Origin of the sequence: Pseudomonas sp. P20, from assembly GCF_016463925.1 — a bacterium.
GTDB lineage: Bacteria > Pseudomonadota > Gammaproteobacteria > Pseudomonadales > Pseudomonadaceae > Pseudomonas > Pseudomonas aeruginosa.
The window spans coordinates 55,581-110,368 of record NZ_JAEMVM010000028.1; the positions used below are offsets into that span (position 1 = coordinate 55,581).

Consider the following 54,788-nt stretch of genomic DNA (forward strand, 5'->3'; position numbering starts at 1 on the left):
CTACAGCGTGGTGCTGCTGGATGAAGTGGAGAAGGCCCACCCGGATGTCCACGAGATCTTCTTCCAGGTCTTCGACAAGGGCGTGATGGAGGACGGCGAAGGCCGGGTGATCGACTTCAAGAACACCCTGATCCTGCTCACCACCAACGCCGGCACCGAGATGATCGCCAGCCTCTGCGCCGATCCGGAACTGATGCCCGAGCCGGAAGCCATCGCCAAGTCGCTGCGCGAACCGCTGCTGAAGATCTTCCCGCCGGCGCTGCTCGGCCGCCTGGTGACCATCCCCTACTACCCGCTCAGCGACGACATGCTCAAGGCCATTTCGCGCCTGCAACTGGGGCGGATCAAGAAGCGCGTGGAGGCGACCCACAAGGTGCCGTTCGAGTTCGACGAGGGCGTCGTCGACCTGATCGTCTCGCGCTGCACCGAGACCGAGAGCGGCGGCCGGATGATCGACGCGATCCTCACCAACACGCTGTTGCCGGACATGAGCCGCGAGTTCCTCACCCGCATGCTCGAAGGCAAGCCGTTGGCCGGGGTACGTATCAGTAGCCGCGACAACCAGTTCCACTACGACTTCGCCGAGGCCGAGTGACAACCGGCGACACGCAGAGCAGTAGAAGGAACCGTCGATGGGATTGATGCAACTGACCCGCCTGGTCCAGGTGGATTGCCCGCTGGGGCCGGACGTGCTGCTGTTGCAGCGCATGGAGGGGCGCGAGGAACTGGGACGGCTGTTCGCCTACGAGCTGCACCTGGTATCGGAAAATCCCAACCTGCCGCTGGAGCAGTTGCTCGGCAAGCCGATGAGCCTGTCGCTGGAGCTGCCCGGCGGCAGCCGGCGCTTCTTTCACGGCATCGTCGCGCGCTGTAGCCAGGTGGCCGGGCACGGCCAGTTCGCCGGCTACCAGGCCACCCTGCGGCCCTGGCCGTGGCTGCTGACGCGCACCTCGGACTGCCGCATCTTCCAGAACCAGAGCGTGCCGGAGATCATCAAGCAGGTGTTCCGCGACCTCGGCTTTTCCGATTTCGAGGATGCCCTCACGCGCCCCTACCGCGAGTGGGAATACTGCGTGCAGTACCGCGAGACCAGCTTCGACTTCATCAGCCGGCTGATGGAACAGGAAGGCATCTACTACTGGTTCCGCCATGAGCAGAAGCGCCACATCCTGGTGCTCTCCGACGCCTACGGCGCGCATCGCAGCCCGGGTGGCTACGCCAGCGTGCCGTACTACCCGCCGACCCTCGGCCATCGCGAGCGCGACCACTTCTTCGACTGGCAGATGGCACGCGAGGTCCAGCCCGGTTCGCTGACCCTCAACGACTACGACTTCCAGCGCCCCGGCGCGCGCCTGGAGGTGCGTTCGAACATCGCCCGGCCGCACGCGGCGGCCGACTACCCGCTGTACGACTATCCCGGCGAATACGTGCAGAGCCAGGACGGCGAGCAGTACGCGCGCAACCGCATCGAGGCGATCCAGGCGCAGCACGAGCGCGTGCGCCTGCGCGGCGTGGTGCGCGGGATCGGCGCCGGGCACCTGTTCCGCCTGAGCGGCTATCCGCGCGATGACCAGAACCGCGAGTACCTGGTGGTCGGCGCCGAATACCGGGTGGTCCAGGAACTCTACGAAACCGGCAGCGGCGGCGCCGGCTCGCAGTTCGAGAGCGAGCTGGACTGCATCGACGCCAGCCAGTCGTTCCGTCTCCTGCCGCAGACTCCGGTACCGGTGGTGCGGGGTCCGCAGACCGCGGTGGTGGTCGGACCCAAGGGCGAGGAGATCTGGACCGACCAGTACGGCCGGGTCAAGGTGCACTTCCACTGGGATCGCCACGACCAGTCGAACGAGAACAGCTCCTGCTGGATTCGCGTGTCCCAGGCCTGGGCCGGGAAGAACTGGGGTTCGATGCAGATCCCGCGGATCGGCCAGGAAGTGATCGTCAGCTTCCTCGAAGGCGACCCGGACCGGCCGATCATCACCGGGCGGGTCTACAACGCCGAGCAGACGGTGCCCTACGAGCTGCCGGCGAACGCCACCCAGAGCGGGATGAAGAGCCGTTCGAGCAAGGGCGGCACGCCGGCCAACTTCAACGAGATCCGCATGGAGGACAAGAAGGGCGCCGAGCAGTTATACATCCACGCCGAGCGCAACCAGGACAACCTGGTCGAGAACGATGCCTCGCTGTCGGTCGGCCACGACCGCAACAAGAGCATCGGCCACGACGAGCTGGCGCGCATCGGCAACAACCGCACCCGCGCGGTGAAGCTCAACGACACCCTGTTGGTGGGCGGGGCGAAGAGCGACAGCGTCACCGGCACCTACCTGATCGAGGCCGGCGCGCAGATCCGCCTGGTCTGCGGCAAGAGCGTGGTGGAGTTCAACGCCGACGGCACCATCAATATCTCCGGCAGCGCCTTCAACCTCTACGCCAGCGGCAACGGCAACATCGACACCGGCGGCCGCCTCGACCTCAATTCCGGCGGCGCCAGCGAGGTCGACGCCAAGGGCAAGGGCGTGCAGGGCACCATCGACGGCCAGGTACAGGCGATGTTTCCGCCGCCGGCGAAGGGCTGAGGCTGCTTAGCGGAAGGGAAAGCCGCGTTCATATTCCTCGCGGCTGATCTCCCGGCCGAAGCGCAACGCGTCGTTGAACAGCCGGTTGTGATACGCCACCGGCTCCGGGCATTCCGCTGTGCCGTAGAAGCGCACGTAGATCAGCGCGGTGCGGTGGTCCCAGCGGTAGGTGACCGCCTCGAAATCGTAGTCGAGGTAGATGTCCCGACTGGCGAAGGCTTCGCCCTTGTGCATGCCCATCGCCGCTACAGCGCGCTGCCGCGGTCGTTGCCGGGTGCGACCAGCAGCAGATGGTCCATTTGCCGGCGTCGGCAGCGTTCGACGAACTCCAGCGCCGAACCCATGTCGCGGAGGTAGCGGGCGAAGTCGTCGGCATCGATCCGGTAGTACTCCTCGTAGTCCACCAGGCGGTTGCCCACCGGGAAGGACAGGTAGTGCTGGCCGGAGTCGGTCTCGATACCGATGCTGAAGACGTGCTCGCGGCTGACCAGGTAGGTTTGCAGATTCATCGGTTGCTTCTCGCTGGTTCGTTCGGCTGGCGTCAGCGTCCGTGCCTCACGGGGTGTCGGGAACGAAATCCGGCCCGTCGAGTTTGTCGCGTACCGTCGTGGATGTGCGCAAGAGCGGACCCCACAGGCCGTTGCTGCTGTTCCAGGTAGCGCCCGCCCAGCGGGTGTCGCGGATCAGTTCGTCCTTGTTCGCCTCGAGCTGCCGCTTCAGCGCGACCGCGACGGCGCCGAGGTCGACCTCGAACAGATCACCGTAGGGGCCCTGCGGATTCGCGCGTTTCTTCGACAGGCAGAAGCGGTAGTACCAGATCCAGTTCTGGGCGACGTAGATCGCCCGGTTGCGATCGGGATAGGTGGCGAGGATCTTCAGCAGGGTGTCGGCGAAGCGGCGGGGAAGGTAGGGAAAACGACCGCTTTGCCAGCATGGCAACAAGCAGCGCTCGATGGCCCGGCACACGTCCTGCGGTTCCTCTTCGCCGCTATGGCTTTCGATGAAATAGGGCTGCTCGCCGACGAGGAACGCGACCAGATCGTCATTGGTGAGTGCCCGTGCCAGGAGGTTTTCGCAGACCTCAGCGGGCGTATCGCTCACGGCAGATCGACCTTCAGGCCGCGGCCAGTGCGTATGCCGACGTAATAGGCGTCCTTGAGGGCCCTGGAGAGTTCCGGGTCGGTTTCGTCGAATTCCTTCACGGCGATGCTGCCGAGGGTCAACCGGTGCAGTGCGGAACGATCCAGGCTGCGGTCGAGCAGGACGGACCTGATGTACTGCAATTGCTTTTCCGCGGACAGCAGGACCTCGTATCCCGGATAGCGGGCCAGCCGGTCGACGACCAGCGCCAGAGCGCGGTCGATGTATTCGATGGGTGTCATGATCCCTCCCGGGGAAGCAGACCGAAGGAGCCTTTCTCGTTGGAGAACAGTTGTTGCGCGCCGCCTTTGGCGGGATATGACTGTCCCTTTACCGACCAGAAGTCATCGGTCGGCGCAGCGGTGCTGCGCAGGACCTCGACCTTCTGGGTCGTCCTGTAGGAGTTGAGGACCTTGGGTTCGATGGTGTTCGCCGCCCGGTTGGTGCCCATGGGGTTGATTCCCAGCTCTGTGGGCTGCACGCGCGGGCTGAGTGTATACCAGTTGCCCTGCGGCGCTCCGGGGGACTGGTACTGCCACAGGTTCTTGCCGGGCGCGAGGGTTTCCACACGGACCGGATGGTTGAAGTCCAGGCCGTTCATGTACGACTCGGCATCGGCAGGATCGATGTCCTTCGACTTGAAGAACTTGGCGGCGGTTTCACGATTCCCGCGGTAGTTGATGTCGTGGTCGAGGTTGCCGGAACGACCGAACTTGTTGTTCAGGTAGGCGCGTCGTTGCGCGGTTTCGGAGGTCACCGCTGCCGGACGACGACCGGCGAGTTTCGGCCCGAAGCCCAGCAATGCCATCCCCGCCACGCCCTGGAACAGGTCGCGGTAGCCGGGACCGAGGCGGTCGCCGAGGTCGCCGAGCAGGGCCATGCCGCCCATCATCAGGCCGCCGATGGCGACCACTCCAACCAGCGCCGCGACCCCGGCCATCGCCGCCAGCAGCAGGCCGCCGGCAAGGGCCGCCAGGCCCAGCGCCTCGAGGCCGGTGTGCAGCCATTCCTCCAGGTCGAGGACGAAGGCCACCCGCTCGGTGGGGCCGCCGATGAAGGTGTCCTGGCTGCCGGTCTTGATGTGCGCGCCGCAGACCATCTTGCTCTGCAGGCGCGCCGCCGGCTTGCCGTTGATGTACACGGTGGCGCTGCCTTCGGCGATCAGCACCGGGAACGGCCACAGCGGATGGTTCAGCGGCAGGCCGCTGCAGGTGGCGGAGACGTCGTCGCCGGCGCGCATCGCGTTGCGACTGTTCACGTAGACGTTGAAGCTGCCGCGTATGAGCACCCCGGTGGTCGGCTCGGGTAGCTCGAAGATGGTGGTCAGGCCCTTGACGATCTGGAACATCGACAGCCCGCCGGCGGCGATCGAGCCGGCCAGGATCACCGCGGCCAGGCCGCCGGTGGCGGCGGTGGCGGCGACCACGGCGGCGCCGATCAGGGCTCCGGCCACGGCTCCGGCGACCATCGCGGCGACACCGAAACCGTGGGCTATCTCATCGCCCAGTCGGGCGGCGGCTTGCGCATCCATGCGTCGGTACTCGGGTCAGCTAGGGGTCGGGCGCGGGACCAGGGTCTGCATCGCCTGCTTCCAGGCCGGCTCGTGGTGCGGCAGGTCAGCCGGGGTGGTGGTCAGGGTGGTGATCAGCACCGCCGGGCGGCGCTCGATGAATACCTGGCGCAGCATCAGGTCGCGGCCCTCGCGCTGCCACTGGTAGTCGAGGAGCACGGCGGCGTGGCCCTGGATGTTGAGGTCCCAGCGCTTGTGCAGCTTGAAGCCGGGCAATTGCTTCTCGGCGTTTTCCAATTGGCGGGCGACATAGTCGGCGAACGGCGCGTCGCCCTGGCTGGGGTCGCGGCTGATGACGAAACTGGCTTCGCGGGCGGGGCCGCTGGCGGGGAGCTTGAAGATGTTGATGCTCTGGTCCTGCCAGGCATCGGGAATCTCGAGATCGGCTTCGTGGAGGCGATAGAGCGTCACTGTGTTAACCCCTTCCCTAGGATTCTGAGTGAGTCATTGCTGGACAAAAGCTTTACGGAATGTTGCTCGCGAATCAAGGCTTTCCTGGCCCGAAGCGGCCTTTCGTGATGGCCTTCTGCCTGTTCACCGTCGGTCGGGGCGCTCGTCGGAATCTGTGTCACGCATCTCCCCTTCCTACCGCATCCGCGCCTATGCTGCTTGGGTGGTGCCGCTCCAACGGCGCCAGTGATGGACGTGGATCAAGGATGATTTCATGGCACTTGCGCAACAGACCCGCCTGGTCCGGGTCGACAGTCCGCTCGGCGCGGAGGTCCTGCAATTGCAGCGAATGGAGGGTCGCGAAGAGCTCGGCCGGCCGTTCGCCTACGAGCTGGAACTGATCTCGGAAAACCCCGACCTGCCACTCGACGGGCTGCTGGGCAAGCCGGCCAGCCTGGCGCTGGAACTGCACGACGGCAGCCGGCGGCATTTCCACGGCATCGTCGCCGCTTGCAGCCAGGGATCCGGCAACGGCCAGTTCGCCAGCTACCAGGTCACCCTGCGCCCCTGGCTGTGGCTGCTGACGCGCACCTCCGACTGCCGCATCTTCCAGAACCAGAAGGTCCCGGACATCATCAAGCAGGTGTTCCGCGACCTCGGCTTCTCCGACTTCGAGGACGCCCTGAGCCGCTCCTACCGCGAGTGGGAATACTGCGTGCAGTACCGCGAGACCAGTTTCGACTTCGTCAGCCGGCTGATGGAGCAGGAAGGCATCTACTACTGGTTCCGCCACGAGCGGAATCGGCACATCCTGGTTCTATCCGACGCCTATGGCGCGCACCAGAGCCCGCCGAACTACGCCAGCGTGCCCTACTACCCGCCGACCCTGGAACAGCGCGAGCGCGACCATTTCTACGACTGGCACATGGCGCGCGAGGTGCAGTCCGGCTCACTGAGCCTCAACGACTACGACTTCCAGCGTCCCGGCGCGCGCCTGGAGGTGCGTTCGAACATCGCCCGCTCGCACGCGGCGGCCGACTACCCGCTGTACGACTACCCTGGCGAATACGTACAGAGCCAGGACGGCGAGCAGTACGCGCGGACCCGTATCGAAGCCTTGCAGGCGCGCTACGAACGGGTGCGCCTGCGCGGCCGCGCCCGCGGCCTGGGTTCGGGCCACCTGTTCAAGCTCAGCGGCTACCCGCGCGAGGACCAGAACCGCGAGTACCTGGTGGTCGGCGCCGATTACCGGGTGGTCCAGGAACTCTACGAGACCGGCGGCGGCGGGGTGGGCGCGCAGTTCGAAAGCGAGCTGGACTGCATCGATGCCGGCCAGGCCTACCGCCCCTTGCCGACCACTCCGCTGCCGATCGTCCGTGGCCCGCAGACTGCGGTGGTGGTCGGGCCCAAGGGCGAGGAGATCTGGACCGACCAGTACGGCCGGGTCAAGGTGCATTTCCACTGGGACCGCCACGACCAGTCCAACGAGAACAGCTCCTGCTGGATGCGCGTCTCCCAGGCCTGGGCGGGGAAGAACTGGGGCTCGATCCAGATCCCGCGGATCGGCCAGGAAGTGATCGTCAGCTTCCTCGAAGGCGACCCGGACCGGCCGATCATCACCGGGCGGGTCTACAACGCCGAGCAGACGGTGCCCTACGAGCTGCCGGCGAACGCTACCCAGAGCGGCACCAAGAGCCGTTCGAGCAAGGGCGGCACGCCGGCCAACTTCAACGAGATCCGCATGGAGGACAAGAAGGGCGCCGAGCAGTTGTTCATCCATGCCGAGAAGAACCAGGACATCGAGGTCGAGAACGACGAGACCCACTGGGTCGGCCACGACCGGACCAAGACCATCGACCACGACGAGACCGTGCACGTGAAGCACGATCGCACCGAGACCGTGGACAACAACGAGACCATAACCATCGGCGTCGACCGCACCGAGAAGGTCGGCAACAACGAGAAGATCAGTATCGGCGCGAACCGCACCGAGGACGTCGGCAGCAACGAGACCATCAGCATCGGCGTCGACCGCACTGAGAAGGTCGGCAGCAACGAGAAGATCAGCATCGGTGCCAATCGCACCGAGGACGTCGGCAACGACGAGACCATCAGCATCGGCGCGAACCGTAGCGAGTCGGTGGGCAACAACGAGACGATCAGCATCGGCGCCGACCGCAGCGAGTCGGTGGGCGCCAACGAGACCATCGACATAGGCGGCAACCAGAGCACCAGCATCGGCAAGAACGAGTCGCGCAGCGTCGGCCAGGGCCGCGATACCTCGGTGGGCAAGGACGATAGCCTGGACGTGGGCAAGAGCTTCACGCTCAACGCCGGCGACTCGATCACCCTGGTCACCGGTGCCGCCAGCATCCGCATGAAGAAGGACGGCAGCATCGTCATCAGCGGCAAGAACATCACCATCGACGGATCCGGGGCGATCAACGTCAAGGCCGACAAGAACGTGGTGGTGAAGGGACGCAAGATCCTCCAGAACTGAAGCGGCGCAGAGCCAGGGAGTCAGCGCATGAGTGTCGAGATCCATCTACCCGGGGCCACGACGGCCCTTCCCGCGCGCCTGGACGGCGTGGTCATCGGCGTCCTCCTCGACGTGCCGGACGCCGCCGCTCCGGTGGTCGCCTATCCCGGTTGCCCGAGCGAGCACGGCCTGGCGGCGGCCACCACCACCCAGCTCAGTCGCGCCGACATCGGCGCCCAGGTAGCGCTGATGTTCGTCGCCGGCGATCCGCGCCAGCCGCTGCTGATCGGCCGCATCCAGCGCCTGCCGCAGGAAGCGCTGGCGCAACTGGACGGCGAGCGCCTGGAGTTCAGTGCCGAACGCGAGATCGTCCTGCGTTGTGGCAAGGCCAGCATCACCCTGACCCGCGCCGGCAAGGTGATCATCCGTGGCGCCTATCTTTCCAGCCGCTCCACCGGGGTCAACCGGATCAAGGGCGGTTCGGTGCAGATCAACTGAGCGCGGCGGGCCCGACATGGAACTGTTGAACGCCACCCCGCTGGCCGCCGCCTACAACCAGGGGCTCGACGCCGAAGGCCGGGAGTCGCTGGTGGTGATCGCCAAGGGCAGTTTCGACCTGCCGCTGGACGGTCGCGAGGCGCGCCTGCTGGACGAGCAGCAGACGCTGCTGATGGTCGATGAATTCTATGGCGAGCCGGGGTTTTCCGCGCCGCGCCGGGAGTGCGAGTTCGTTCCCTTCAAGCCGTTCTGCGATGTGCTGGTGCTGGGCAGCGCCCAGGCGCCCGGCGGGCGGCCGGTACAGCAGTTGACCGCGGGCATCCGCGTCGGCCGGGTGAGCAAGGCGCTGGCGGTGCATGGGCCGCGCCAGTGGGAACCGGGATTGCTCGGTGCCGGCGCGGGCGTCGCGCAGCCGTTCCAGAGCCAGGACATTTCCTACGCCAGTGCCTTCGGCGGCAGCCATGCCTCGCCGGACAACCCCGGTTTCATGGATTGCTACATGGCCAATCCGGCCGGATGTGGCTGGTTTCCGCGCAGCGCCGACACCGCCGAGATCGTCGGCACGCCGATGCCGGCCACGGAAAAGCTCGGCGAGCCGGTGGACAGCCCCCACGGCCGCTTCACGCCGATGGCGCTCGGCCCGCTCGGCCGCCACTGGCAGGCCCGGGTCGGCTTCGCCGGCCGCTACGACGACGCCTGGTTGGCCGAGCGCTTCCCGTTCCTGCCCGCCGACTTCGACGAGCGCTACTTCCAGTCCGCGCCGGCCGACCAGTGGACCGACCATCTGCGCGGCGGCGAGGAGGTCCTGCTGCTCAACCTCACCGGCGAGGAGCGCGCGGCCTTCCGCGTGCCGCGCAGGGAGGTCCCGGTGACCTTCTTCCTGAAAAAGGGTGGCCACGAAACCGCGCAGGCACGGATCGATACCCTGCTGGTGGACTGCGACGCCCGTCGCGTGGAAGTCACCTGGCGCATTCGCCGGCCGTTGAAGCGCAACCTGTTCGAGATCGCCCAGGTGCTGGTCGGCAGCAAGTCCGCCGCCTGGTGGCGCGCCCGCGAGCTGGGCAAGGACTACTACCCCTCGCTTGCCGCGTTGGCACGCAGCCGCCAGGCCGAGGAGGACGAGGCATGAGCCAGGCCCTGAGCATCGTCGCCTCCGGCATGGTCAGCGCGGTCGGTCTCAGCGCGCCGGCCAGCTGCGCGGCGATCCGCTGCGCCCTGGACAACTTCCAGGAGACGCGTTTCATCGACCAGGGCGGCGAATGGTTGGTCGGCGCTCCGGTGATGCTGCCCGAGCCGTCCTCCGGCTACGCGCAATTGGTGGGGATGGCTGCCATGGCCATCGCCGAATGTGTGGCCGGGTTGCCCGCCGAGGACATTCGCGAAATGCCGTTGCTGCTTGGCGTTGCCGAAGTCGACCGGCCCGGACGACTGGCGGGGTTGGAGCAGCCTTTGCTACAGGCCATCGAAGAGCGCCTGGGTTACCGCTTCCATGAACGTTCCTGCGTCATCCCGCGCGGTCGGGTGAGCGCCGCGGTGGCGCTCCTCAACGCGCGCAAGCTCATCGAACAGGGGTGTTCGAAGGTGCTGATCGCCGGAGTCGATTCCTACCTGACCGCGGCGACGCTGGCGGCCTACCAGGAACGCGACCGGCTGCTGGGCAGCCACTGCCAGGATGGCTTCATCCCCGGCGAAGGCGCGGCGGCGGTACTGGTGACGGCCGCGTGCGCCAGCGAGGAACCGCAATTGCTGTGCCTGGGGCTGGGGTTCGGGGTGGAGAAGGCTACCGTCGAAAGCGAGGGCCTGCCGCTGCGGGCGGACGGCCTCACCCAGGCGGTGAAAGCGGCGTTCGCGGACTGCGGGTTCGGTTACGAACTTGTCGACTATCGCCTGGCAGACCTCCCCGGCGAGCAGTATTACTTCAAGGAGGCCGCGCTGGCCTTGAGTCGAACCCTGCGGGTGCGCAAGGAGCGTGTCGAACTCTGGAGCCCTGCGGATTGCATCGGCGAGTGCGGAGCGATGACAGGCCCCGCGCTGCTGTGCATCGCCCTTGCCGCCTCACGCAAGGGGTATGCACACGGCCCGCAGGTACTCTGTCATTCGGGCAACGATGCTGGCGAACGGGCCGCGGTGGTGCTTGGCTACCAGCGAGTGAGGGCGAACTAGATGGCCAACGAGGTCTATGCCAACGGCCGCGAGCTCTCCTGCAAGTCGGCCTCGGGGAAATCGATAGCGTCGTTCCCCGACGTCTGCTTCACGCCGCCTCAGGCACCACCGACGCCGTTGGGCGTGCCGGTCCCCTACCCTAATACCGGCATGTCGAAGGACACCACCCGAGGTAGCCGGACCGTAAGGATCACCCGCAAGGAAGTGATGCTCAAGAACAAGAGCCACTTCAAGAAGAGCTACGGCGACGAGGCTGGGCGTGCGCCGAAGAAAGGCATCATCACCAGTACCAATACCGGCAAGGTCTATTTCACTTCATGGTCGATGGACGTGAAGATCGAAGGCCTGAACGTCGTCCGCCATCTCGACCTGACCACCCACAACCACAACCCCTCTCCCGGCAATACCGCGACCTGGCCGCACACCTCGAAGATGAAGGCGGCCTTCAAGCCGGGCGGCAAGTGTGCCGGCATGGAGCACCTGCGCCTGCAGCCCTACAGCAAGGCGTGCCCTAGCACCGCGGGCGGGGGCGCACAGACCGGCCACCACCTGATTCCTGGTCGCTGTATGCGCGGCAAGGCCGGCTACAGCCACTCCAAGGCCCCGGTGATCTGTGTGTCGCGCGGCAACCAGCACCAGGGCTCGCACAAGCGTTGTCACGCGAAGTTCGATCCGGTCGAACTGGACCACTTCGACAAAGGCAAGCCGTTCAAGTACGAAACCGCGCGCAACACCGCGGCTGCTTCGGCAGGGGGAGCGTTGAGCCCGCCGCGCGAGCTGACGAAAAAAGAAAAGGAGTGCGTCGCCTTCCAGCTCGACCAGTACTACAAGGCCAAGCCCAAGAAGGGGCCGGGCTGCACCACCGCCACGAACCTCCGCGCCTCGGGCGCGGCGGGAAAAGTCATACCACCCGCGCGTTCCGCGCCGGCACCTGCGGGACGTCCATAGGAACTGAACCATGGCAAAGAGCGAGACCGCCCTCTATTTCACCAACGTCATTGCGATCGGGCCTCAAGAGGCGCTGCTCGCCGGGCACCTCTACCTGGAGGGCGCGGAACCCAGCGTGACCCGGGTGATGATGATCGACCAGGACGACTGGTTCCACGTCTACGATATCCCCGAAGTCGTCTACAGCGCCCTGCAGAGGAGTCCGCGGCGCGGGCAGCAGAAAGGTGACTACTGCTTCCTGGGACGCGCCGGCCTGTTGCGTGAACACCCGTCCGGGCAGTCCAGCACGGATGCCACGCTGGACATCGACAACGTCTACCTGATGGATCTCTGCGAGGTGGACGGTGAGCTCTATGCCTGCGGCACCCAGAACCAGGTGCTGCGGCAGAACAAGGGCGTTTGGCAGCGTATCGACCAGGGGCTTTATGTCCCCCTGGGGGACGAGGTTACCGCTTGCCTGAACGGTATAGACGGGTTTTCGCGCGACGATGTGTATGCCGTCGGCGATGCCGGCGCCATCTGGCATTGGGACGGCAAGGGCTGGCAGGCATCGGCGGCGCCCACCAACCTGCCGCTCTACTGCGTGCACTGCGCCGCCGATGGCACTGTCTACATAGGCGGTTCCGGCGGCATCCTGCTACGCGGCAGCGCACAGGTCGGCTGGACCGATATCGGCGACCGCGACCTGTGCTCGGAGGTACTGGAGAATATGGTGGAGTTCGCCGGCAAGCTCTATGTGACCGCGACCGACCAGTTGCTCGAGTACGACGGTACGCGCCTGAGTGAGACCAAGGTGCCAGTGCAGGGTAAGAAGGCTTACTACGCCATCGATGCCAAACCCGAGGTGATGTGGGTGGTGGGCGATGAATGCGTGCTCAGCTACGACGGCGGCACCTGGCAGCGTCATGTCTGCCCGGAGAACTGATCGACGATGAATGTCGCCGCTGTCATCGACCAGCACGTCGAGGAGGCCGGCTTTCTGGCGGGGCTGCGCGACCATGCCGTGCGTGCTCCCCACTACGACCTGGCGCACCTGCTGGATCTCGACAATCGGATTGAGGCGCATCTGGATGCGTTGCAGATAGGTGGACTGAGGAGCCTGGACCTGGTGCTGAAGGCGCTGGACACAAACGCCGAGGGAGAGGTTTTCGTCGCTGCGATACTGGTGTTTCGTGGCACGAACGGTACAGCCCTGGCCCAGTTGTGCGAGCACCTACGGCGTTTTCCCGAGGGCGCGCGATTCTTCGCCGCAGCCCTCGGCTGGCTCGACTGGGGCCAGGCGCGGCCCTGGGTGGAGCGCCTGCTGGCCTCGCCCGAGCCGCTGTTCCGCGCCATTGGCCTGGCCGCCTGCGGCATGCACCGGCATGACCCGGGGCCGGCGCTGCTGTCCGCCCTTGGCCACGCCGACCCGGCGGTGCTGGCGCGCGCCGCGCGCACCGCCGGCGAGCTGCGTCGGCGCGACCTGATGGCGAATATTCGCGCCTATCGCGCCCACGATGACCCGAGCCTGCGCTTCTGGGCCAACTGGGCCACCGCGCAGATGGGCGACGAGGAGGCGTTGGGGCCATTGCGTGCGTTCGCCGGGCAGCCCGGCCCGTTCCAGCTGCCGGCGACCATGGTGCTGCTCGCCTGGCAGCCGCGCGACACCAGCATGGCCTGGATTCGCCAACTGATGCAGGCGGCGGACACGCGGCGGATCGGCATCCAGGCCACCGGCCTGTTCGGCGATCCGGTGGCGGTGCCCTGGCTGATCCAGCAGATGCGCGACGAGAGTCTGGCGCGGGTCGCCGGCGAGGCCTTCAGCCTGATCACCGGCGCCGACCTGGCGCTGCTCGACCTGGAGCTGGAGGCCTTGCCCGACTACGACCCTGGCCCCAACGACGATCCCGACGACGACAACGTCGCCCTCGACGACGACGAGAACCTTAGCTGGCCGGAGGCGGAGCGAGTCTCCGCCTGGTGGCGTGACCACGGCGCGCGTTTCGTCGCCGGGCGCGCCTACCTGCTCGGCGAACCGCTGGGCGAGGCGCGCTGCCGCCAGGTCCTGCGCGACGGCCAGCAACGCCAGCGGATGGCTGCGGCGTGCCTGCTGGCGCGCTTCGTGCCGAACCTGCCGCTGTTCCCCACCGGTGCGCCGGTGCGCCGCCAACTGGACCTGTTCTGATAGCTGGCTGGCACCGGGCGGTCAGGTCATGGCCGCTGGCGCGGTGCGCCGGGTTTTCCCATTCGACGAATTTCCCTGCACGTAGCCAACCGGTTGACTGAAACCTTTCACCACTTATGCGGGGCGAATGGAAATGCCACTCGTTTGCCATGATAGCCTGTCGACATCCTCTGGAAATATCGTGAAAAAAGCTGACAACGTGCGAGATAGAGGGATTTTTTAATTTATGGTTAAGCTTCGGGCATTAGCGTTGAGCACCAGAAGTGACCGATCGGTCACGTAGGTCGCTCTGCGTTTGTTGTGCCTTTTTCCTATGGGGAAAGCGTCGGCAGACGTGGGAAAATTCAATCGATCCACTCATCGAGGTTCCGAACCATGCCAGACCGTATGCGGGGCGTTAAGTCCGATTCTCCAGAGCAGGAAAGCGCTGACGATGCATTGAAAAGGATTGTCGATGGATTCCAGCATTTCCGCCGGGAGGTCTTTCCCGAGCAGCAGGCGCTGTTTAAGAAGCTCGCCAATAGCCAGCGGCCGCGGGCGATGTTCATCACCTGCGCGGATTCGCGCATCGTTCCCGAGCTGATCACCCAGAGTTCCCCCGGCGACCTGTTCGTCACCCGCAACGTCGGCAACGTGGTGCCGCCCTACGGGCAGATGAACGGTGGCGTCTCCACCGCCATCGAATACGCTGTGCTGGCGCTGGGCGTGCACCACATCATCGTCTGCGGCCACTCCGACTGCGGGGCGATGCGCGCCGTGCTCGACCCGCAGACCCTGGAACGCATGCCGACGGTCAAGGCCTGGCTGCGGCACGCCGAGGTGGCACGCACGGTGGTGGCGGACAACTGCGACTGCGGCGCCAGCCACGACACCCTCGGGGTGCTCACCGAAGAGAACGTGGTGGCCCAGCTCGATCACCTGCGCACCCACCCCTCGGTGGCCTCGCGCCTGGCCAGCGGGCAACTGTTCATCCACGGCTGGGTGTACGACATCGAGAGTGCGCAGATCCGCGCCTACGACGCCAAGCAGGGTCGCTTCCTGCCCCTCGACGGCGAGCATCCGGTGCCGATGGCCACGCCCGCGCCGCGCTACCTGAACTCGTGATAGCGGCGGCCGTGCGGGCCGCCGGATAACAACAGCGTTTTCGCGTCACCTTTCGCCGTTCCTGCCATGGACGACCTCTGGGAAGCCCCGTTCCGGGGCTGAACGGGTCGCTATTACAAGAAAAAACACACTGCGCACACACAACCGGCGCCGGGCCTGGTCCTGGCGTCGCTCCCTCGTCGTGGAAAAAATTCGCAGGAGAACTGTGCCATGCATGTTTCAAAGGTGTTTCCGTCCCTCCGGGACACGTTGCCGCGGGACCTGATGGCCTCCGTGGTGGTGTTCCTCGTCGCCCTGCCGCTGTGCATGGGCATCGCCATCGCCTCCGGGATGCCGCCGGCCAAGGGCCTGCTCACCGGCATCGTCGGTGGCCTGGTGGTCGGCTTCCTGGCCGGCTCGCCGCTACAGGTCAGCGGCCCGGCGGCCGGCCTCGCGGTGCTGGTCTTCGAACTGGTGCGTACCTACGGGGTGGCCATGCTCGGGCCGATCCTGCTGCTCGCCGGCGCCATCCAGCTGCTCGCCGGGCGGCTGCGCCTGGGCTGCTGGTTCCGGGTCACCTCGCCGGCGGTGGTATACGGGATGCTCGCCGGCATCGGCATCCTCATCGTCCTTTCGCAATTGCACGTGATGCTCGACCTGGCGCCCAAGGCGTCCGGCCTCGACAACCTGCTGGCATTCCCCCAGGCGGCGTTCGCCGCGCTCGGTTCGCTGGGCATGGACAGCGGCCTCGACGCGGCGCTGCTCGGGCTGGGCACCATCGCGGTGATGTGGGGCTGGGACAAGCTGCGTCCGCAACGCCTGCGCTTCCTACCCGGCGCGCTGCTCGGCGTGAGCCTGGCGACCCTGGCCAGCCTCTGGCTGGCGCTGGACGTGCGGCGGGTCGAGGTACCGGCCAACCTCGGCGAGGCCATCGACTGGCTACGCCCGGCCGACCTGCTGGCCCTGGCCGATCCCTCCCTGCTGCTGGCGGCGGTGGTGGTGGCCTTCATCGCCAGTGCGGAGACCCTGCTCTCGGCGGCGGCGGTGGATCGCCTGCACGACGGCCCGCGCTCGGACATGGATCGCGAGTTGTCCGCCCAGGGGGTCGGCAACATGCTCTGCGGCATGCTCGGCGCGCTGCCGATGACCGGGGTGATCGTACGCAGCTCGGCCAACGTCAATGCCGGTGCGCGAACCCGCGCCTCGGCGATCTTCCACGGCCTCTGGTTGCTCGCCTTCGTCCTCCTGCTCGGCAGCCTGCTGCGGCAGATTCCGGTGGCGAGCCTGGCCGGGGTGCTGGTCTATACCGGGGTCAAGCTGGTCGATTTCAAGGCCCTCGGCAACCTCTCTCGCTACGGCCGGATGCCGATGCTGGTGTACGCGGCCACCGCCCTGGCGATCGTCTTCACCGACCTGCTGACCGGCGTGCTGGTGGGCTTCGCCCTGACCCTGCTGAAGCTGGTGCTGAAGGCGGCGCGGCTGAAGATCGCCCTGCGCTACACCGGCGAGCATGAAGCCGAGCTGCGCCTGAGCGGCGCCGCGACTTTCCTCAAGGTGCCGGCGCTGTCGCGGGTGCTCGACGAGGTCAAGCCGGGGACCACCCTGCACGTACCGATGGATAACCTCAGCTATGTCGACCATGCCTGCATGGAGCTGCTCGAGGATTGGGGGCGGATGGCACCGGTGCAGGGCTCGCGCCTGGTGATCGAACCGCGCGCCTTGAAGCGTCGCCTGGAAGGGCGCCTGCGCGGCAGCGTCGGGTTGGGCGGCGCGCGCAATGGCGGGGCGGTCAGCCCAAGCTGAGTTCCACCCCGAGCTGCTTCGACAGGCACGGCCACTGCTGCCAGGCGGCGACCACCCGCGGGTTCTTCAGGTTCTCGCGGTAGGCGCGGGCCGAGTCGGCGTCGAAGGTGGTGGCGTCGAGCATGTTCTCCACCGCATGGTGGACGGCTTCGTCCAGCCGGTTGGCGAAGGGCTCGCCGATCAACTGGTGGGCCACCAGGTTGGCTACGGTGGTGTCCAGTGGGATCAGTGCCTGGCCGAAGTGGGCGATGTAGCGGTCGTTCACTTCTTCCACCAGGCGGTGCGCCAGGTAGGCTTCGTCGAGCAGGGCGTCGAGGCCGTCATGGCCGGCGAGCAACGCCGGCGGGGTGAGGAAGAACTGCTCGGCGACCTTCAGCACCGGCTTGATCCGTTCCTCGATGCCGGCTTCGCGGGCCACGCTGTTGGCGGCGTCGAGCAGGTCCGGTACCTGTTCGACGTAGGCGTGGACGAAGCGGGTGAGTATGTCTTCCGTGTTCTCGCCTTGCGGCTGGATGGTGCGATGCAGGCGGGGCAGGCGGCTGGCTATCAGATCAGCCAGGTGACCGTGGCGGGCTTCGCTGAGGTGCGCCTGCTGGATGAGTTCACGGAGGGCAGCGGTGTTCATGGGGTCTCCCATACAACGGGGATGGTGAAGAAGAGGAGAAACATAGCCGGCGGCGCGCGCCGGCTAAGACGCGATTGTCATAATCGCTTCGTGGTTATGCGAGGATGATATATCAGGCGGCCACCATTCGCCTGCAAAGCCACGCCGCTCGCGGCTTTTAGAGAAGAATCGGCACTTTCCAGCGACGTTTTTACGCTGCGTTGTTATGTCGCAGCCGCTGTCTATACTCCCACTCGAATGCTGAACCTGATGAACCCGGCCTGCCTTGCTGTGTGCCGAGGTGCGACGGTCAAAGTTCGTTGTCTTGGCGGTCCACCCCTTGGCCGTTGGCGTCTGCCGGCGGGATAAAAACAACGATAAGGGGAACCCGAATGCTGCGACATCCACGAGTCTGGATGGGCTTCCTTTTGCTCTCGGCGATCAGCCAGGCGAATGCCGCCTGGACGGTCAACATGGCCCCGGGCGCTACCGAGGTGAGCCGGTCCGTCTTCGACCTGCACATGACCATCTTCTGGATCTGCGTGGTGATCGGCGTGCTGGTCTTCGGCGCGATGTTCTGGTCGATGATCGTCCACCGCCGCTCCACCGGCCAGCAGCCGGCGCACTTCCACGAGAGCACCACGGTGGAAATCCTCTGGACGGTGGTGCCGTTCGTGATCCTGGTGGTGATGGCGGTGCCCGCCACCCGCACCCTGATCCACATCTACGACACTTCCGAGCCGGAGCTGGACGTGCAGGTCACCGGCTACCAGTGGAAGTGGCAGTACAAGTACCTGGGCCAGGACGTCGAGTACTTCAGCAACCTGGCCACCCCGCAGGACCAGATCCACAACCGGCAGGCGAAGGACGAGCATTACCTGCTGGAGGTGGACGAGCCGCTGGTGCTGCCGGTGGGCACCAAGGTGCGCTTCCTGATCACCTCCAGCGACGTGATCCATTCCTGGTGGGTGCCGGCCTTCGCGGTCAAGCGCGACGCCATCCCCGGCTTCGTCAACGAGGCCTGGACCAAGGTCGACGAGCCCGGCATCTATCGCGGCCAGTGCGCCGAGCTGTGCGGCAAGGACCACGGCTTCATGCCGATCGTGGTCGACGTCAAGCCCAAGGCCGAGTTCGACCAGTGGCTGGCCAAGCGCAAGGAAGAGGCGGCGAAGGTCAAGGAACTGACCAGCAAGGAGTGGACCAAGGAAGAGTTGGTTGCGCGCGGCGACAAGGTCTACCACACCATCTGCGCCGCCTGCCACCAGGCCGAAGGCCAGGGCATGCCGCCGATGTTCCCGGCGCTGAAGGGTTCGAAGATCGTCACCGGGCCCAAGGAGCACCACCTGGAAGTGGTCTTCAACGGCGTGCCCGGCACCGCCATGGCGGCCTTCGGCAAGCAGCTCAACGAGGTCGACCTGGCCGCGGTGATCACCTACGAGCGCAACGCCTGGGGCAACGACGATGGCGACATGGTCACCCCGAAAGACGTCGTCGCCTACAAGCAGAAACAACAATAGGAGACCGCCATGAGTGCTGTGATCGATACGCCCGACCACCATGCCGGCGACCACCACCACGGACCGGCCAAGGGCCTGATGCGCTGGGTGCTGACGACCAACCACAAGGACATCGGCACCCTCTACCTGTGGTTCAGCTTCATGATGTTCCTGCTCGGCGGCTCGATGGCCATGGTGATCCGCGCCGAGCTGTTCCAGCCCGGCCTGCAGATCGTCGAGCCGGCGTTCTTCAACCAGATGACCACCATGCACGGCCTGATCATGGTCTTCGGCGCGGTGATGCCGGCCTTCGTCGGCCTGGCCAACTGGATGATCCCGCTGATGATCGGCGCGCCGGACATGGCCCTGCCGCGGATGAACAACTTCAGCTTCTGGCTGCTGCCGGCGGCCTTCGGCCTGCTGGTCAGCACCCTGTTCATGCCCGGCGGCGGCCCCAACTTCGGCTGGACCTTCTATGCGCCGCTGTCGACCACCTTCGCCCCGCACAGCGTGACCTTCTTCATCTTCGCCATCCACCTGGCCGGGATCAGCTCGATCATGGGCGCGATCAACGTGATCGCCACCATCCTCAACCTGCGCGCCCCGGGCATGACCCTGATGAAGATGCCGCTGTTCGTCTGGACCTGGCTGATCACCGCGTTCCTGCTGATCGCGGTGATGCCTGTGCTGGCCGGCGTGGTGACCATGATGCTGATGGACATCCACTTCGGCACCAGCTTCTTCAGCGCCGCCGGCGGCGGCGACCCGGTGCTGTTCCAGCACGTGTTCTGGTTCTTCGGCCACCCCGAGGTGTACATCATGATCCTGCCCGCCTTCGGTGCGGTCAGTGCGATCATCCCGACCTTCGCGCGCAAGCCGCTGTTCGGCTACACCTCGATGGTCTACGCCACCGCCAGCATCGCTTTCCTCTCCTTCGTGGTCTGGGCGCACCACATGTTCGTGGTCGGCATCCCGGTCACCGGCGAGCTGTTCTTCATGTACGCCACCATGCTGATCGCGGTGCCCACCGGGGTGAAGGTGTTCAACTGGGTGACCACCATGTGGGAGGGTTCGCTGACCTTCGAGACGCCGATGCTGTTCGCCGTGGCCTTCGTCATCCTGTTCACCATCGGCGGCTTCTCCGGACTGATGCTGGCGATCGCCCCGGCGGACTTCCAGTACCACGACACCTACTTCGTGGTCGCCCACTTCCACTACGTGCTGGTGCCCGGCGCGATCTTCGGCATCTTCGCCTCGGCTTACTACTGGCTGCCGAAGTGGACCGGCCACATGTACGACGAGACCCTCGGCAAGCTGCACTTCTGGATGAGCTTCATCGGCATGAACCTGGCGTTCTTCCCGATGCACTTCGTCGGCCTCGCCGGCATGCCGCGACGGATCCCCGACTACAACCTGCAGTTCGCCGACTTCAACATGGTTTCGTCGATCGGCGCCTTCATGTTCGGCACCACCCAGCTGCTGTTCCTGTTCATCGTCATCAAGTGCATCCGCGGCGGCAAGCCGGCCCCTGCCAAGCCCTGGGACGGCGCCGAGGGCCTGGAGTGGAGCATCCCCTCGCCGGCGCCCTACCACACCTTCAGCACCCCGCCCGAGGTCAAGTGAGGAGCGCGTCATGAGCGATGCCAAGGTCGATACCCGCCGCCTGGTCGGCCGCCTGCTGCTGGTGACCGTGCTGATGTTCGCCTTCGGCTTCGCCCTGGTGCCGCTCTATGACGTGATGTGCCGCGCCCTGGGGATCAACGGCAAGACCGCCGGCAGCGCCTACAGCGGCGAACAGCAGGTGGATGTCGGGCGCGAGGTGAAGGTGCAGTTCATGACCTCGAACAATATCGACATGGTCTGGGAGTTCCGCTCCGCCGGCGACCAGTTGGTGGTGCATCCCGGCGCGGTGAACCAGATGGTGTTCTACGCGCGCAACCCGAGCGACAAGCCGATGACTGCGCAGGCCATCCCGAGCATCGCCCCGGCCGAGGCCGCCGCCTACTTCCACAAGACCGAATGCTTCTGTTTCACCCAGCAGGTGCTGCAACCCGGCGAGAGCATCGAGATGCCGGTGCGCTTCATCGTCGACCGCGATCTGCCCAAGGATGTGCGGCACGTGACGCTGGCCTACACCCTCTTCGATATCACTGCGCGGAAGCCGCCCGTACCGGTTGCGGGACGATAAGGAGAACAACATGGCAAGCCACGAACACTATTACGTCCCCGCCCAGAGCAAGTGGCCGATCATCGCCAGCGTCGGCCTGCTGGTGACGGTGTTCGGCCTGGGTACCTGGTTCAACGACCTCACCGCCGGCCACAAGGAATCCCATGGCCCGTGGATCTTCTTCGTCGGCGGGCTGATCATCGCCTACATGCTGTTCGGCTGGTTCGGCAACGTCATCCGCGAGAGCCGCGCCGGACTCTACAGCGCACAGATGGACCGCTCGTTCCGCTGGGGCATGAGCTGGTTCATCTTCTCCGAGGTGATGTTCTTCGCCGCCTTCTTCGGCGCGCTGTTCTACGTCCGCCACTTCGCCGGTCCCTGGCTCGGCGGCGAGGGTGCCAAGGGCGTGGCGCACATGCTCTGGCCGAACTTCCAGTACAGCTGGCCGCTGCTGCAGACCCCGGACCCGAAGCTGTTCCCGCCGCCGAGCGCGGTGATCGAGCCGTGGAAGCTGCCGCTGATCAACACCATCCTGCTGGTCACCTCCAGCTTCACCGTGACCTTCGCCCACCACGCCCTGAAGAAGAACAAGCGCGGCCCGCTCAAGGCCTGGCTGGCGCTGACCGTGCTGCTGGGGATCGCCTTCCTGATCCTGCAGGCCGAGGAGTACGTGCACGCCTACAACGAGCTGGGCCTGACCCTCGGCGCCGGCATCTACGGCTCGACCTTCTTCATGCTCACCGGCTTCCACGGCGCCCACGTGACCCTCGGCGCGCTGATCCTCGGCATCATGCTGATCCGCATCCTGCGCGGTCACTTCGATGCCGAGCACCACTTCGGCTTCGAGGCCGCTAGTTGGTACTGGCACTTCGTCGACGTGGTCTGGATCGGCCTGTTCATCTTCGTCTACGTGATCTGACCGCCACCGGGGGAATCAGAAATGCCAGGGCGCGTGGCTGTTCAGCTCGCCGCTGTAGAAGCCCCAGGCGACCAGCGCCAGGGTCGCCGCGGCGAGCACCACGCGGACGGTCAGCGAATTGACCACGCGGGAACCATGGCCCTGGTCCTTGACCAGGAAGAACAGGCCGCTGAACAGGCTCACCAGGGTAGCCAGCAGTAGCAGGACGATCGCCACTTTCAACATGGTGGGACTCCGGCGATGGGGGGATTCATGCAGTATAGCCAGCGCCTCGGGGAGGCCGGACGCAATGACAGACGCAGCATGCGTGGCGCGTTCCGCCCCGGCCTGCTGCCGACCCTGGTGGTCCTCGGCCTGCTGCCGGTACTGCTCTGGCTGGGCACCTGGCAGTTGCAGCGGGCCGACGAGAAGCGCGCCCTGCTGGCCAGCTACGAGGCCCGGCGCGGCGCCGAGCCGGTGTCGCCCGGGCAGCTAGAGGGACTGCGCGACCCGGCGTACGTCCGCGTGCGCCTGCACGGCCGCTTCGACCAGCGGCATACGCTGCTGCTGGATAACCGGCTGCGCAACGGACAGGCCGGGGTCGAGGTGCTGCAACCCTTCTACGATCAGGCCAGCGGCCTTTGGCTGGTGGTCAACCGCGGCTGGGTCGCATGGACTGACCGACGCTCGCCGCCGACGCTGGAAACCCCCGACCGCGTCCTCCTGCTCGACGCCTGGACCTACCTGCCGCCACCCGGCGGCCTGCACCTGGCCGACGCGCCGGCCGGCGGCTGGCCGCGCCTGGTGACCCAGCTCGACATCCCGGCGCTGTGGCAGGCCTTCGGTCGCGCCGGGCTGCCCTGGGAAATCCGCCTGGAGCCGGGCGACGCCAGCTTCGACACCGATTGGCCCCTGGTCTCGATGCCGCCGGAGCGGCACACCGGCTACGCCGTGCAGTGGTTCGCCCTGGCGACGGCCCTGCTCGCCCTCTACCTCTACCTCGGTGTGCGCCGCGCACGGGAGAAAAACCATGAGTCTCGCGATTCCGATGCCTGAACGTCCGCGCCGCGCCCGTGGCCGCCTGCAACTGCTGGCGATCATCGGCCTGGTGGTGGGGCCGATGCTGCTCGCCAGCGCCATGTACAAATGGAATTTCTGGGTTCCGCAGGGGCGCAGCTACAGCGGCGCGCTGATCGGCAATGGCCAGAGCCCCGCCGACCTCGGCGTGCAGGGACGCAGCCAGGGCGAGCAGTGGCAACTGCTGGTGACCGCGCCGGGTACTTGCGGCGAGGACTGCCAGCAACTGGTCTACCTGGCCCGCCAGGTCAACATCGCCCTCGGCCGCGAAGCCTCGCGCGCCGGCCACGCCCTGGCCGCCAGTGGCGAGCTGCCGGCGGACTTCGCCAACCTGGTGAGGCAGGACTACCCGCGCCTGCAGCGCTACGGCCTGGACCCTGTCCTGTACGACAAGGCCGGCGGCGGCGAGCGGCCGCTGCTGTGGGTGGTCGACCCGCACGGCAACCTGGTGCTGCGCTACGACGCCAAGGCCAACGGCAAGAAGCTGCTGAAGGACGTGCAACTGCTGCTCAAGCTCTCGCATATCGGTTGATCGGCGTGGCCGGCGCGGTTCCCGGCCCGATGAGGACAGAACGACAAGAAAAAGGGGCCCGCGAATGACAGGCGCAACCCGCAAACCCGGTTTCACCGTCGCCGTGCTGGCGACCCTGCTGGCCGCCGTGGTGGTCCTGCTCGGCGCCTATACCCGGCTGACCCACGCCGGCCTCGGCTGTCCGGACTGGCCAGGCTGCTACGGCTTCGTCCACGTGCCGCTGAGCGAGGCGCAACTGGCCCACGCCGAACTGCACTTCCCCGACGCCCCGGTGGAGGCACAGAAGGGCTGGAACGAGATGATCCACCGCTATTTCGCCGGCGCCCTCGGCCTGCTCATCCTTGGCCTGGCGTTGCATGCGCTGGTCCGCCGCGGGCGCGACGGCCAACCGCTGAAGCTGCCGCTGCTGCTGCTCGCGGTGGTGATCGCGCAGGCCGCCTTCGGCATGTGGACGGTGACCCTCAAGCTCTGGCCGCAGGTGGTCACCGCCCATCTGCTCGGCGGCTTCACCACCCTGGCGCTGCTCTTTCTCCTCGCCCTGCGCCTCTCCGGACGCTTCGCGGCGCGGCGCTACCCGGCGGCGACCCGCGGACTGGCGGGGCTGGCCCTGCTCCTGGTGATCGGCCAGATCGCCCTCGGCGGCTGGGTCAGCAGCAACTATGCGGCGGTGGCCTGCATCGACCTGCCCACCTGCCATGGCGAGTGGTGGCCGCGGATGGACTTCGCCAACGGCTTCCACCTGACCCAGCACATCGGCCCCAACTACCTCGGCGGCCAGCTCGACAGCGACGCGCGCACGGCGATCCACATGACCCACCGGATCGGCGCGCTGTGCGTGACCCTGGTCCTCCTGCTGCTCGCCTGGCGCCTGCAGCGCAGCGGCCTGGTCTGGCCGACCGCGCTGATGCTGCTCGGCCTGTCGCTGCAGATCGGCCTGGGCATCAGCAACGTGCTGCTGCACCTGCCGCTGCCGGTGGCGGTGGCGCACAACGGCGGTGGCGCCCTGCTGCTGCTCAGCCTGGTGCTGGTCAACTATCGCCTGCGCGCGCCGGCCAGCGTCCGCGCGCCGGCACCGTCGCCGCAGCGCGTGCGCCGCACGCTGCCGCCGGTGCAAGGTTCGCGGCTGAAGGCCGCCTGACAGACAGAAGGATGGAGGTAAGGATATGGCCACCGTCATCGATCGCCACAGCCAGCCGACCTGGCGCGACTTCCTCGAACTGACCAAGCCCAAGGTCGTGGTGCTGATGCTGATCACCTCGCTGATCGGCATGCTGCTCGCCACCAAGGCGCCGCTGGATGGCTTCGTGCCCTGGCAGGTGCTGATCTTCGGCAACCTCGGCATCGGCCTTTGTGCCGGCGCGGCGGCGGCGGTCAACCATGTGGTGGACCGGCGCATCGACTCGATCATGGCGCGGACCCACAAGCGGCCGCTGGCCGAGGGCCGGGTGTCGCCGAGCATGGCGCTGGGCTTCGCGCTGCTCCTGGCGCTGGCCGGGATGGCCGTGCTGCTGGCCTTCACCAACCCGCTGACGGCCTGGCTGACCCTCGCCTCGCTGCTCGGCTACGCGGCGCTCTACACCGGCTTCCTGAAGCGCGCCACGCCGCAGAACATCGTCATCGGCGGGCTCGCCGGGGCGGCGCCGCCGCTGCTCGGCTGGGTCGCCATCACCGGCCACCTGAGCGCCGAGCCGCTGTTGCTGGTACTGATCATCTTCGCCTGGACCCCACCGCACTTCTGGGCGCTCTGCATCCACCGCAAGGACGAATACGCCAAGGCCGACATCCCGATGCTGCCGGTGACCCACGGCGAGCGCTACACCAAGCTGCACATCCTGCTCTATACCCTGGTGCTGTTCGCGGTGAGCCTGATGCCGTTCGTCATCCACATGAGTGGGCTGGTCTACCTGCTCTGCGCCCTGGCCCTGGGCGCGCGCTTCCTCGACTGGGCCTGGGCGCTCTACTGTGACAGCCGGCCACATGCGGCGATAAAGACCTTCAAGTACTCTATCGTCTACCTGTTCCTGCTGTTCATGGCGCTGCTGGTGGACCACTATCTGCCGCTGAAGCTGCTTCTCTGATCCCACTCTAGAGCCTTGCCCACCCATGACTCGAGTCAACAAGACCGTCCTCGTCCTCGTCGCCCTGGTCGCCCTGGTCCTCGGCCTCACCGTGCACAAGGTGCTCACCGCCCAGCGCCAGGCCGATCCCACCGTGCTGCTCGACGCCGGCATCGTGATCCTGCCGCAGACGCGCAAGGTGCCGGCGCTGGAGTTCACCAACCAGGACGGCCAGGCGGTCAGCACTGCCAGTCTCAAGGGTCGCTGGCACCTGCTGTTCTTCGGCTACACCTTCTGCCCCGATGTCTGCCCGACCACCCTCGCCCAGCTCCGCGAATTGCAGGGCAAGCTGCCGCAGGAGGTGCGCGACGACCTGCAGGTGGTATTCGTCAGCGTCGATCCGAACCGCGACACGCCGCAGCAGATCAAGCAATACCTGGGCTACTTCAACGCCGGCTTCCAGGGGCTCACCGGCACTCCGGAGAACATCCAGAAGCTGGCCAACGCCATGAGCATCCCCTACATCCCCGCCGACACCAGCAAGCCCAACTACACCGTCGACCACAGCGGCAACCTGGTGATCATCGGCCCGGACGGCGAGCAGCACGGCTTCATCCGCGCGCCGCTGAACAACGCCAAGCTGGAAGCCCAACTGCCCGGCGTGCTCAAGCCGCAGGCCTGATTCCCTTCCCTCCCCCCACCGTCCGCGGCGCTCCGGGCCTCAGGCCCGGCGCATGCCGATGTGCGGGATGTCGTCTTCCAGGTAGACCTCGGTGACCGCGACGAAGCCATAGCGGCCGTAGTAGGCCTGCAGGTGGGCCTGGGCCGAGAGGTACACCGGGGTATCCAGCCAGAGGCGCTCCGCCGCCTGCAGCGCGCGTTCCATCAACTGGTGACCAAGCCCCTGGCCGCGCGCGGCCGAGGAACTGACCACCCGGCCGATCACCACCTGGCCCTCGTGGCGAACCGGGTCCAGCAGGCGCAGGTAGGCGAGCAACTGGCCGTCGCGCCAGGCCATCAGGTGATGGGTATCGCCGACCAGGTCGAGGCCGTCGACTTCCTGGTAGGGGCATTTCTGTTCCACCACGAAGACCTCGGTGCGCAATTGCAGCAGCGCGTAGAGTTCCTTCAGGGTGAGGTCGGCGTGGTGCTTGCAGGTCCAGTCGAGCGACATGGTCGGGATTCCGGGACAGGAGACAGGAACGCGGTTATGCCATGGGCGGCGGGCCGCTGGAAAGGCGTGGCCGGTCGGTTTCGTTTCAGAACCCACGCGACTATCCTTTGCCGAACGGCTGGAGGTGTCTCATGCGTTGGGAAGAACTGAGCGAACAACCCTGTTCGCTGGCGCGGGTGCTGGCGATCCTCGGCGATCGCTGGACCCTGCTGGTATTGCGCGACTGCTTTCTCGGCGTGCGCCGTTTCGACGACTTCGAGCGCAGCCTCGGCGTGACCCGTCACGTCCTCGCCGACCGCCTCAAGCGCCTTGTCGAAGCGGAGATACTGGCCAAGGTGCCCTACCAGGAAAGGCCGCTGCGCGAGGAATACCGGCTTACCGAGAAAGGGATGGAACTGTACCCGGCCATCCTTTCCCTGGTGAACTGGGGCGACCGCCACCTCGCCGGCGTCGAGGGGCCGCCACTCGAGCATGTGCACAAGCATTGCGGCCAGCACATGCATGGCGTGCTGGTCTGTTCCGAATGCGGCGAGCCGCTGCACGCGCGGGACGTGACGGTACGCGAGGGGCTGTTCTGGAAGGGGCGCCTGCTGCGGCGCGGCTGAGCGTTCCAGGCCTGGCCGCCGACGCGAATCGGCGGATAAACGCCGATGGCGTTACGGCAGGAAGGACGCTGTCGTACCAGGCTCCGCCGACCGGTCCCCTCTCTTCAGGGAGAGGACGTGCCGGGCAGGCCGGGACAGGCAGAGTAATTGGTGCGCGGATATCACTCGAGCCCTTGCCAGTTGACAAGTTCCTTTTAAGAACTAACTATCGTCTCTATTGGGTTCTAAAAAAGAACTAACAAGAGAGGCCTCTGCAATGACCCAGCGCAAAGCGGTTCTGGTAATGGGCGCCGGCGACGCCACCGGTGGCGCCATCGCCCGGCGGTTCGCCCGCGAGGGCTACGTGGCGTGCGTCGCCCGGCGCAACGCGGAGAAGCTGGAGCCGCTGGTGCAGGCCATCCGCGACCAAGGCGGCGAGGCCCTGGCCTGCGGCTGCGACGCACGCCAGGAGCAGCAGGTGATCGACCTCTTCGCCCGCATCGAGGGTGAGGTCGGTGCGCTGGAGGCGGTGATCTTCAACGTCGGCGCCAACGTCTGGTTCCCGATCACCGAAACCACCGAACGGGTCTATCGCAAGGTCTGGGAGATGGCCGCCTTCGGCGGCTTCCTCACCGGCCGCGAGGCGGCGCGGGTGATGCTGCCGCGGCAGCGCGGAACGATCATCTTCACTGGCGCCACCGCCTCGTTGCGCGGCCGCGCGCATTTCGCCGCGTTCTCCGGCGCCAAGTTCGCCCTGCGTGCCCTGGCCCAGAGCATGGCGCGCGAGCTGGGGCCGAAGGGCATCCACGTCGCCCACCCGATCATCGACGGCGCCATCGACACCGACTTCATCCGCGAAACCCTGCCCGAGCTGTACAAGCGCAAAGAGCAGGACGGCATCCTCGATCCCGAGCACATCGCCGAGACCTACTGGCAGATCCACTGCCAGCCGCGCGACTGCTGGGTGCACGAACTGGACCTGCGCCCCTGGATGGAAACCTTCTGATCCCCGCCACGGAAAGAGCCACGCATGAGCAAGCAAATCGAGTTCTTCTTCGACTTCGGCAGTCCCACCACCTACCTCGCCTGGACCCAACTGCCGCGCATCGCCGCCGCCCATGGCGCGAGCATCGCCTGGCGGCCGATGCTGCTGGGCGGCGTGTTCAAGGCCACCGGCAACCATTCGCCGATCGAGGTGCCGGCCAAGGGGCGCTACACCCTCCACGACCTGGCGCGCTATGCGAAACGCTACGGCGTGCCGCTGGCCTTCAACCCGGCCTTCCCGATCAACACCCTGACGCTGATGCGCGGCGCCCAGGGCTATCTCGGCGGCGAAGGGTTCCAGCCCTACCTGAAAGCGGTGTTCGAAGCGTTGTGGGTACGACAGCAGAACCTCGGCAAGCCCGAGGTGGTCGCCCAGGTGCTGGCGGAGGCTGGGTTCGATCCGGATGAGTTCCTCCGCCTGGTTGGCGACGAGCAGGTCAAGGAGGGGCTCAAGGCGACCACCGAAGAGGCGGTGCGGCGCGGCGTTTTCGGCGCGCCCAGCTTCTTCGTCGGCGACCAGTTGTTCTTCGGCCAGGATCGCCTCGATTTCGTCGCCGAGGCCCTCGCCGGCTGACCTCCCCTTCCCCGCGGCGAGCCGCTCTGGCCCGCCGCCTTGCGCCATCCGAGCGCCCTCCTCCCGGCTGCGGCCCGCGCGTGCCGTCGTTCCTGGCCATTCGTCGCGCCCGCCGATAGCGGCTTGTCAGGCTGACTTCTTTGCGTATAGGCTGAACTGGTCAGACCGGTAATACCACAATAAAAATGCGTTCATCGCCCGCCTCCGCGAGGCCCGATGGAAGCGCCGAATGGAGACTCCTGCGATGTTCATCAAGCGCTGTTCCCGCTCGATATTCCTGCAAGTCGTGATTGGCCTGGTGATAGGCGTGATCTGCGGGGTCGGCATTCCCGACCTGGCCGTGCAGATGAAGCCGCTGGGCGATGGCTTCATCAAGCTGATCAAGATGCTCATCGCACTGATCGTCTTCTGCGTGGTGGTCAACGGCATCTCCGGCGCCGGCGACCTGAAGAAGGTCGGCCGCATCGGCCTGAAGTCGGTGATCTACTTCGAAATCCTCACCACCATCGCCCTGGTCCTCGGCCTGGTGGTCGCCTACAGCCTGGGCCTGGGCAGCGGCGCCAACATCCATCTCAACGAACTGCCCGCCGGCGACGTCGCCCTGTATACCGGGCGCACCCAGGAGATCCACGGCCCCGTGGCATTCCTCATGGGCCTGATCCCGACCTCTGTGTTCAGCGCCTTCGCCGAGAACGACATCCTCCAGGTCCTGCTGTTCTCCGTGCTGTTCGGCAGCGCCCTGAACCTGGTCGGCGAGCAGGCCAGCGGCGTGGCCCGCCTGATCAACGAATTCAGCCACATCGTGTTCCGCATCATGGGCATGATCGTGCGCCTGGCACCGCTCGGCGTGTTCGGCGCGGTGGCCTTCACCACCGCCCGCTACGGCGTCGACTCGCTCAGCCACCTGGGCGCGCTGGTGCTGGTGTTCTACGCCACCTGCCTGGTCTTCGTCATGGCGGTGCTCGGTAGCGTCCTGCGTCTCTCCGGGGTGCGCATGCTGCCGTTCCTGCGCTACTTCCGCGAAGAGCTGCTGATCGTGATGGGCACCGCCTCCTCCGACGCGGTGCTGCCGCAGGTGATGCGCAAGCTCGAGCACATGGGCATCCGCAGCTCCACGGTAGGCCTGGTGATTCCCACCGGCTACTCGTTCAACCTCGACGGATTCTCGATCTACCTGACCCTGGCGGTGGTGTTCATCGCCCACGTCACCGGCACGCCGCTGGCGATGACCGACCTGGTCACCATCCTGCTGGTTTCGCTGGTCACCTCCAAGGGCGCCCACGGCATTCCCGGCTCGGCCCTGGTGATCCTCGCCGCCACCCTCACCGCGGTGCCGGCGATCCCGGTGGCCGGCCTGGTGCTGGTGCTTTCGGTGGACTGGTTCATGGGCATCGGCCGCGCGCTGACCAACCTGATCGGCAACTGCGTGGCCACCGTGACCATCGCCCGCTGGGAAAACGACATCGATATGCCGCGCGCGCAGGCCATACTCGACGGGCGCCTGGAGGCGCCGGCCAAGGCCGACGGCGAGCCGCTCAAGCGCAGCGCGGTGGCCGGGGAAGGCAAGCTGCATGGCTGACGCGCCGAGGCGCGTTGCACGTCCGATTGGCAAGTAAAGGGAGGCGACATGTTTTCTTCGTCCAAGCTGGTCAACGCGGTTGCCCAGCGCCTGCTCGACACCATCGAGCAGGGTCGCTGGGTCGCCGGCCAGATGTTGCCCGGCCAGCGCGAGCTGGCTGAACAGATGGAAATCAGCCGGCCGAGCCTGCGCGAGGCGATCATGGTCCTGGAGACCCTGGGCGTGGTCCGTTCGCTGCCGGGCAAGGGCGTGATGGTCCTCGAACGCAGCGAACCGCTGCGCGAGGTCGCGGCGCCCGGCGAGGCGACCATGGAAGACGTCCTGCAACTGCGCTATGCGCTGGAGCCGTTCATCGTCGGCATCGTCGCGCAGAGCGCCGGGGCGGCGGAGATCAGCGAACTGCGGCTGTTGCTGCTGGACCTGCGCGAAGCGGTCGAGGATGGCGACCCGCAGGCTCTGGTTGAGGCCTACACGGCCTTCCACCGGCGCCTGGTGAAGCTCACCTCGAACCCGATCTTCCTCAGCGTTTCCGAACAGATCGGCAGCGCCCTGGAACGCAGCGACAACCTGGTGCGCCGCCAGCCGGAATACGCCGAGGAGATCCTCCAGGAACACGACGCCATCCTCCGTGCGATCCGCCAGCACGACAGCGAGCGGGCGAGCCAGGCGATGCGCCAGCACATCCTCAACGAAGGCGCGCGCCTGAACATCGACCTGCGCTTGCCGCAGGTCTGATCGCCCGCGCCAGGGTTCCAACCCGGGACCGTCGCGGCGCCCGGACGGCTTTCGTCCGCCGCCTGCGAAGGCCCACAAGCACGACTCGACAGGTGTGAACATGGTCGGATTCGAAGCACGTACCCAGCAGGGCGCCGCGCTGCGCCCCACCAGCCATTTCGTCTACGAAAGCATCTACACGGCAATCCTGGAAAAGCGCCTGGCGCCGGCCGCCAAGCTGAGCAAGGAAACCCTCGGGCAGATCTTCCGGGTCAGCAACGGCACCATCCAGCGTGCCCTCACCCGTCTCGCCGAGGACGGCGCGGTGGTGATGCCGCCGAAGGAAGTCGCCAGCGTCGCCCGCCCGGACGAGCGCCAGGCGCGGCAGGTGCTGGACGCGCGCCTGCTGGTGGAAAGCGAAGTGGTGCGGCAACTGCCCGCGGGGCTGGATCCCGCCGCCCTTGCCGAGCTACGGGCGCTGGTCGACGAGGAGCAGGCTTGCCTCGCGGCCCGCGACAGCGCCGGGCTGATCCGTCTCGCCGGGCGCTTCCACCTGCGCCTGGCCGAACTGACCGAGAATCCCTTGCTGCAGGGTTTCGTCCGTGGCCTGGTGGCACGCGCCTCGCTGGACATCGCGCTGAACAAGGGGGCGGTCTATACCGCCGAGGCCTGCGCCGCGCAGCGCGCCCTGCTCGATGCCCTGGAGGACGGCGACAGCGCGGCGGCGGCTGCGCTGATGGACGCTTACCTGCGAGGCCTGTTCGCCCGCATGCGCTTCCTGCCTCCACCCACCACCGACCTGCGCGAGGCATTCGGCATGAAGGCCCCTCGCGGGGAAAAACGCCGGAGGGCCTGACCTCCCCGGCCGCCGCCTACCAGATCTGGCAGGCGGTGGTGGCTGGTGGCCAGCCTATAGTGAAGCGGGTCAGGGATGGCGCCGTGCTGGTCGAAGTAGCCAAGGGTCCGTTGTGAGCGCCCGGTCCTGTCCGTGACGTCCTACAGGAAGCTGTGAACGCATGGTTAACGGAGATCGACATGGCATACGCAGAATGGATCGCAGTGAAGGTCGTGGTATCCAAATCCATCGGCACGGTGGGCATCCGCAACGCCACCTTGCAATGGGGCAAGTTCTACCGCTACACCAACAAGGACGACGAGATTTCCACCGAGGAAGTCAGCAGCATGAACGTGCAGGCCGGCAGCCCGCAATGGATCGCCTCCTGCGGACGGGAGAACGCTTCGTCCGGCACCCAGGGCAGCTTCGACTGCTACGACGGCAACACCAAGATGGGCACCTTCAGCTGGGATGACCCGTGGAAATCCGGCGCCACCAACACCTGGAGCTTCACGCCGGCATCGGCGGACTATGCTGGCATCACCAGCGGCGGCAACGCTACGGGCACGGACATCGGCGAGGTCACCCTGACCCTCGGCCGCTTCTCCTGACGGTACCTGGAGCTGGCCGGCAGTCCGTCGGTCAGCTCCAGCGCTCATCCCCGTCCGTGGCGAACGCTCGCCGCAGCGCCTCGATGGCGACCTTCACCTTGGCCGGCTGGGCCTCGCGCCGTGGCGTCACCGCATAGATGCCGAGCCCGGGAATCCTCCACTCCGGCAATAGCTGTTGCAGGCGCCCGTCGTTCAGCGCGTCGCGCACCTCCGGCAGCGGCTGGTAGGACACGCCGAGTCCGTCGAGGGTGAACTGACGCACCGCGAGCATCCCGTTGGCGGCCACCCGTGGCTCCAGGCGCAGTTTGCAGACTTCCCCGCCCGGCCCGCTGAGCGTCAGGTGGTTGAGGTGGTTCGAGGTGTTCAGGGAAATCCAGTCGACCTCGGTCAACTGCTCCGGACGGTTGATGGGCGCCCGTTGGCGCAAATAGGCCGGCGCCGCGCAGAGCACGCTGCTCCAATCGCCGAGGTGGCGCGCCACCAGGCTGGAGTCGGCGAGATGGCCGACGCGTATCGCCAGGTCGATGCGCTCGGCGACCAGATCGATGCGCTCGTCCTGGAAGAACAGCTGCAGGCGCAACTGGCGGTGGTTCTCCAGCAACGGCTTCAGCGCCTGGGTGATCAGCGTGCCGGAGAACCCCACCGGCGCCGCCAGGCGCAACTCACCCACCGGCGCATCGCGCCATTCGCCAAGCCGCCGCTCGGCTTCCTCGGCGATCGCCAGCATCTGCGCGCAACTGCGATAGAACGCCTCGCCGGCCTCGGTCAGGGTCAGCCGGCGGGTGGTGCGATGCAGCAAAGTGACCTGGGCGCGGCTCTCCAGCTTGCGGATCTGCTGGCTGACTGCCGAAGGGGTCATGCCCAGGCTCTGGGCCGCGGCTGCCATCGAGCCCTTGTCCACCACAGTGGCGAAGATCGCCATGCCTTTCAGCGAATCCATGCCGGTTCCTCCTTGCGGGAGACTGCGCCTGGGGAAAAATCACCGGAAAAAGCGCGAGAAAGCATGCCCAGCGGGCGAGGTCGTCGAGTTACGGAAAAATACGGACGCGTATGGGAGCGAAGCATGAGTCAGCCAAAGAACTAATCAGGTCGCAGTGGTCGCAAGTTGGTCGCCCTCATTGGCCCGGTCGAAAAATGTCCATTTTTTGTAAGTTATGGATGTTTTGTCCGAAGTAAGCTACTCAGTACAAGTCAAGGGAAATATTCATTTTGAAACATCTTGTAACCGTGTGACCACTTTCAGGGGGTAATTTCGACCCTGTCGATGCGCAAAATCTGGATTTCCTTGCCTTTAACCCGAAACGGGGCGCTGAACGGCCAGCGCTCCAGGGTCAGGGTGCGTACGCCTGGCACCTCGCTGGGCCGCCCTGCCCCCTGGTTGGCTACCTGCTGCAGCGGTTTCACCTGCTCGACGATGTCCTGAACGGCTTTCAGAGCTTTTTCCGGGCCGATCAGCACGACGTAATGGTCGTAGATGGTGTCCAGGTCGGCGGCCGCCTTGCGGGTCCACTTCAGGCTCATTGCAGCCCCCAGCGCTTCTCGATCTCGATGTGTTCCAGCAGGCGACCGGCATTGGCATCGGCCAAGCCTTCATCGATGGCAGCGACCTGCCACTGCTGCCTTTCCAGGTACTGCGCGAGCGCCTGCCGCAGGTGGTAGGGGCGGTCGCGGTGGGTGGCGCGGGCCAGTTCGTCGAGGGCCGCGACCAGGGCGTCATCGGCGCGGAACGAGACTACGGTGCTCATTTTCTGATCAACTTCGTTTTCGATGTATACGGTGTTTACAGTGAAAACGAATGTATACGAAAGCTTTCGGGCGAGCAATCGCCCGGCTGTTTCGTCCGTCGAAAAAACCTTTATCGATCAGTGGGTTGAATGAGGAGCCCGCCCCGAGCGGGGCGGGCGGAAGGACGGCGTGGGATTACCAGGCCTGGTTGAAGTGGAAGCCCTGCCTGGGCGAGAAGCGGGTGTTGACGAGCTTGTAGCCTTCCTCGCCGCGTGGCTTGACCAGCGAGACCTGGCCGACCTGCGGTTGGGTGATCTGTTGCAGGGTGGTCAGGCTGGCCTGCTTGAGCACCTCGGGGTTCTTCGCCCAGTCCTTCACTTCGCGTGGCTTGACCTCGACGGTGACCAACCAGCCCTTTTCCACGGCCGGGCCGTAGTCGTCGGGCTTGGCGGGGTCCACCGAACGGACGCTGACGTCGAAGCCGCTGCTGTAGCAGAAGGCCTTCGACTCGGGCTTGTAGTCCTCGCGGCCGGCGGGCGTGAGGTCGTAGGAATCGCCGTCGCGGCGCAGCAGGCCGACGCCGACCAGCGCGTCGTAGACCGCGGCGTTGCCTTTCGCCGGGCCGGGGCCGGAGAAGCTGTCGGAGAGCGTCACCGGGAACGTCTTGAACAGGGTGGAGCTGGCGCAGGCGGGTTTGTCGAAGCCGCGCTCGGCGAGCAGGCGGGCGATCTCCTCGCTGGACGGAGCGGAGTCCGAGCAGGCGGCGAGGAACAGTGGGAGGGCGGCGACGAGGCCGCGCAGAACGCGTGTAGGCATGGGCATGTCCTTTGTCCATTGGCGCAGCCGGATCGGCTGCGCGGCGAATTCTAGCGGCTGTGGCACCATGGGCGCACATTCGACCCAAGGAGGAGAACCCATGCGCCTGCCTGCGAACCTCGGCCGCCTGCTGCCGGCCCTGTGCCTGGGCGTCCTGTTGAGCGCCTGCAGCACCTTCGGCCAGCGCGATCCGTTGCGTATCGACCTGGTCGGCCTGGAACCCCTGCCGGGGCAAGGCATGGAGATGCGCTTCATGGTCAAGCTGCGGGTACAGAACCCCAACGACGAGCCGATCGAATACAACGGCATCGCCCTCGACCTCGACGTCAACGGCCAGCCCCTGGCCAGCGGCGTCAGCGACCAGACCGGCGAGGTGCCGCGCTTCGGCGAGCGGGTGGTGAGCGTGCCGCTGACCGTCTCCGCCTTTTCCGCCTTCCGCCAGGCCTGGGGCCTGAGCAACAACGCTCCGACCCAGGGCATGCCCTACGTGGTGAAGGGCAAGCTCGCCGGAGGCCTGTTCGGCACCGTGCGCTTCAGCGAAAAGGGCACCCTCGACTTCTCCGGGCCGGCCGTCGGCGCGCCGAAGACCAAGGGGCTCTGAGGCGGTTCGGCAGGGGAGCGAGAAACCCTATATAATCTGCGGTTTTCGTCCCCCTGCTGAAGAGAGAATGCCGTGAGCACGCTGCCGCCCTGTCCCCAATGCAACTCCGAATACACCTACGAGGATGGTGCGCTGCTGGTCTGCCCGGAGTGCGCCCATGAATGGTCGCCGAACGAGGCCGCTACGGCGTCCGATGATGGCAAGGTGATCAAGGATTCGGTGGGCAACGTTCTCCAGGACGGCGATACCATCACCGTGATCAAGGACCTGAAAGTGAAAGGCTCCTCGCTGGTGGTGAAGGTCGGCACCAAGGTGAAGAACATCCGCCTGGTGGACGGCGACCACGACATCGATTGCAAGATCGACGGCATTGGCGCGATGAAGCTGAAATCGGAATTCGTCAGGAAGGTCTGAGACGACCTTGCCTGAAGAAGCCCGGCCATTGGCCGGGCTTTTCTTTGGAGGGCTGTCTGGGTTATTCCCCCGGTGGTGGACTCAGACCCGCGCCGTCTTCCCGGCGTAGTCCTCGCCGAGGCGCGGCTTGCGTCGCGCGTTGAGCAGCCCGAGGCAGACGGTGAAGATCGTCAGCAGAGCGGTGGCGAACACCTCGTGACGGTGCTCCGGCATGATCAGCATGATGCTCAGCGCGGCGACGATGAACAGGATCACCGCCCAGGTCAGCCAGGGATATAGCCACATGCGGAACTCGATGGGCTGGCCGCTGGCCTGCAATTGCTTGCGCATGCGCAACTGGGCCACGGCGATCACCAGGTACACCAGTAGCGCCACGGCGCCGGAGCTGGCGAGGAGGAAGGTGAAGACCTTCTCCGGTGCGAAGTAGTTGACGATGGTGGTGAGGAAGCCCACCGCGGTGCTGGCCAGCACCGCCGGGCGTGGTACGTGGGCGGTGTTGGTCAGCTTGAGCACGCTCGGGGCGTCGCCGCGCTTGGCCAGGGAGAAGACCATCCGCGACGAGGTGTAGATCGCCGAGTTCAGGCAACTGGCCACGGCGACCAGTACCACCAGGTCGACGATCAGCTTGGCGTGCGGGATGTCCAGCAGCTCCAGGGCGCGCTGGTAGGAGCCGACCTGGATCAGCAGCGGGTCGTTCCACGGCACGATGGAGATCACGATGAAGATCGACACCAGGTAGAACAGGCCGATCCGCCAGATCACCGAGTTGGTGGCGCGGGTGATCTGCTTCGCCGGGTCCTTGGACTCGGCGGCGGCGATGGTGACGATCTCGGTGCCCATGAAGCTGAACATGGTCGTCAGCAGGGCGCCGAGCACCGCGCCGTAGCCGTTCGGCACGAAGCCGCCGTGGCTCGCCATCAGGCTGGACAGGCCGCTGACCTCACGCTCCGGCAGGCCGCCGACGATGGCCACCGCGCCGAGCACGATGAAGGCGATGATGGCGATCACCTTGAGCAGCGCGAACCAGAACTCGAACTCGCCGTAGCGGGCCACGCTGAAGAGGTTGGTGACGGTGAGCAGGAAGGTCACCGCGAGGGCGAAGATCCAGGTGTCGATGGCCGGGAACCAGGCGTTGAGGATGGCCGCGGCGGCGATCGCTTCGAGTGGGATCACCAGCACCCAGAACCACCAGTAGAGCCAGCCGATGGTGAAACCGGCCCAGCGGCCGATGGAGCGGTCGGCGTAGGTGGAGAAGGAACCGGTATCGGGGGAGGCGACCGCCATTTCGCCGAGCATGCGCATGACCAGCACCACCAGGGTGCCGGCGATCAGGTAGGCGAGCAGGGCGGCCGGGCCGGCGGCGGCGATGGCATGGCCGGAGCCGACGAACAGGCCGGCGCCGATCACCCCGGCGATCGACAGCATGGTGACGTGGCGTTGTTTCAGGCCGGGCGCGAGCGAGGCGTTGCGCTTGTTCGGCAGTTGTGAAGCCAGTACGACTTTGGACATCGTTGAGACCCTTTAATTGTTCTTGGGCAAGGTCTGGGCCGCCTTGTGGGCGACGCCATGGGTGCGGCCGTGGGTGAGGTTTCACGGCGGTGGAACGTTGCGGACTCCTGATTGCGGAAAAAGAAAAAAGGCATGGTCGTTACCGACCATGCCTGTCGTCGTCAGCCTTCAGAGGCTGGGGAAGGCGAATTGCGAGGCCTCGTGGCTGGCCCGCTGCGGCCAGCGCTGGGTGATGGCCTTGCGCCGGGTGTAGAAGCGCACGCCGTCCGGGCCGTAGGCGTGGAGGTCGCCGAACAGCGAGCGCTTCCAGCCGCCGAAGCTGTGGTAGGCCACCGGCACCGGCAGCGGGACGTTGACGCCGACCATGCCGACCTCGATCTCGTCGCAGAACAGGCGTGCGGCCTCGCCGTCGCGGGTGAAGATGCAGGTGCCGTTGCCGTATTCGTGGTCGTTGATCAACTGCATGGCCTCTTCCAGGCTGTTGACGCGAACCACGCACAGCACCGGGCCGAAGATCTCTTCCTTGTAGATGGTCATTTCCGGGGTCACCCGGTCGAACAGGCTGCCGCCGAGGAAGAAGCCGTTCTCGTGGCCGGCGACCTGGTAGCCGCGGCCGTCCACCACCAGCTCCGCGCCCTGGGCCACGCCGCTGTCGATGTAGCCGGTGACCTTGGCCTGCGCGGCGGCAGTGACCAGCGGGCCCATGTCGAGGCCGCAGGAAGTGCCGGCGCCGATCTTCAGCGCCTTGATCTGCGGAACCAGCTTGGCGATCAGCGCGTCGGCCACCTGGTCGCCGACGCATACCGCCACCGAGATCGCCATGCAGCGCTCGCCGCAGGAGCCGTAGGCGGCACCCATCAACGCGCTGACGGCGTTGTCGAGGTCGGCGTCGGGCATCAGCACCGCATGGTTCTTCGCGCCGCCCAGGGCCTGCACGCGCTTGCCGCGCTTGGTGCCCTCGGCATAGATGTATTCGGCGATGGGGGTCGAGCCGACGAAGCTGATGGCCTTCACTTCCGGCGCCTGGAGTAGGCCGTCCACGGCTTCCTTGTCGCCGTGCACCACGTTCAGCACGCCCTTCGGCAGGCCGGCTTCGTGGAACAGCTCGGCGATCAGCAGGGTGGAGCTGGGGTCGCGCTCGGAGGGCTTGAGGATGAAGGTGTTGCCGCAGGCGATGGCCAGCGGGTACATCCACAGCGGCACCATCGCCGGGAAGTTGAACGGGGTGATCCCGGCGACCACGCCGATCGGCTGGAAGTCGCTCCAGGCGTCGATGTTCGGGCCGACGTTGCGGCTGTACTCGCCCTTGAGGATTTCCGGGGCGGCGCAGGCGTACTCGACGTTCTCGATGCCGCGCTTGAGTTCGCCGGCGGCGTCTTCCAGGGTCTTGCCGTGCTCTTCGCTGATCAGCTTGGAAATCCGCGCCTCGTTCTGCTCCAGCAGTTGCTTGAAGCGGTACAGCACCTGTGCACGCTTGGCCGGCGGGGTGTTGCGCCAGGCCGGGAAAGCGGCCTTGGCGGCATCGATGGCTTTCTGCAGGGTCTTGCCGTCGGCCAGCGGGACCTTGTGGATGGCTTCGCCGGTGGAGGGGTTGAAGACGTCGGCGCTGCGGCCGTTGTCGGCGACCATTTCGCCGTTGATCAGGTGGTGGAGGGTGCCCATCTTGTCTTGTTCTCTCTTCGCTAGGGGTGACGAAAGGGCCGTGGCCCTTTCCCTTTACCCGCTCCCTGGGGAGCGGGTGCGGATTACTTGATCTCGGTCTCGACGAAGACCACTTCGTGTGCGCTGGCGTTGATCACGTTGTGCTCGACGCCGGCCTTGCGGAAGTAGGCCTGTCCGGCGACCAGCGGCGCGTGGCGGTCGCCCTCGGGGGTTTCCAGCAGCAGCGTGCCGTCGGTCAGCGGTACCACCACATAGTCGTGGCCGTGGCGGTGGCGCCCGGTTTCCGCGCCGGGGGCGAAGCGCCATTCGGTCACGATCACCTCGGCGTTGTCCACCTGCACGGTGGGTACGGCTTGCGGGCGGCCGCTCATCAGGCGATGCCGTTGAGCGCTTCGCCGACCGCGTCGAACAGGCGGTCCAGCTCTTCCGGCCTGGCGTTGAAGGTCGGGCCGAATTGCAGGGTATCGCCGCCGAAGCGCACGTAGAAACCCTGTTGCCAGAGCTTCATGCCGGCCTCGAACGGACGTACGGTCGGATCGCCGTCGCGCGGGGCGATCTGGATCGCGCCGGCCAGGCCGCAGTTGCGGATGTCGATGACGTTCTTCGCGCCTTGCAGGCCGTGCAGGCCCTTCTCGAAGTGCGGCGCCAGCTCGGCGGACTGCTGCACCAGGTTGTCCCTGGCCAGGATGTCCAGCGCGGCGAGGCCGGCGGCGCAGGCGACCGGGTGCGCGGAGTAGGTGTAGCCGTGGCTGAACTCCACCGCGTGCTCGGGCAGCGCCTGGTTCATGAAGGTGTCGTAGATCTCGCTGCTGGCGATCACCGCGCCCATCGGCACGGCGCCGTTGGTGACCTGCTTGGCGACGTTCATCAGGTCCGGGGTGACGCCGAAGTACTCGGCGCCGCTGTAGGTGCCCAGGCGGCCGAAGGCGGTGATCACCTCGTCGAAGATCAGCAGGATGTTGTGCTGGTCGCAGATCTCGCGCAGGCGCTGCAGGTAGCCGACCGGCGGTACCAGTACGCCGGCGGAGCCGGACATCGGCTCGACGATCACCGCGGCGATGTTCGAGGCGTCGTGCAGTTCGATCAGCTTGAGCAGCTCGTTGGCCAGCTCGACGCCGCCGGTCTGGGCCATCCCGCGGGTGAACGCCATGCCCGGTTGAAGGGTGTGCGGCAGATGGTCGACGTCCATCAGCTGGCCGAACATCTTGCGGTTGCCACCGATCCCGCCGAGGCTGGTGCCGGCGACGTTGACCCCGTGGTAGCCGCGGGCGCGGCCGATCAGCTTGGTCTTCTGCGGCTGGCCTTTCAGGCGCCAGTAGGCGCGGGCCATCTTGATCGAGGTGTCGGCGCACTCGGAGCCGGAACCGGTGAAGAACACGTGGTTCAGTTCGCCTGGCAGCAACCCGGCGATCTTCTCGGCCAACTGGAAGGACAGCGGATGGCCGTACTGGAAGCCCGGCGAGTAGTCGAGGGTGCCGAGCTGGCGAGCCACCGCCTCCTGGATTTCCTTGCGCGAGTGGCCGGCGCCGCAGGTCCACAGGCCGGACAGGCTGTCGTAGACCTTGCGGCCCTTGTCGTCGGTCAGCCAGCTGCCTTCGGCGGCGACGATGATCCGCGGGTCCTTCTGGAAGTTGCGGTTGGCGGAGAAGGGCATCCAGTGGGCGCGCAGGTTGAGTTCGCTGGAAACCGGCGGGGCCACGTTGAGCGGCTGGTTCATCGTTCGATCCTCGGGCTTTCTTGTTGGAAGGTTCCGCGCACGCGGCGGCGGAGCGTTGGATCAAGCTTGGCCCTGACGAAAGGTTAGATAAAGCTTATTCTTCTCACGTTTAGTTTCGACTGGGTAAAACAATAATGGCCAAATCCCGCAACCCGTCGCTCGGCCAGGTCAGCGATTTCGATATCCGCCTGCTGCGCATCTTCAAGACCATCGTCGAGTGCGGCAGTTTCTCCGCCGCGGAGAGCACTCTCGGCCTCAGCCGCTCGGCGATCAGCCTGCACATGGGCGACCTGGAGAAGCGCCTGGGCATGCGCCTGTGCCAGCGCGGCCGCGCCGGCTTCGCCCTGACCGACGAGGGCCGCGAGGTCTATCGCGCGACCCAGACCCTGCTGGCGGCGCTGGAGGGGTTCCGCGCCGAGGTCAACGACCTGCACCAGCACCTGCGCGGCGAACTCAACATCGGCATCATCAACAACCTGGTGACCCTACCTCAGATGCGCATCACCCACGCCCTCAGCGCGCTCAAGGGGCAGGGACCGCAGGTGCGGATCAACATCGGCATGACCACCCCCAACGAGATCGAACTGGGCGTGCTCGACGGCCACCTGCATGTCGGCGTGGTGCCGTTGATCAGTCCGCTGTCGGGGCTCGAGTACCTGCCGCTGTATGACGAGCACGCGCAGCTCTATTGCAGCCGCGGCCACGCACTGTTCGAGCGCGCCGACGGCGATATCGCGGTGGACGAGGTGCTCGCCGCGGACGCCGTGGCGCCCAGCTACCGCCTGCCCGCCGAAGCCCAGGCGCGCCACCAGGAGCTGAACAACAGCGCCAGCGCCTCGGATCGCGAGGGCATGGCGTTCCTGATCCTGACCGGCAACTTCATCGGCTACCTGCCGTCGCACTACGCCGCCGACTGGGTCGCCGCCGGGATGCTGCGGCCCCTGCTGCCGGAGCGTTTCCACTATGCCATCGCGCTGACCATCGTGACCCGCAAGGGACGCCGGCCGAACCTGGTGCTGGAGCGCTTCCTGGAGGCGGTGGCGGTGTCGTGAGGCTGCGGATGGAGTGACGCGAGCTTCGGCCGTCCGCCGAACGGTGCCTTTTCTCTAACAGCGCGAGGAGGTGGCATGCAGCGGCGGGCCGAGCCAACGCGGGAAAGAGGCTCTTACCCCTTCGCATGGCGCCGCTCCCCCATCACCCAGGTCTCCGCCACCGCGCGGTCGTCGCCCAGGGTGTTCAGCACGAACAGGGTATCGGCCAGGCCGCGCGCATGCTCCATGCGCTGGGCGATCATCGGCGTGGCGGCCAGGTCGAGAGCGACGAAGTCGGCCTCGCGGCCGGGCAGGAAGTTACCGACCAGGCCGTCCAGGTCGAGCGCCCTGGCGCCGCCGAGGGTGGCCAGGTAGAGCGCCTGGAACGGATCGAGGCTGGTGCCGCGCAATTGCTGGATCTTGTAGGCGTCGGCGAGGTTGGCCAGCAGCGACAGGCTGGTGCCGCCGCCGACGTCGCTACCGATGCCGACGCGGATGCCGTATTGCTGGGCGCGGCCAAGGTCGAACAGGCCGGAGCCGATGAACAGGTTGGAACTGGGACAGTGCGCCAGCGCCGCGTTCTTGTGCGCCAGGCAGCGGCATTCGCGTTCGGAGAGATGGATGCCATGGGCGAACACGCTGCGTTCGCCGACCAGGCCGGCGCGATGATAGACGTCCAGGTAGTCCTGCGCCTGGGGAAACAGCTCGCCGACCCAGGCGACTTCCTTGAGGTTCTCCGAAAGATGGGTGTGCAGGTAGACGCCGGGATACTCGTCCAGCAGGCGCGCCGCCGCGGCCAGTTGCTCGGGCGAGGAGGTCGGCGCGAAGCGCGGGGTGACCGCGTATTGCAGGCGCCCGTTGCCGTGCCAGCGCTCGATCAGCGCGCGGCTCTCGGCGTAGCCACTGGCCGCGGTATCGCACAGCGCCGGCGGCGCGTTGCGGTCCATCAGCACCTTGCCGGCGATCATCCGCAGGCGGCGCTTCTGCGCGGCCTGGAAGAATGCCTCGGCGGATACCGCATGGACCGTGCCGAACACCAGCGCGGTAGTGGTGCCGTGGCGCAGCAGTTCGTCGAGGAACAGCTCGGCCTGGGCGGCGGCGTAGCCGGCATCGGCAAAGCGCTGCTCGGCGGGAAAGGTGTGGGTTTCCAGCCAGTCCAGCAGTTGGGTGCCGTAGGAGGCGATCACTCCGAGTTGCGGGTAATGCACATGGCAATCGACGAAGCCGGGCAGCAGCAGGCGCTGCGGATGCTCCTCCAGCAGCAGGTCGGCGGGCAGTTGCGGCAGCAGGTAGGTTGCGTGATCGAGCGCGCGCACGTGGCCGTGTTCGATCCACAGCAGGCCGTCCTCGAAATACTCCCAGGCCTTGTCGCCGAGTTTCGCCGGGTCGCCGAGGAAATGCAGGATCCGCCCGCGATGGGCCGAACTGCTCATCGCGCTCCCGCCGTGGTCGGAGTGCAGGATAAGTGGGGGGACGAAGTTGCCAGCAGGTACTGCATCGTTCATCTCCTCTGCTGCCGGAATGGCGCTTTCGCCTCTTTAGTCCGGGAAATCGACGGAAATATCCCGTCTTTGGCGCGTGATCTCGCTTCCGCCATTATGCACTGTGCGCATGCTGTGGATAAGTCTGTGTGTAGCGCGTGTGCGGAAAGATTGCACGAGCCATTGCGGGATGTGCCCATCTGGCTTCCGGCAGGCGATCCGCGGAAAGCGTTCCGGCACCTTGAATCCGCCTTGCGAAATGCCCGGTCGGCAACTGGCGCTTCTGTGGGTTTGTCTGTGGAAAAGCTGTTCGCATTCCCCGTTGAAAAAATGCCTTCGGCGGTCGCGGGAAAGGCATTGGACGGAGCCGCAGGATTTCTCCCGGTTGGCGAAAGAGCCAGGGAAAAGGTGCTGTGGAATGCGCCACGACGGTGCATCGCGAAACTGTGGACAGCGGATCCACCCATGGCGCCGCCGAGCATGCTTCCGTCGATCGCCGCGGACTTTCCTGGAAAGCCGGAAAACCCAGTATTCATGGGCATCATGGCGTCTAAAGGGGAAGTCCTGGAGACATTTTCACGGGCATTCCCGTTCCGCGGGTTTCCTGTGGAAAAGCTGTTGGCAAACTGTGCCGGAAGCGGGCCGCCGGGGCTGCCCCAGGGATTCGGCCGACCCGTGGCTTGGCCGGGAGAGATCGTCCTGCCGTGCTCCTCCGAACGGCTGTCGATATCTTGTGGATAAAGCTGTTGGCAAAGTGTTGGAAAAAATGCCTTGCCAGGTCGCGCCCATGGCCTGCCGGGTTGGCTGTTTTCTGTCCACCGCCGATGTTGCGAAAATCGCCGGGACGATCGGCGCGGGAGGCTTCCCAAGGTCCCGGATGGGCTCCCGACACGCTGTGGATAACTCTGTGAGCAAGGTGGTGATGACTGTTTTGCGACAAATGCTCACGCGGGTGCGCCGCAGGGTTGCCCGCAAATGTGCCGCGGCGTCCCAGGCGTGCCCCGGCTTGGTGCCGCTCGGCGCGGGAGCCTGGTCCGTGGCTCCCGGTGCAAGCCGCGTTCCAGGGCTTTCCTGACCTCCTGGCCAGGTATTTGCACCGGCCGCCGCATCGTCGAGCAACCGATCGGGTCCGCCATGTCCGCACCTTCCTCCTTCGCGCCGCCGCGCCTCGAACTGCGCGGGATCAGCAAGCGTTATCCGGGTTGCCTGGCCAACGACCGCATCGACCTGTGCATCGACGCCGGCGAGATCCACGCCCTGCTCGGTGAGAACGGCGCCGGCAAGAGCACGCTGATGAAGATCATCTACGGCGTGACCCGTCCCGATGCCGGCGAGGTCCGCTGGCAGGGCGAGCCGGTGCAGGTACGCGACCCGGCTCGCGCCCGGGCGCTGGGGATCGGCATGGTGTTCCAGCATTTCTCCCTGTTCGAGACGCTCAGCGTGGCGGAGAACATCGCGCTCGCCCTCGGCGCCGAGGCGGGCAGCCCGCGCCGGTTGGAGGCGCGTATTCGCGAGGTGTCGCAGCGCTACGGCATGCCGCTGGAGCCTCGCCGGCTGGTCCATGGGCTGTCCATCGGCGAGCGCCAGCGGGTGGAGATCGTGCGCTGCCTGATGCAGGACATCCGCCTGCTGATCCTCGACGAGCCGACCTCGGTGCTGACCCCGCGCGAGGCCGAGGATCTCTTCGTCACCCTGCGCCGTCTTGCGGAGGAGGGTTGCAGTGTCCTCTTCATCAGCCACAAGCTGGCCGAGGTCCGTGCGCTCTGCCAGCGCGCCACGGTGCTGCGCGGCGGACGGGTGGCCGGACAGTGCGTGCCGGCGCAATGTTCCGATCTCGAGCTGGCGCGGCTGATGGTGGGCGACGCCGAGGGCCTGGCGGCGGAGTATCCGAAGGCTACCGGCGGCGCGCCTTTCCTCCAGGTGCGCGACCTGCACTGGCGCAACCCGGACCCCTTCGGCGTGTCCTTCACCGGCCTCGATCTGGAGGTGCGCAGCGGCGAGATCCTCGGTATCGCCGGGGTCGCCGGCAACGGCCAGGACGAGTTGCTCGCTCTGCTCAGCGGCGAAGTGCGCCTGCCGCGCGCCCAGGCCGAGCGCATCCGCCTCGGCGGCTGCGCCGGCGCGCACCTGGCGCCGGATGCGCGGCGCCGCGCCGGCCAGGCCTTCGTGCCCGCCGAGCGGCTGGGGCACGGCGCGGTGCCGGAGATGAGCCTGGCGGACAATGCGCTGCTCACCGCCTTCCAGCAGGGCCTGGTGAAGCGCGGGTTGGTCCGGCGGCGCAAGGTGCTGGCGCTGGCCGAGGAGATCATCCGCCGTTTCGCCGTGAAGGCCCCGGGTGCCGGGGCGCCGGCCCGCAGCCTTTCCGGCGGCAACCTGCAGAAGTTCATCCTCGGCCGCGAGATCCTCCAGGCCCCGCGCCTGCTGGTGGCGGCGCATCCCACCTGGGGCGTGGACGTCGGCGCGGCGGCGCTGATCCACCGCGCGCTGATCGCCTTGCGCGATGCCGGTACGGCGATCCTGGTGGTCTCCGAGGACCTCGACGAGCTGTTCCTGCTCAGCGACCGCATCGCCGCGCTGTGTTCGGGTCGGCTGTGCCCGGCGGTCGCCACCGCGAGCGCTTCGCCGCAGCAGGTCGGCGGCTGGATGGCCGGTCAATTCGAGGCGCCGGCGGCAGTCGCCGGCGCCGTTGCCCAAGGGAGCCTGTGATGCTGTTGTCCCTGGAACCGCGCGGCCGACAGTCACGCTGGATGCTGCTGGCCTCTCCGCTGCTGGCGGGGCTGCTGACCCTGGTCTGCGGTGCGCTGCTGTTCGCCTGTCTCGGCCACGATCCGTGGCAGACCCTGCATACCGTGCTGGTACAGCCGCTCAGCGACCTCTATGGGCTCGGCGAGCTGCTGGTCAAGGCCATGCCGATCCTGCTCTGTGCCCTCGGCCTGGCACTGGCCTACCAGGCGCGCGTGTGGAACATCGGCGCGGAGGGCCAGTTGCTGGTCGGCGCCCTGGCCGGCAGCGCGGTGGCGATCCAGTTGCTCGACTGGCAGAGCCGCTGGGCGCTGGCCTGGGTGCTGCTCGCCGGCACCGCTGCCGGGGCGCTCTGGGCCGGGTTCGCCGCCTGGCTGCGAACGCGCTTCAACGCCAACGAGATCCTGACCACCATCATGCTCAACTACATCGCGCTGAACCTGCTGCTGTACGGCGTGCACGGGCCGTTGAAGGACCCGGATGGCTTCAACTTCCCGCAGTCGGCGCTGTTCGGCGAGGCCAGCCGCCTGCCGGCGCTGTTCGAGGACAGCCGGGTGCACCTTGGCGCATTGTTCGGCCTGCTGGCGCTGGTGGCGGTCTGGGTGCTGGCGCAGCGCAGCTTCCTCGGTTTCCAGGTCCGCGTGCTCGGCCTCGACCGCCGCGCCGCCGGTTTCGTCGGTTTCCGCGAGAAGCGCCTGGTCTGGTTCGTGCTGCTGTTCTCCGGCGCGCTGGCAGGCCTGGCCGGCGTCTGCGAGGTCGCCGGGCCGATCGGCCAACTGGTGCCGCAGGTCTCGCCGGGCTACGGCTATGCGGCGATCACCGTGGCCTTCCTTGGCCGTCTCAATCCGTTCGGCATCCTCTGCGCCAGCCTGCTGATGGCGTTGCTCTACCTCGGCGGCGAGGCCGCGCAGATGAGCCTCAACCTGCCATTGGCGCTGTCCGGGCTGTTCCAGGGGATGATGCTGTTCTTCCTCCTCGCCTGCGACGTGCTGATCCTCTACCGCCCACGTTTGCACGGACGCTGGCGCAAGCGCCCGGCGCTGCGCGACGCCCTGGCCTGAGCCGAACCGCCGAGGAACCACGATGGATATCGATCTGCTCGACAACCTGCTGTTCGCCATGGTCCGCACCGGTACTCCGCTGCTGCTGGTGGCCCTGGGCGAACTGGTCTGCGAGAGAAGCGGGGTGCTCAACCTGGGCCAGGAGGGGATGATGCTGTTCGGCGCGGTGATCGGCTTCATGGTCGCCTTCTCCAGCGGCAGCCTGTGGCTCGGCGTGCTCCTCGCGGTGCTCGCCGGCATGCTGCTGGCGGCGCTGTTCGCCGGGGTCGCCCTGTACCTGAACGCCAACCAGGTGGCCTGCGGCCTGGCGCTGACCATCTTCGGCGTCGGCCTGTCGTCGTTCGTCGGCGCCGCCTGGGTCGGCAAGCCGCTGCAAGGGTTCGCCCCGCTGGCGCTGCCGGTGCTGGGCGAGTTGCCGCTGCTCGGGCGCATGCTGTTCGCCCAGGACGCGCTGGTCTACCTGAGCCTGGCGCTGTTCGCCGCGGTCGCCTGGATGCTCCTGCGCAGCCGCGCCGGGCTGGTTCTCCAGGCGGTCGGCGAGAACCCCGACGCGGCCAGCGCGATGGGCCTGCCGGTGCTGCGCGTGCGCACCCTGGCGGTGCTCTTCGGCGGCGCCATGGCCGGCCTGGCCGGTGCCTACCTATCGCTGGCCTACACGCCGATGTGGGCGGAGAACATGACCGCCGGACGCGGCTGGATCGCCCTGGCGCTGGTGGTCTTCGCCAGTTGGCGGGTGTTCCGCGTGCTGCTCGGTGCCTGGTTGTTCGGCCTGGCCAGCATCCTGCACCTGGTGGCCCAGGGGATCGGGCTGTCGATTCCGGCCAACCTGCTGGCGATGCTGCCCTATGCGGCGACCATCCTGGTGCTGGTCCTGCTCTCCCGCGATGCCCTGCGCACCCGGCTGTATGCCCCGGTTTCCCTGGGCCAGCCGTGGAAGGCCGGGCACTGACGAGGGCAGGTTCTTCGATTAGTTGTTTTAACTATTTATATATTCTTCGATAGATTTAGATAATTTCACTGATGGCCTAAATCAATGGGGCATTTTTGCCGAACCCCGTTAAGATTCTCCCAGTCGATTTGAAACACCCCATTCAACTGAGAGAGGAACGACTGATGTCCCTGATCAACACTCAAGTCCAACCGTTCAAGGTCAACGCTTTCCACAACGGCAAGTTCATCGAGGTGACCGAGGAATCCCTGAAGGGCAAGTGGTCGGTCCTGATCTTCATGCCGGCTGCCTTCACCTTCAACTGCCCGACCGAGATCGAAGACGCCGCCAACAACTACGGCGAGTTCCAGAAAGCCGGTGCCGAGGTCTACATCGTGACCACCGACACCCACTTCTCGCACAAGGTCTGGCACGAAACCTCCCCGGCAGTCGGCAAGGCCCAGTTCCCGCTGATCGGCGACCCGACCCACCAACTGACCAACGCCTTCGGCGTGCACATCCCGGAAGAAGGCCTGGCCCTGCGCGGTACCTTCGTGATCAACCCGGAAGGCGTGATCAAGACCGTCGAGATCCACTCCAACGAGATCGCCCGTGACGTCGGCGAGACCGTGCGCAAGCTGAAGGCCGCCCAGTACACCGCCGCCCACCCGGGCGAAGTCTGCCCGGCTAAGTGGAAGGAAGGCGAGAAGACCCTCGCTCCGTCCCTGGACCTGGTCGGCAAGATCTAAGACCGCGCCGGCGGCATTCGCCGCCAGCCTCTCCGGCGGACGATCCCTCGCGGATCGTCCGCCCTTCACCCAGCCAACGCGCCGTGCAGGGCGGATGTCCCATCCGCCGGGGATACGTTTGCCCGAATTTCGAGGAGCTGAACCATGTTGGACGCCAATCTTAAAACCCAGTTGAAGGCCTACCTGGAAAAGGTCAGCCAGCCGTTCGAGATCGTCGCGTCCCTCGATGACAGCGACAAATCCCGCGAGCTGCTGGGCCTGCTGCAAGACATCGTCGGCCTGACCGACAAGATCACCCTGAAGACCGACGGCAGCGATGCGCGCAAACCGTCGTTCTCGTTGAACCGCCCCGGTGCGGACATCGGCCTGCGCTTCGCCGGTATCCCCATGGGCCACGAATTCACCTCGCTGGTGCTGGCCCTGCTGCAGGTAGGCGGCCACCCCTCCAAGCTCGACGCGGACGTGATCGAGCAGGTCAAGGGCATCGAGGGCACCTTCGAGTTCGAAACCTACTTCTCGCTGTCCTGCCAGAACTGCCCGGACGTGGTCCAGGCGCTGAACCTGATGGCCGTGCTCAACCCGAACATCCGTCACGTCGCCATCGACGGCGCGCTGTTCCAGGATGAGGTCGAGGCGCGCCAGATCATGTCGGTGCCGAGCATCTACCTCAACGGCGAAGTCTTCGGCCAGGGCCGCATGGGCGTGGAAGAGATCCTCGCCAAGATCGACACCGGCGCCGCCGCCCGCGACGCCGAGAAGCTGACCGCCCGCGACGCCTTCGACGTGCTGGTGGTCGGCGGTGGCCCGGCCGGAGCCGCGGCGGCGATCTACGCCGCGCGCAAGGGCATTCGCACCGGCGTCGCCGCCGAGCGCTTCGGCGGCCAGGTGCTGGACACCATGGCCATCGAGAACTTCATCTCGGTGCAGGAGACCGAAGGGCCGAAGCTGGCGCGGGCGCTGGAAGAGCACGTGCGTCACTACGAGGTCGACATCATGAACCTGCAGCGCGCCAGCAAGCTGGTTCCGGCGAAGAACACCGGCGAGTTGCACGAGGTGCAGTTCGAGAGCGGCGGCAGCCTCAAGGCCAAGACCCTGATCCTCGCCACCGGCGCTCGCTGGCGCGAAATGGGCGTGCCCGGCGAGCAGGAATACAAGGCCAAGGGCGTGTGCTTCTGCCCGCACTGCGATGGCCCGCTGTTCAAGGGCAAGCGCGTGGCGGTGATCGGCGGCGGCAACTCTGGCGTCGAGGCGGCCATCGACCTGGCCGGCATCGTCGCCCACGTGACCCTGCTGGAATTCGACAGCAAGTTGCGCGCCGACGCCGTGCTGCAACGCAAGCTCTACAGCCTGCCGAACGTCGAGGTGATCACCAGTGCCCTGACCAGCGAAGTGAAGGGCGACGGCCAGAAGGTCACCGGCCTGGTGTACAAGGACCGCAACTCCGAGGAGTTCAAGTCGATCGAGCTGGAAGGTATCTTCGTGCAGATCGGCCTGCTGCCCAACACCGAGTGGCTCAAGGGCAGCGTCGAGCTGTCGCCGCGCGGCGAGATCATCGTCGACGCCCGTGGCGAGACCTCGCTGCCCGGCATCTTCGCCGCCGGCGACGTGACCACGGTGCCGTACAAGCAGATCGTGATCGCCGTGGGCGAGGGCGCCAAGGCTTCGCTGAGCGCCTTCGACCACCTGATCCGGACCTCCGCGCCGGAGTGACCCGGCCAGCGACCGTCGAACCAGGGACGCCCGGAGCGCGAAAGCGCCCCGGGCGTTTTCGTTGGCGCGACCGCCCGCCTCAGGCCGGGATATCCAGGTTCGCGTGGCCCGGCGCGGCGGCCGCCTCGGCGTAGACCTTCTCGTCCTCCTCGATCACCCGCGAGGCCGGCCCCACCAGCAACGGGTCGGGCTCATGGGCGATGCGCCGGTCCTTGTCCGGGTAGTCCAGCGAGTGCAGGAAGTGGCGGATGCAGTTGAGTCGCGCGCGCTTCTTGTCGTCGGACTTGATGACCGTCCACGGCGCGTCGGCGGTGTCGGTATGGAAGAACATCGCCTGCTTGGCGGCGGTGTAGTCGTCCCACTTGTCCAGAGACTTGATGTCGATGGGCGACAGCTTCCAGTGCTTGAGCGGATCGTCGCGGCGCGAGATGAAGCGCCGCAGTTGTTCCTCGCGGCTCACCGAGAACCAGTACTTGAACAGCAGGATGCCGCTGTTGGTGAGCATACGCTCCAGCTCCGGCGCCTGGCGCATGAACTCCAGGTATTGCAGCGGCGAACAGAAGCCCATGACCCGCTCGACGCCGGCGCGGTTGTACCAGGAGCGGTCGAAGAAGACCATCTCGCCGGCGGTGGGCAGGTGTTGGATGTAGCGCTGGAAATACCACTGGCCCTGCTCCTGGGAGGACGGTTTCTCCAAGGCTACGATCCGCGCGCCGCGCGGGTTCAGGTGTTCCATGAAGCGCTTGATGGTGCCGCCCTTGCCGGCGGCGTCGCGGCCTTCGAACAGGACCACCACGCGCTGGCCGGTCTCCTTCACCCAGCTCTGCACCTTGAGCAGTTCGATCTGCAGGTCGTGCTTGGCCTTCTCGTACTCGTTGCGGCGCATCCGCGTGTGATAGGGATAGTTCGCCGGCAGGCTCGCCGAGGTGCTGTCCTCGCTGCTGCCGTGGGGCGCACTGGCGACCTGCAGGGCCACCGGCTTCTGGCTGATTGCCTGGATCTCCTCGCGGGCCTTCTGCGCCGGGCTGGCCACTCGCGGGCGGCGGGTCGCCGGCTTGCGCGGGGCGCGGCGGGCGGCTGGCCGGGCCGGCTTGGCCGGCTGCGCGGCGGGTTGCTCGGGGGAGGGGGGACTGACAGTGGGTTCTTCGCTCATGCGGGACTCCTTCCGTTCTACGTTTTCAGCTATGCAGTCCCCCACTCTATGCCCCTGCCGGGAGGCGTCCGTTGACCCCCATCAAACCGCGCCCGGCCGCCACCGGGAGGAAAGCCTTACACCTCTCCAGAAATCCCTTGTAGGATATCGCCACGCGCGTGGCGTCCCGTCGTCGCCCCGCGGACCTGGATCAGCAGACAGGGTGAACACTGAGCTGGCTCTCATCAACCGAGGGCCGGCAGCGTTCGCGCCGGCCCGCCGATCCGACGAAGGTCCGCACATGTCCCGCACCTGGATTCGCAATCCCCTCGCCATCTTCACCGCCAACGGTCTCGACGCCGCCGGCGGCCTGGTCGTCGAAGACGGCCGCATCGTCGAGCTGCTCGGCGCTGGCCAGCAGCCCGCACAACCTTGCGCCAGCCAGTTCGACGCCAGCCGGCACGTGGTGTTGCCGGGGCTGGTCAACACCCATCACCACTTCTACCAGACCCTCACCCGCGCCTGGGCGCCGGTGGTCAACCAGCCGCTGTTCCCCTGGCTGAAGACCCTCTACCCGGTCTGGGCGCGGCTGACCCCGGAGAAACTCGAACTGGCCACCAAGGTGGCGCTGGCCGAGCTGCTGTTGTCCGGGTGTACCACTGCCGCCGACCACCACTACCTGTTTCCCGGCGGCCTCGAACAGGCCATCGACGTGCAGGCCGGGGTGGTCGAGGAACTGGGCATGCGCGCCATGCTCACCCGCGGCTCGATGAGCCTCGGCGAGAAGGACGGCGGCTTGCCGCCGCAGCAGACGGTGCAGGAAGCCGAGACCATCCTCGCCGACAGCGAGCGACTGATCGCTCGCTACCACCAGCGCGGCGAAGGCGCCCGGGTGCAGATCGCCCTGGCGCCCTGCTCGCCGTTCTCGGTGACTCCGGAGATCATGCGCGCCAGCGCCGAACTGGCGGCGCGCCACGACGTACGCCTGCACACCCACCTGGCGGAGACCCTCGACGAGGAAGACTTCTGCCTGCAGCGCTTCGGCCTGCGCACCGTGGACTACCTGGATAGCGTCGGCTGGCTCGGCCCGCGCACCTGGCTGGCCCACGGCATCCACTTCAACGCCGAGGAGATCCGTCGTCTCGGCGAGGCCGGCACCGGTATCTGCCACTGCCCGAGTTCGAACATGCGCCTGGCCTCGGGCATCTGCCCGACCGTGGAGCTGGAGGCGGCCGGCGCGCCGATCGGCCTGGGGGTCGATGGCTCGGCTTCCAACGACGCCTCGAACATGATCCTCGAGGCGCGCCAGGCCCTGTACCTGCAACGCCTGCGCTACGGCGCCGAGCGGATCACCCCGGAACTCGCCCTGGGCTGGGCCACCCGTGGCTCGGCACGCCTGCTCGGGCGCAGCGACATCGGCGAGCTGGCCCCCGGCAAGCAGGCCGACCTGGCCTTGTTCAAGCTCGACGAGCTGCGCTTCTCGGGTAGCCACGACCCGCTCTCGGCGCTGCTGCTGTGCGCTGCCGACCGCGCCGACCGGGTAATGGTCGGCGGCGTCTGGCGAGTGGTCGACGGTGCCGTGGAGGGCCTCGACCTGGCCGCCCTGATCGCCCGCCACCGCGCTGCGGCGAGTGCCCTGATCGCCGGTTGATGCGGGTTCCGGTAGGGGAAGCGCCGTGCTTCCTCTGTCGGTTCGCATAGGTCGGCGCGTGGCCCGCAACTGGCTAGACTGTGGCATTCCCCACCAGGAGCCGCCCCATGTCACGCGCCGCCCGCCCATGCAATCGCTTTTGCAGCCTTCTGCTAGGACTCGCCCTGCTGATGCCCGCCAGCCTTCCTCTGTCCGCTGCCGAAACGGTGGCGCCGCCATCGCCGCGGACGCTGATCATCGACACCGATCCGGGCGCCGACGATGTGATCGCCCTGCTGTTCGCCATGGCCTCGCCGAAGGAGCTGAAGATCCAGGCGCTGACCACCGTCGCCGGCAACGTGCCGCTGGAAAAGACCGCGCGTAACGCCCGGCTGGCCCGCGAGTGGGGCAAGCGCCCGGATATTCCGGTCTACGCCGGCGCCCCGCGACCGCTGCTGCGCACGCCGATCTACGCCGCCGACGTGCACGGCAGCGAAGGCATCAGCGGCGTCGAGGTGCATGAGCCGAAGCAGCCGCTGGCCGAAGGTAACGCCGTGGACTACCTGATCCGCACCTTGCGTGCGGCGCCGGAGAAGAGCGTGACCCTGGCCATGCTCGGCCCGGAGACCAACCTCGCGCTGGCCCTGACCCAGGCCCCGGACATCGTCAAGGGCATCCGCGAGATCGTGATCATGGGCGGCGCCCACTTCAACGGCGGCAACATCACCCCGGCCGCCGAATTCAATATCTTCGCCGACCCCCACGCGGCGGAAATCGTGCTCAAGAGCGGGGCGCCGATCACCATGCTGCCGCTCGACGTGACCCACAAGATCCTCACCAGCCCCGAGCGCATCGCCAAGCTGCGCAACCTCGGCAACCAGGCCGGCAAGACCGTCGCCGACATCCTCGACGCCTACGTCCAGTACGACATCAAGTACTACGGCCTGAAGGGCGGCCCGGTGCACGACGCCACGGTGGTCGCCTACCTGCTCAAGCCCTCGCTGTTCAAGGGCAAGCGGATCAACGTGCAGGTCGACAGTCGCGAGGGCATCACCTTCGGCCAGACCGTGGCCGACTGGTACGGCGGCCTCAAGCAGCCGGCCAACGTCGAGTGGATCAACGA

The 54,788-nt window shown here is 66.6% G+C and carries 56 protein-coding genes (2 of these 56 cut by a window edge); 37 read left to right on the forward strand and 19 right to left on the reverse strand.

From position 1 onward, the window contains the following. Together tssH and vgrG1a are read left to right on the forward strand one after the other, a co-directional pair. Positions 1–595, forward strand: the 3' portion of a protein-coding gene (gene tssH / locus JHD77_RS26085; protein ID WP_003104967.1) for a type VI secretion system ATPase TssH. Its footprint begins 2,114 nt before the window's first position; only the last 595 of its 2,709 coding nucleotides appear in the window; its start codon lies beyond the left edge, outside the window; it ends in the stop codon at positions 593–595. Positions 596–641: 46 nt separating this feature from the next. Then, entirely contained in the window at positions 642–2,573 is a 1,932-nt protein-coding gene (gene vgrG1a, locus JHD77_RS26090) for a type VI secretion system spike protein VgrG1a (RefSeq protein ID WP_003142374.1), read from the forward strand. Positions 2,574–2,579: 6 nt separating this feature from the next. Here the strand turns inward: vgrG1a and JHD77_RS26095 are convergent, their stop codons facing one another. The 6 genes from JHD77_RS26095 to eagT6 are packed head-to-tail and all read right to left on the reverse strand — an operon-like array spanning position 2,580 to position 5,694. Then, positions 2,580–2,807 (reverse strand): hypothetical protein, encoded by a 228-nt coding sequence (locus JHD77_RS26095; RefSeq protein ID WP_269326411.1) that lies wholly within the window; start codon positions 2,805–2,807, stop codon positions 2,580–2,582. Positions 2,808–2,818: 11 nt separating this feature from the next. Then, a complete protein-coding gene (locus JHD77_RS26100) occupies positions 2,819–3,082 on the reverse strand; it encodes a hypothetical protein (protein ID WP_003123786.1) in 264 nt (87 codons plus the stop codon). A 46-nt stretch (positions 3,083–3,128) separates the two neighbouring features. Further along, positions 3,129–3,674, reverse strand: coding sequence for a hypothetical protein (locus tag JHD77_RS26105; protein WP_009314908.1), 546 nt, complete (start codon positions 3,672–3,674; stop codon positions 3,129–3,131). Then, positions 3,671–3,955 carry an immunity protein Tsi6 family protein gene (locus JHD77_RS26110; protein ID WP_003104961.1) on the reverse strand — a complete coding sequence of 95 codons (285 nt, stop codon included), beginning with the start codon at positions 3,953–3,955 and terminating at the stop codon, positions 3,671–3,673. Before JHD77_RS26110 ends, JHD77_RS26105 begins: the two co-directional genes overlap by 4 nt. Then, positions 3,952–5,244 (reverse strand): NAD(P)+ glycohydrolase Tse6, encoded by a 1,293-nt coding sequence (gene tse6, locus JHD77_RS26115; RefSeq protein ID WP_019396397.1) that lies wholly within the window; start codon positions 5,242–5,244, stop codon positions 3,952–3,954. The genes JHD77_RS26110 and tse6 overlap by 4 nt, the downstream gene beginning before the upstream one ends. A 15-nt stretch (positions 5,245–5,259) precedes the next feature. After that, positions 5,260–5,694 (reverse strand): type VI secretion system effector EagT6, encoded by a 435-nt coding sequence (gene eagT6, locus JHD77_RS26120; RefSeq protein ID WP_031755577.1) that lies wholly within the window; start codon positions 5,692–5,694, stop codon positions 5,260–5,262. A gap of 253 nt (positions 5,695–5,947) precedes the next feature. On the opposite strand from eagT6, the gene vgrG1b reads away from it, so the two are divergent. The 9 genes from vgrG1b to JHD77_RS26165 all read left to right on the forward strand — a co-directional run bounded on the left by vgrG1b (position 5,948) and on the right by JHD77_RS26165 (position 16,811). Beyond that, the gene (gene vgrG1b, locus JHD77_RS26125) at positions 5,948–8,173 is read left to right on the forward strand and encodes a type VI secretion system spike protein VgrG1b (protein ID WP_009314913.1); all 2,226 of its coding nucleotides are present in this window, start codon (positions 5,948–5,950) and stop codon (positions 8,171–8,173) included. A gap of 27 nt (positions 8,174–8,200) precedes the next feature. Then, positions 8,201–8,650, forward strand: coding sequence for a DUF6484 domain-containing protein (locus tag JHD77_RS26130; protein WP_003101196.1), 450 nt, complete (start codon positions 8,201–8,203; stop codon positions 8,648–8,650). Positions 8,651–8,666: 16 nt separating this feature from the next. Next, on the forward strand, positions 8,667–9,779 hold the full coding sequence (locus JHD77_RS26135) for a DUF2169 family type VI secretion system accessory protein (protein WP_003161053.1): 1,113 nt from the start codon (positions 8,667–8,669) through the stop codon (positions 9,777–9,779). Then, positions 9,776–10,813, forward strand: coding sequence for a 3-oxoacyl-ACP synthase (locus tag JHD77_RS26140; RefSeq protein WP_003110648.1), 1,038 nt, complete (start codon positions 9,776–9,778; stop codon positions 10,811–10,813). The genes JHD77_RS26135 and JHD77_RS26140 overlap by 4 nt, the downstream gene beginning before the upstream one ends. Continuing rightward, entirely contained in the window at positions 10,814–11,761 is a 948-nt protein-coding gene (locus tag JHD77_RS26145) for a DUF4150 domain-containing protein (RefSeq protein WP_003123791.1), read from the forward strand. 10 nt (positions 11,762–11,771) lie between these two features. Further along, a complete protein-coding gene (locus JHD77_RS26150) occupies positions 11,772–12,686 on the forward strand; it encodes a WD40/YVTN/BNR-like repeat-containing protein (RefSeq protein WP_003110650.1) in 915 nt (304 codons plus the stop codon). 6 nt (positions 12,687–12,692) lie between these two features. Further along, positions 12,693–13,925 (forward strand): TIGR02270 family protein, encoded by a 1,233-nt coding sequence (locus JHD77_RS26155; protein ID WP_004351987.1) that lies wholly within the window; start codon positions 12,693–12,695, stop codon positions 13,923–13,925. Positions 13,926–14,300: 375 nt separating this feature from the next. Beyond that, on the forward strand, positions 14,301–15,029 hold the full coding sequence (locus tag JHD77_RS26160; protein WP_003083701.1) for a carbonic anhydrase: 729 nt from the start codon (positions 14,301–14,303) through the stop codon (positions 15,027–15,029). Between the two features lie 210 nt (positions 15,030–15,239). Beyond that, complete coding sequence (locus JHD77_RS26165) at positions 15,240–16,811, forward strand: SulP family inorganic anion transporter (protein WP_031756519.1); 1,572 nt, start codon at positions 15,240–15,242, stop codon at positions 16,809–16,811. Here JHD77_RS26165 and JHD77_RS26170 read toward each other — a convergent pair. Beyond that, positions 16,798–17,436 (reverse strand): hypothetical protein, encoded by a 639-nt coding sequence (locus JHD77_RS26170; protein WP_003083705.1) that lies wholly within the window; start codon positions 17,434–17,436, stop codon positions 16,798–16,800. The genes JHD77_RS26165 and JHD77_RS26170 overlap by 14 nt on opposite strands. A gap of 371 nt (positions 17,437–17,807) precedes the next feature. On the opposite strand from JHD77_RS26170, the gene coxB reads away from it, so the two are divergent. Genes coxB through JHD77_RS26190 form a run of 4 tightly spaced genes read left to right on the forward strand, consistent with a single transcriptional unit; the run spans position 17,808 to position 21,997 of the window. Continuing rightward, a complete protein-coding gene (gene coxB / locus JHD77_RS26175; RefSeq protein ID WP_003101203.1) occupies positions 17,808–18,932 on the forward strand; it encodes a cytochrome c oxidase subunit II in 1,125 nt (374 codons plus the stop codon). Between the two features lie 9 nt (positions 18,933–18,941). Continuing rightward, the gene (gene ctaD, locus JHD77_RS26180) at positions 18,942–20,534 is read left to right on the forward strand and encodes a cytochrome c oxidase subunit I (protein WP_003083723.1); all 1,593 of its coding nucleotides are present in this window, start codon (positions 18,942–18,944) and stop codon (positions 20,532–20,534) included. Between the two features lie 10 nt (positions 20,535–20,544). Continuing rightward, positions 20,545–21,099: a cytochrome c oxidase assembly protein gene (locus JHD77_RS26185; protein ID WP_003083725.1), complete on the forward strand. Its 555-nt coding sequence runs from the start codon at positions 20,545–20,547 to the stop codon at positions 21,097–21,099. 10 nt (positions 21,100–21,109) lie between these two features. After that, positions 21,110–21,997 (forward strand): cytochrome c oxidase subunit 3, encoded by an 888-nt coding sequence (locus JHD77_RS26190; RefSeq protein ID WP_003101204.1) that lies wholly within the window; start codon positions 21,110–21,112, stop codon positions 21,995–21,997. A gap of 15 nt (positions 21,998–22,012) precedes the next feature. Here JHD77_RS26190 and JHD77_RS26195 read toward each other — a convergent pair whose 3' ends face one another. Next, positions 22,013–22,222, reverse strand: coding sequence for a twin transmembrane helix small protein (locus JHD77_RS26195; protein ID WP_003110653.1), 210 nt, complete (start codon positions 22,220–22,222; stop codon positions 22,013–22,015). A 15-nt stretch (positions 22,223–22,237) separates the two neighbouring features. On the opposite strand from JHD77_RS26195, the gene JHD77_RS26200 reads away from it, so the two are divergent. From JHD77_RS26200 to senC, 5 genes are all read left to right on the forward strand, one after another. Further along, complete coding sequence (locus JHD77_RS26200) at positions 22,238–23,032, forward strand: SURF1 family protein (RefSeq protein WP_023089578.1); 795 nt, start codon at positions 22,238–22,240, stop codon at positions 23,030–23,032. Continuing rightward, positions 23,007–23,585, forward strand: a complete 579-nt coding sequence (locus tag JHD77_RS26205; protein WP_019725680.1) for a hypothetical protein — start codon at positions 23,007–23,009, stop codon at positions 23,583–23,585. The genes JHD77_RS26200 and JHD77_RS26205 overlap by 26 nt, the downstream gene beginning before the upstream one ends. A gap of 64 nt (positions 23,586–23,649) precedes the next feature. After that, entirely contained in the window at positions 23,650–24,723 is a 1,074-nt protein-coding gene (locus JHD77_RS26210; protein WP_031756518.1) for a COX15/CtaA family protein, read from the forward strand. Between the two features lie 25 nt (positions 24,724–24,748). Further along, complete coding sequence (gene cyoE / locus JHD77_RS26215; RefSeq protein ID WP_003083746.1) at positions 24,749–25,663, forward strand: heme o synthase; 915 nt, start codon at positions 24,749–24,751, stop codon at positions 25,661–25,663. Between the two features lie 25 nt (positions 25,664–25,688). Then, positions 25,689–26,324 carry a cytochrome c oxidase copper chaperone SenC gene (gene senC / locus JHD77_RS26220; RefSeq protein WP_003083748.1) on the forward strand — a complete coding sequence of 212 codons (636 nt, stop codon included), beginning with the start codon at positions 25,689–25,691 and terminating at the stop codon, positions 26,322–26,324. Positions 26,325–26,363: 39 nt separating this feature from the next. Here the strand turns inward: senC and JHD77_RS26225 are convergent, their stop codons facing one another. Next, a complete protein-coding gene (locus JHD77_RS26225) occupies positions 26,364–26,816 on the reverse strand; it encodes a GNAT family N-acetyltransferase (RefSeq protein ID WP_003083750.1) in 453 nt (150 codons plus the stop codon). 131 nt (positions 26,817–26,947) lie between these two features. Between JHD77_RS26225 and JHD77_RS26230 the strand changes: the two genes are divergently transcribed. The 7 genes from JHD77_RS26230 to JHD77_RS26260 all read left to right on the forward strand — a co-directional run bounded on the left by JHD77_RS26230 (position 26,948) and on the right by JHD77_RS26260 (position 32,757). After that, complete coding sequence (locus JHD77_RS26230; protein WP_003083753.1) at positions 26,948–27,421, forward strand: winged helix-turn-helix transcriptional regulator; 474 nt, start codon at positions 26,948–26,950, stop codon at positions 27,419–27,421. 256 nt (positions 27,422–27,677) lie between these two features. Further along, positions 27,678–28,406 (forward strand): SDR family oxidoreductase, encoded by a 729-nt coding sequence (locus JHD77_RS26235; RefSeq protein ID WP_003083755.1) that lies wholly within the window; start codon positions 27,678–27,680, stop codon positions 28,404–28,406. Between the two features lie 24 nt (positions 28,407–28,430). Beyond that, positions 28,431–29,018, forward strand: a complete 588-nt coding sequence (locus tag JHD77_RS26240) for a 2-hydroxychromene-2-carboxylate isomerase (protein WP_003119512.1) — start codon at positions 28,431–28,433, stop codon at positions 29,016–29,018. Between the two features lie 229 nt (positions 29,019–29,247). After that, entirely contained in the window at positions 29,248–30,597 is a 1,350-nt protein-coding gene (locus tag JHD77_RS26245; protein ID WP_003119513.1) for a C4-dicarboxylate transporter DctA, read from the forward strand. 48 nt (positions 30,598–30,645) lie between these two features. Further along, complete coding sequence (locus JHD77_RS26250; RefSeq protein ID WP_003083762.1) at positions 30,646–31,332, forward strand: FadR/GntR family transcriptional regulator; 687 nt, start codon at positions 30,646–30,648, stop codon at positions 31,330–31,332. 100 nt (positions 31,333–31,432) lie between these two features. Further along, the gene (locus JHD77_RS26255; RefSeq protein ID WP_003117208.1) at positions 31,433–32,167 is read left to right on the forward strand and encodes a GntR family transcriptional regulator; all 735 of its coding nucleotides are present in this window, start codon (positions 31,433–31,435) and stop codon (positions 32,165–32,167) included. A gap of 179 nt (positions 32,168–32,346) precedes the next feature. Then, the gene (locus JHD77_RS26260; RefSeq protein WP_003101225.1) at positions 32,347–32,757 is read left to right on the forward strand and encodes an aegerolysin family protein; all 411 of its coding nucleotides are present in this window, start codon (positions 32,347–32,349) and stop codon (positions 32,755–32,757) included. Positions 32,758–32,788: 31 nt separating this feature from the next. Here the strand turns inward: JHD77_RS26260 and JHD77_RS26265 are convergent, their stop codons facing one another. The 4 genes from JHD77_RS26265 to JHD77_RS26280 all read right to left on the reverse strand — a co-directional run bounded on the left by JHD77_RS26265 (position 32,789) and on the right by JHD77_RS26280 (position 35,298). Continuing rightward, the gene (locus JHD77_RS26265; RefSeq protein ID WP_016561475.1) at positions 32,789–33,697 is read right to left on the reverse strand and encodes a LysR family transcriptional regulator; all 909 of its coding nucleotides are present in this window, start codon (positions 33,695–33,697) and stop codon (positions 32,789–32,791) included. A gap of 299 nt (positions 33,698–33,996) precedes the next feature. Beyond that, positions 33,997–34,278 carry a type II toxin-antitoxin system toxin ParE gene (parE, locus tag JHD77_RS26270; protein WP_003121619.1) on the reverse strand — a complete coding sequence of 94 codons (282 nt, stop codon included), beginning with the start codon at positions 34,276–34,278 and terminating at the stop codon, positions 33,997–33,999. Continuing rightward, complete coding sequence (locus JHD77_RS26275; protein WP_003112628.1) at positions 34,275–34,502, reverse strand: CopG family ribbon-helix-helix protein; 228 nt, start codon at positions 34,500–34,502, stop codon at positions 34,275–34,277. Before JHD77_RS26275 ends, parE begins: the two co-directional genes overlap by 4 nt. 175 nt (positions 34,503–34,677) lie before the next feature. Next, positions 34,678–35,298: a hypothetical protein gene (locus tag JHD77_RS26280; protein WP_003101226.1), complete on the reverse strand. Its 621-nt coding sequence runs from the start codon at positions 35,296–35,298 to the stop codon at positions 34,678–34,680. Positions 35,299–35,398: 100 nt separating this feature from the next. Here JHD77_RS26280 and JHD77_RS26285 point away from each other — a divergent pair, with 100 nt between their 5' ends. Both JHD77_RS26285 and JHD77_RS26290 read left to right on the forward strand, forming a co-directional pair. After that, positions 35,399–35,899: an LEA type 2 family protein gene (locus JHD77_RS26285; RefSeq protein WP_003112629.1), complete on the forward strand. Its 501-nt coding sequence runs from the start codon at positions 35,399–35,401 to the stop codon at positions 35,897–35,899. 72 nt (positions 35,900–35,971) lie between these two features. Next, the gene (locus JHD77_RS26290; protein WP_003101229.1) at positions 35,972–36,313 is read left to right on the forward strand and encodes a zinc ribbon domain-containing protein YjdM; all 342 of its coding nucleotides are present in this window, start codon (positions 35,972–35,974) and stop codon (positions 36,311–36,313) included. Between the two features lie 81 nt (positions 36,314–36,394). On the opposite strand, the gene gabP is transcribed toward JHD77_RS26290, so the two are convergent. The 4 genes from gabP to bauA form a co-directional block, all read right to left on the reverse strand. Then, positions 36,395–37,822 (reverse strand): GABA permease, encoded by a 1,428-nt coding sequence (gabP, locus tag JHD77_RS26295; RefSeq protein WP_003083784.1) that lies wholly within the window; start codon positions 37,820–37,822, stop codon positions 36,395–36,397. Between the two features lie 168 nt (positions 37,823–37,990). Beyond that, positions 37,991–39,484, reverse strand: a complete 1,494-nt coding sequence (locus JHD77_RS26300) for a CoA-acylating methylmalonate-semialdehyde dehydrogenase (RefSeq protein WP_003083788.1) — start codon at positions 39,482–39,484, stop codon at positions 37,991–37,993. Between the two features lie 83 nt (positions 39,485–39,567). After that, on the reverse strand, positions 39,568–39,855 hold the full coding sequence (gene bauB / locus JHD77_RS26305; protein ID WP_003083790.1) for a beta-alanine degradation protein BauB: 288 nt from the start codon (positions 39,853–39,855) through the stop codon (positions 39,568–39,570). Then, positions 39,855–41,201 carry a beta-alanine--pyruvate aminotransferase gene (gene bauA, locus JHD77_RS26310; RefSeq protein ID WP_003083801.1) on the reverse strand — a complete coding sequence of 449 codons (1,347 nt, stop codon included), beginning with the start codon at positions 41,199–41,201 and terminating at the stop codon, positions 39,855–39,857. Before bauA ends, bauB begins: the two co-directional genes overlap by 1 nt. A gap of 134 nt (positions 41,202–41,335) precedes the next feature. Here bauA and bauR point away from each other — a divergent pair, with 134 nt between their 5' ends. Beyond that, positions 41,336–42,253 carry an HTH-type transcriptional activator BauR gene (bauR, locus tag JHD77_RS26315; protein ID WP_003083805.1) on the forward strand — a complete coding sequence of 306 codons (918 nt, stop codon included), beginning with the start codon at positions 41,336–41,338 and terminating at the stop codon, positions 42,251–42,253. A 113-nt stretch (positions 42,254–42,366) separates the two neighbouring features. On the opposite strand, the gene guaD is transcribed toward bauR, so the two are convergent. Further along, positions 42,367–43,737, reverse strand: a complete 1,371-nt coding sequence (guaD, locus tag JHD77_RS26320; RefSeq protein ID WP_073656781.1) for a guanine deaminase — start codon at positions 43,735–43,737, stop codon at positions 42,367–42,369. 1,110 nt (positions 43,738–44,847) lie between these two features. Between guaD and JHD77_RS26325 the strand changes: the two genes are divergently transcribed. The 5 genes from JHD77_RS26325 to ahpF all read left to right on the forward strand — a co-directional run bounded on the left by JHD77_RS26325 (position 44,848) and on the right by ahpF (position 50,903). Next, positions 44,848–46,419, forward strand: coding sequence for an ABC transporter ATP-binding protein (locus JHD77_RS26325; protein ID WP_023083547.1), 1,572 nt, complete (start codon positions 44,848–44,850; stop codon positions 46,417–46,419). Beyond that, positions 46,419–47,516, forward strand: coding sequence for an ABC transporter permease (locus JHD77_RS26330; RefSeq protein ID WP_023083546.1), 1,098 nt, complete (start codon positions 46,419–46,421; stop codon positions 47,514–47,516). Before JHD77_RS26325 ends, JHD77_RS26330 begins: the two co-directional genes overlap by 1 nt. Positions 47,517–47,538: 22 nt before the next feature. Next, complete coding sequence (locus tag JHD77_RS26335; protein ID WP_003083821.1) at positions 47,539–48,465, forward strand: ABC transporter permease; 927 nt, start codon at positions 47,539–47,541, stop codon at positions 48,463–48,465. Between the two features lie 164 nt (positions 48,466–48,629). Then, complete coding sequence (gene ahpC, locus JHD77_RS26340; protein ID WP_003083828.1) at positions 48,630–49,193, forward strand: alkyl hydroperoxide reductase subunit C; 564 nt, start codon at positions 48,630–48,632, stop codon at positions 49,191–49,193. A 144-nt stretch (positions 49,194–49,337) separates the two neighbouring features. Continuing rightward, positions 49,338–50,903 carry an alkyl hydroperoxide reductase subunit F gene (gene ahpF, locus JHD77_RS26345; RefSeq protein ID WP_003083830.1) on the forward strand — a complete coding sequence of 522 codons (1,566 nt, stop codon included), beginning with the start codon at positions 49,338–49,340 and terminating at the stop codon, positions 50,901–50,903. A gap of 79 nt (positions 50,904–50,982) precedes the next feature. On the opposite strand, the gene ppk2 is transcribed toward ahpF, so the two are convergent. Next, positions 50,983–51,879: a polyphosphate kinase 2 gene (gene ppk2, locus JHD77_RS26350; protein ID WP_003121626.1), complete on the reverse strand. Its 897-nt coding sequence runs from the start codon at positions 51,877–51,879 to the stop codon at positions 50,983–50,985. Positions 51,880–52,336: 457 nt separating this feature from the next. Between ppk2 and JHD77_RS26355 the strand changes: the two genes are divergently transcribed. Both JHD77_RS26355 and JHD77_RS26360 read left to right on the forward strand, forming a co-directional pair. Continuing rightward, positions 52,337–53,686, forward strand: a complete 1,350-nt coding sequence (locus tag JHD77_RS26355) for an 8-oxoguanine deaminase (RefSeq protein WP_049308734.1) — start codon at positions 52,337–52,339, stop codon at positions 53,684–53,686. Between the two features lie 107 nt (positions 53,687–53,793). Continuing rightward, positions 53,794–54,788, forward strand: the 5' portion of a protein-coding gene (locus JHD77_RS26360; RefSeq protein WP_003106723.1) for a nucleoside hydrolase. 58 nt of this gene lie beyond the right edge of the window; 995 of the gene's 1,053 nt are visible here — the first part of the coding sequence; the start codon lies at positions 53,794–53,796; its stop codon lies off the right edge, out of view.

Coding starts and splice junctions, on each gene's coding strand:
- parE (WP_003121619.1), bottom strand. CDS start 34,278: ATGAGCCTGAAGTGGACCCGCAAGGCGGCCGCCGACCTGGACACCATC.
- JHD77_RS26165 (WP_031756519.1), top strand. CDS start 15,240: ATGCATGTTTCAAAGGTGTTTCCGTCCCTCCGGGACACGTTGCCGCGG.
- JHD77_RS26200 (WP_023089578.1), top strand. CDS start 22,238: ATGGGGGGATTCATGCAGTATAGCCAGCGCCTCGGGGAGGCCGGACGC.
- senC (WP_003083748.1), top strand. CDS start 25,689: ATGACTCGAGTCAACAAGACCGTCCTCGTCCTCGTCGCCCTGGTCGCC.
- JHD77_RS26330 (WP_023083546.1), top strand. CDS start 46,419: ATGCTGTTGTCCCTGGAACCGCGCGGCCGACAGTCACGCTGGATGCTG.
- JHD77_RS26300 (WP_003083788.1), bottom strand. CDS start 39,484: ATGGGCACCCTCCACCACCTGATCAACGGCGAAATGGTCGCCGACAAC.
- coxB (WP_003101203.1), top strand. CDS start 17,808: ATGCTGCGACATCCACGAGTCTGGATGGGCTTCCTTTTGCTCTCGGCG.
- gabP (WP_003083784.1), bottom strand. CDS start 37,822: ATGTCCAAAGTCGTACTGGCTTCACAACTGCCGAACAAGCGCAACGCC.
- JHD77_RS26245 (WP_003119513.1), top strand. CDS start 29,248: ATGGAGACTCCTGCGATGTTCATCAAGCGCTGTTCCCGCTCGATATTC.
- JHD77_RS26130 (WP_003101196.1), top strand. CDS start 8,201: ATGAGTGTCGAGATCCATCTACCCGGGGCCACGACGGCCCTTCCCGCG.
- JHD77_RS26205 (WP_019725680.1), top strand. CDS start 23,007: ATGAGTCTCGCGATTCCGATGCCTGAACGTCCGCGCCGCGCCCGTGGC.
- JHD77_RS26170 (WP_003083705.1), bottom strand. CDS start 17,436: ATGAACACCGCTGCCCTCCGTGAACTCATCCAGCAGGCGCACCTCAGC.
- JHD77_RS26160 (WP_003083701.1), top strand. CDS start 14,301: ATGCCAGACCGTATGCGGGGCGTTAAGTCCGATTCTCCAGAGCAGGAA.
- JHD77_RS26185 (WP_003083725.1), top strand. CDS start 20,545: ATGAGCGATGCCAAGGTCGATACCCGCCGCCTGGTCGGCCGCCTGCTG.
- JHD77_RS26155 (WP_004351987.1), top strand. CDS start 12,693: ATGAATGTCGCCGCTGTCATCGACCAGCACGTCGAGGAGGCCGGCTTT.
- JHD77_RS26325 (WP_023083547.1), top strand. CDS start 44,848: ATGTCCGCACCTTCCTCCTTCGCGCCGCCGCGCCTCGAACTGCGCGGG.
- JHD77_RS26230 (WP_003083753.1), top strand. CDS start 26,948: ATGCGTTGGGAAGAACTGAGCGAACAACCCTGTTCGCTGGCGCGGGTG.
- cyoE (WP_003083746.1), top strand. CDS start 24,749: ATGGCCACCGTCATCGATCGCCACAGCCAGCCGACCTGGCGCGACTTC.
- JHD77_RS26150 (WP_003110650.1), top strand. CDS start 11,772: ATGGCAAAGAGCGAGACCGCCCTCTATTTCACCAACGTCATTGCGATC.
- JHD77_RS26210 (WP_031756518.1), top strand. CDS start 23,650: ATGACAGGCGCAACCCGCAAACCCGGTTTCACCGTCGCCGTGCTGGCG.
- JHD77_RS26255 (WP_003117208.1), top strand. CDS start 31,433: ATGGTCGGATTCGAAGCACGTACCCAGCAGGGCGCCGCGCTGCGCCCC.
- JHD77_RS26265 (WP_016561475.1), bottom strand. CDS start 33,697: ATGGATTCGCTGAAAGGCATGGCGATCTTCGCCACTGTGGTGGACAAG.
- JHD77_RS26190 (WP_003101204.1), top strand. CDS start 21,110: ATGGCAAGCCACGAACACTATTACGTCCCCGCCCAGAGCAAGTGGCCG.
- bauB (WP_003083790.1), bottom strand. CDS start 39,855: ATGAGCGGCCGCCCGCAAGCCGTACCCACCGTGCAGGTGGACAACGCC.
- JHD77_RS26145 (WP_003123791.1), top strand. CDS start 10,814: ATGGCCAACGAGGTCTATGCCAACGGCCGCGAGCTCTCCTGCAAGTCG.
- vgrG1a (WP_003142374.1), top strand. CDS start 642: ATGCAACTGACCCGCCTGGTCCAGGTGGATTGCCCGCTGGGGCCGGAC.
- JHD77_RS26335 (WP_003083821.1), top strand. CDS start 47,539: ATGGATATCGATCTGCTCGACAACCTGCTGTTCGCCATGGTCCGCACC.
- ctaD (WP_003083723.1), top strand. CDS start 18,942: ATGAGTGCTGTGATCGATACGCCCGACCACCATGCCGGCGACCACCAC.
- JHD77_RS26280 (WP_003101226.1), bottom strand. CDS start 35,298: ATGCCTACACGCGTTCTGCGCGGCCTCGTCGCCGCCCTCCCACTGTTC.
- JHD77_RS26260 (WP_003101225.1), top strand. CDS start 32,347: ATGGCATACGCAGAATGGATCGCAGTGAAGGTCGTGGTATCCAAATCC.
- JHD77_RS26140 (WP_003110648.1), top strand. CDS start 9,776: ATGAGCCAGGCCCTGAGCATCGTCGCCTCCGGCATGGTCAGCGCGGTC.
- JHD77_RS26100 (WP_003123786.1), bottom strand. CDS start 3,082: ATGAATCTGCAAACCTACCTGGTCAGCCGCGAGCACGTCTTCAGCATC.
- guaD (WP_073656781.1), bottom strand. CDS start 43,737: ATGAACGATGCAGTACCTGCTGGCAACTTCGTCCCCCCACTTATCCTG.
- JHD77_RS26110 (WP_003104961.1), bottom strand. CDS start 3,955: ATGACACCCATCGAATACATCGACCGCGCTCTGGCGCTGGTCGTCGAC.
- ahpF (WP_003083830.1), top strand. CDS start 49,338: ATGTTGGACGCCAATCTTAAAACCCAGTTGAAGGCCTACCTGGAAAAG.
- bauA (WP_003083801.1), bottom strand. CDS start 41,201: ATGAACCAGCCGCTCAACGTGGCCCCGCCGGTTTCCAGCGAACTCAAC.
- ahpC (WP_003083828.1), top strand. CDS start 48,630: ATGTCCCTGATCAACACTCAAGTCCAACCGTTCAAGGTCAACGCTTTC.
- JHD77_RS26135 (WP_003161053.1), top strand. CDS start 8,667: ATGGAACTGTTGAACGCCACCCCGCTGGCCGCCGCCTACAACCAGGGG.
- vgrG1b (WP_009314913.1), top strand. CDS start 5,948: ATGGCACTTGCGCAACAGACCCGCCTGGTCCGGGTCGACAGTCCGCTC.
- JHD77_RS26195 (WP_003110653.1), bottom strand. CDS start 22,222: ATGTTGAAAGTGGCGATCGTCCTGCTACTGCTGGCTACCCTGGTGAGC.
- tse6 (WP_019396397.1), bottom strand. CDS start 5,244: ATGGATGCGCAAGCCGCCGCCCGACTGGGCGATGAGATAGCCCACGGT.
- JHD77_RS26285 (WP_003112629.1), top strand. CDS start 35,399: ATGCGCCTGCCTGCGAACCTCGGCCGCCTGCTGCCGGCCCTGTGCCTG.
- JHD77_RS26225 (WP_003083750.1), bottom strand. CDS start 26,816: ATGTCGCTCGACTGGACCTGCAAGCACCACGCCGACCTCACCCTGAAG.
- JHD77_RS26275 (WP_003112628.1), bottom strand. CDS start 34,502: ATGAGCACCGTAGTCTCGTTCCGCGCCGATGACGCCCTGGTCGCGGCC.
- JHD77_RS26250 (WP_003083762.1), top strand. CDS start 30,646: ATGTTTTCTTCGTCCAAGCTGGTCAACGCGGTTGCCCAGCGCCTGCTC.
- JHD77_RS26235 (WP_003083755.1), top strand. CDS start 27,678: ATGACCCAGCGCAAAGCGGTTCTGGTAATGGGCGCCGGCGACGCCACC.
- JHD77_RS26355 (WP_049308734.1), top strand. CDS start 52,337: ATGTCCCGCACCTGGATTCGCAATCCCCTCGCCATCTTCACCGCCAAC.
- bauR (WP_003083805.1), top strand. CDS start 41,336: ATGGCCAAATCCCGCAACCCGTCGCTCGGCCAGGTCAGCGATTTCGAT.
- JHD77_RS26240 (WP_003119512.1), top strand. CDS start 28,431: ATGAGCAAGCAAATCGAGTTCTTCTTCGACTTCGGCAGTCCCACCACC.
- JHD77_RS26095 (WP_269326411.1), bottom strand. CDS start 2,807: ATGCACAAGGGCGAAGCCTTCGCCAGTCGGGACATCTACCTCGACTAC.